This is a genomic window from Streptomyces sp. NPDC000229 (assembly GCF_040300825.1).
In the GTDB taxonomy this organism is placed as follows: Bacteria; Actinomycetota; Actinomycetes; order Streptomycetales; family Streptomycetaceae; genus Streptomyces.
In genome coordinates this window covers 1-54,555 of the sequence record NZ_JBEPEL010000022.1, presented here as the reverse complement: position 1 = coordinate 54,555, position 54,555 = coordinate 1, and the positions used below count along the sequence as shown (strand labels likewise).

General features: G+C 69.6%; 59 protein-coding genes and 6 pseudogenes (1 of these 65 only partly in view). 21 read left to right on the top strand and 44 right to left on the bottom strand.

The features are described from left to right. The 3 genes from ABT360_RS14260 to ABT360_RS14250 form a co-directional block, all read right to left on the bottom strand. Positions 1-194: the beginning of a DUF5958 family protein gene (locus ABT360_RS14260; protein ID WP_351814857.1), read on the bottom strand. 223 nt of this gene lie to the left of the window's left edge; the window shows 194 of its 417 coding nt (coding positions 1-194); it begins with the start codon at positions 192-194; its stop codon lies off the left edge, out of view. A gap of 79 nt (positions 195-273) precedes the next feature. Then, entirely contained in the window at positions 274-1,182 is a 909-nt protein-coding gene (ku, locus tag ABT360_RS14255; protein WP_351814855.1) for a non-homologous end joining protein Ku, read from the bottom strand. Positions 1,183-1,522: 340 nt separating this feature from the next. After that, positions 1,523-1,963, bottom strand: coding sequence for a hypothetical protein (locus tag ABT360_RS14250; RefSeq protein WP_351814853.1), 441 nt, complete (start codon positions 1,961-1,963; stop codon positions 1,523-1,525). A 153-nt stretch (positions 1,964-2,116) separates the two neighbouring features. On the opposite strand from ABT360_RS14250, the gene ABT360_RS14245 reads away from it, so the two are divergent. The 3 genes from ABT360_RS14245 to ABT360_RS14235 all read left to right on the top strand — a co-directional run bounded on the left by ABT360_RS14245 (position 2,117) and on the right by ABT360_RS14235 (position 4,290). Beyond that, on the top strand, positions 2,117-2,488 hold the full coding sequence (locus ABT360_RS14245; protein ID WP_351814852.1) for a hypothetical protein: 372 nt from the start codon (positions 2,117-2,119) through the stop codon (positions 2,486-2,488). Positions 2,489-2,530: 42 nt separating this feature from the next. Next, on the top strand, positions 2,531-2,878 hold the full coding sequence (locus ABT360_RS14240; RefSeq protein ID WP_351814850.1) for a DUF6233 domain-containing protein: 348 nt from the start codon (positions 2,531-2,533) through the stop codon (positions 2,876-2,878). A 590-nt stretch (positions 2,879-3,468) separates the two neighbouring features. Continuing rightward, positions 3,469-4,290 (top strand): SDR family NAD(P)-dependent oxidoreductase, encoded by an 822-nt coding sequence (locus tag ABT360_RS14235; RefSeq protein ID WP_351814848.1) that lies wholly within the window; start codon positions 3,469-3,471, stop codon positions 4,288-4,290. On the opposite strand, the gene ABT360_RS14230 is transcribed toward ABT360_RS14235, so the two are convergent. The 14 genes and pseudogenes from ABT360_RS14230 to ABT360_RS14165 form a co-directional block, all read right to left on the bottom strand. Further along, complete coding sequence (locus tag ABT360_RS14230) at positions 4,217-5,305, bottom strand: class I SAM-dependent methyltransferase (protein WP_351814846.1); 1,089 nt, start codon at positions 5,303-5,305, stop codon at positions 4,217-4,219. The genes ABT360_RS14235 and ABT360_RS14230 overlap by 74 nt on opposite strands. A gap of 166 nt (positions 5,306-5,471) precedes the next feature. Continuing rightward, the gene (locus ABT360_RS14225) at positions 5,472-6,395 is read right to left on the bottom strand and encodes a class I SAM-dependent methyltransferase (protein ID WP_351814844.1); all 924 of its coding nucleotides are present in this window, start codon (positions 6,393-6,395) and stop codon (positions 5,472-5,474) included. 436 nt (positions 6,396-6,831) lie between these two features. Beyond that, positions 6,832-7,200 carry a hypothetical protein gene (locus ABT360_RS14220; RefSeq protein WP_351814842.1) on the bottom strand — a complete coding sequence of 123 codons (369 nt, stop codon included), beginning with the start codon at positions 7,198-7,200 and terminating at the stop codon, positions 6,832-6,834. Positions 7,201-7,399: 199 nt separating this feature from the next. Further along, complete coding sequence (locus ABT360_RS14215; RefSeq protein ID WP_351814840.1) at positions 7,400-8,023, bottom strand: hypothetical protein; 624 nt, start codon at positions 8,021-8,023, stop codon at positions 7,400-7,402. A gap of 97 nt (positions 8,024-8,120) precedes the next feature. Next, the gene (locus tag ABT360_RS14210; RefSeq protein WP_351814838.1) at positions 8,121-8,711 is read right to left on the bottom strand and encodes an Lsr2 family DNA-binding protein; all 591 of its coding nucleotides are present in this window, start codon (positions 8,709-8,711) and stop codon (positions 8,121-8,123) included. After that, positions 8,708-8,989 carry a WhiB family transcriptional regulator gene (locus ABT360_RS14205; protein ID WP_351814836.1) on the bottom strand — a complete coding sequence of 94 codons (282 nt, stop codon included), beginning with the start codon at positions 8,987-8,989 and terminating at the stop codon, positions 8,708-8,710. Before ABT360_RS14205 ends, ABT360_RS14210 begins: the two co-directional genes overlap by 4 nt. Further along, positions 8,986-9,195, bottom strand: coding sequence for a hypothetical protein (locus ABT360_RS14200; RefSeq protein ID WP_351814834.1), 210 nt, complete (start codon positions 9,193-9,195; stop codon positions 8,986-8,988). The genes ABT360_RS14205 and ABT360_RS14200 overlap by 4 nt, the downstream gene beginning before the upstream one ends. Next, positions 9,192-9,671 carry a hypothetical protein gene (locus ABT360_RS14195; protein ID WP_351814832.1) on the bottom strand — a complete coding sequence of 160 codons (480 nt, stop codon included), beginning with the start codon at positions 9,669-9,671 and terminating at the stop codon, positions 9,192-9,194. Before ABT360_RS14195 ends, ABT360_RS14200 begins: the two co-directional genes overlap by 4 nt. Beyond that, on the bottom strand, positions 9,668-9,952 hold the full coding sequence (locus ABT360_RS14190; RefSeq protein ID WP_351814830.1) for a hypothetical protein: 285 nt from the start codon (positions 9,950-9,952) through the stop codon (positions 9,668-9,670). Before ABT360_RS14190 ends, ABT360_RS14195 begins: the two co-directional genes overlap by 4 nt. 93 nt (positions 9,953-10,045) lie before the next feature. After that, entirely contained in the window at positions 10,046-10,318 is a 273-nt protein-coding gene (locus tag ABT360_RS14185; protein WP_351814829.1) for a hypothetical protein, read from the bottom strand. Further along, the gene (locus ABT360_RS14180) at positions 10,318-10,821 is read right to left on the bottom strand and encodes a hypothetical protein (RefSeq protein WP_351814827.1); all 504 of its coding nucleotides are present in this window, start codon (positions 10,819-10,821) and stop codon (positions 10,318-10,320) included. Before ABT360_RS14180 ends, ABT360_RS14185 begins: the two co-directional genes overlap by 1 nt. A gap of 446 nt (positions 10,822-11,267) precedes the next feature. Then, positions 11,268-11,516, bottom strand: coding sequence for a hypothetical protein (locus ABT360_RS14175; RefSeq protein ID WP_351814825.1), 249 nt, complete (start codon positions 11,514-11,516; stop codon positions 11,268-11,270). A gap of 128 nt (positions 11,517-11,644) precedes the next feature. Next, positions 11,645-11,839: a hypothetical protein gene (locus ABT360_RS14170; protein WP_351814823.1), complete on the bottom strand. Its 195-nt coding sequence runs from the start codon at positions 11,837-11,839 to the stop codon at positions 11,645-11,647. Positions 11,840-12,084: 245 nt separating this feature from the next. After that, positions 12,085-12,767: pseudogene (locus ABT360_RS14165) on the bottom strand (IS5 family transposase); the annotation flags it as partial. A gap of 108 nt (positions 12,768-12,875) precedes the next feature. Between ABT360_RS14165 and ABT360_RS14160 the strand changes: the two are divergent. Continuing rightward, positions 12,876-13,699: pseudogene (locus ABT360_RS14160) on the top strand (IS5 family transposase). A gap of 78 nt (positions 13,700-13,777) precedes the next feature. Here ABT360_RS14160 and ABT360_RS14155 read toward each other — a convergent pair. The 3 genes from ABT360_RS14155 to ABT360_RS14145 all read right to left on the bottom strand — a co-directional run bounded on the left by ABT360_RS14155 (position 13,778) and on the right by ABT360_RS14145 (position 16,007). Continuing rightward, positions 13,778-14,350, bottom strand: a complete 573-nt coding sequence (locus ABT360_RS14155) for a hypothetical protein (protein ID WP_351814821.1) — start codon at positions 14,348-14,350, stop codon at positions 13,778-13,780. Between the two features lie 34 nt (positions 14,351-14,384). Further along, on the bottom strand, positions 14,385-15,089 hold the full coding sequence (locus ABT360_RS14150) for a transposase family protein (protein ID WP_351814819.1): 705 nt from the start codon (positions 15,087-15,089) through the stop codon (positions 14,385-14,387). Positions 15,090-15,839: 750 nt separating this feature from the next. After that, the gene (locus tag ABT360_RS14145; protein WP_351814817.1) at positions 15,840-16,007 is read right to left on the bottom strand and encodes a hypothetical protein; all 168 of its coding nucleotides are present in this window, start codon (positions 16,005-16,007) and stop codon (positions 15,840-15,842) included. A gap of 458 nt (positions 16,008-16,465) precedes the next feature. Between ABT360_RS14145 and ABT360_RS14140 the strand changes: the two genes are divergently transcribed. Together ABT360_RS14140 and ABT360_RS14135 are read left to right on the top strand one after the other, a co-directional pair. After that, positions 16,466-17,437: a DUF1353 domain-containing protein gene (locus ABT360_RS14140; RefSeq protein WP_351814815.1), complete on the top strand. Its 972-nt coding sequence runs from the start codon at positions 16,466-16,468 to the stop codon at positions 17,435-17,437. An 849-nt stretch (positions 17,438-18,286) separates the two neighbouring features. Continuing rightward, positions 18,287-18,523, top strand: coding sequence for a hypothetical protein (locus ABT360_RS14135; protein WP_351814814.1), 237 nt, complete (start codon positions 18,287-18,289; stop codon positions 18,521-18,523). 393 nt (positions 18,524-18,916) lie between these two features. On the opposite strand, the gene ABT360_RS14130 is transcribed toward ABT360_RS14135, so the two are convergent. Continuing rightward, positions 18,917-19,297, bottom strand: a complete 381-nt coding sequence (locus ABT360_RS14130) for a hypothetical protein (RefSeq protein WP_351814812.1) — start codon at positions 19,295-19,297, stop codon at positions 18,917-18,919. Continuing rightward, positions 19,294-19,551 (bottom strand): hypothetical protein, encoded by a 258-nt coding sequence (locus tag ABT360_RS14125; protein ID WP_351814810.1) that lies wholly within the window; start codon positions 19,549-19,551, stop codon positions 19,294-19,296. Before ABT360_RS14125 ends, ABT360_RS14130 begins: the two co-directional genes overlap by 4 nt. A gap of 282 nt (positions 19,552-19,833) precedes the next feature. On the opposite strand from ABT360_RS14125, the gene ABT360_RS14120 reads away from it, so the two are divergent. Beyond that, positions 19,834-20,481: a hypothetical protein gene (locus ABT360_RS14120; protein WP_351814808.1), complete on the top strand. Its 648-nt coding sequence runs from the start codon at positions 19,834-19,836 to the stop codon at positions 20,479-20,481. 67 nt (positions 20,482-20,548) lie between these two features. On the opposite strand, the gene ABT360_RS14115 is transcribed toward ABT360_RS14120, so the two are convergent. After that, the gene (locus ABT360_RS14115; RefSeq protein WP_351814807.1) at positions 20,549-20,830 is read right to left on the bottom strand and encodes a hypothetical protein; all 282 of its coding nucleotides are present in this window, start codon (positions 20,828-20,830) and stop codon (positions 20,549-20,551) included. 145 nt (positions 20,831-20,975) lie between these two features. Between ABT360_RS14115 and ABT360_RS14110 the strand changes: the two genes are divergently transcribed. Then, positions 20,976-21,323, top strand: a complete 348-nt coding sequence (locus ABT360_RS14110; protein WP_351814805.1) for a DUF6300 family protein — start codon at positions 20,976-20,978, stop codon at positions 21,321-21,323. Between the two features lie 339 nt (positions 21,324-21,662). Next, complete coding sequence (locus ABT360_RS14105) at positions 21,663-22,589, top strand: hypothetical protein (RefSeq protein WP_351814803.1); 927 nt, start codon at positions 21,663-21,665, stop codon at positions 22,587-22,589. A 47-nt stretch (positions 22,590-22,636) separates the two neighbouring features. On the opposite strand, the gene ABT360_RS14100 is transcribed toward ABT360_RS14105, so the two are convergent. Together ABT360_RS14100 and ABT360_RS14095 are read right to left on the bottom strand one after the other, a co-directional pair. Then, on the bottom strand, positions 22,637-22,801 hold the full coding sequence (locus ABT360_RS14100) for a hypothetical protein (protein WP_351814801.1): 165 nt from the start codon (positions 22,799-22,801) through the stop codon (positions 22,637-22,639). Between the two features lie 13 nt (positions 22,802-22,814). Next, positions 22,815-24,197, bottom strand: coding sequence for an erythromycin esterase family protein (locus ABT360_RS14095; protein WP_444852239.1), 1,383 nt, complete (start codon positions 24,195-24,197; stop codon positions 22,815-22,817). Between the two features lie 622 nt (positions 24,198-24,819). On the opposite strand from ABT360_RS14095, the gene ABT360_RS14090 reads away from it, so the two are divergent. Beyond that, entirely contained in the window at positions 24,820-25,650 is an 831-nt protein-coding gene (locus tag ABT360_RS14090; protein WP_351814797.1) for a glycoside hydrolase domain-containing protein, read from the top strand. A 58-nt stretch (positions 25,651-25,708) separates the two neighbouring features. Here ABT360_RS14090 and ABT360_RS14085 read toward each other — a convergent pair whose 3' ends face one another. The 5 genes from ABT360_RS14085 to ABT360_RS14065 form a co-directional block, all read right to left on the bottom strand. Next, positions 25,709-26,686 carry a hypothetical protein gene (locus ABT360_RS14085; protein WP_351814795.1) on the bottom strand — a complete coding sequence of 326 codons (978 nt, stop codon included), beginning with the start codon at positions 26,684-26,686 and terminating at the stop codon, positions 25,709-25,711. 108 nt (positions 26,687-26,794) lie between these two features. Further along, entirely contained in the window at positions 26,795-27,037 is a 243-nt protein-coding gene (locus ABT360_RS14080) for a hypothetical protein (RefSeq protein WP_351814794.1), read from the bottom strand. A gap of 107 nt (positions 27,038-27,144) precedes the next feature. After that, on the bottom strand, positions 27,145-27,321 hold the full coding sequence (locus ABT360_RS14075) for a hypothetical protein (RefSeq protein WP_351814793.1): 177 nt from the start codon (positions 27,319-27,321) through the stop codon (positions 27,145-27,147). Between the two features lie 256 nt (positions 27,322-27,577). After that, a complete protein-coding gene (locus tag ABT360_RS14070) occupies positions 27,578-29,221 on the bottom strand; it encodes a pentapeptide repeat-containing protein (RefSeq protein ID WP_351814792.1) in 1,644 nt (547 codons plus the stop codon). Between the two features lie 233 nt (positions 29,222-29,454). Continuing rightward, the gene (locus ABT360_RS14065) at positions 29,455-31,275 is read right to left on the bottom strand and encodes a pentapeptide repeat-containing protein (RefSeq protein WP_351814791.1); all 1,821 of its coding nucleotides are present in this window, start codon (positions 31,273-31,275) and stop codon (positions 29,455-29,457) included. A 259-nt stretch (positions 31,276-31,534) separates the two neighbouring features. On the opposite strand from ABT360_RS14065, the gene ABT360_RS14060 reads away from it, so the two are divergent. Then, positions 31,535-31,726, top strand: coding sequence for a hypothetical protein (locus tag ABT360_RS14060; RefSeq protein WP_351814790.1), 192 nt, complete (start codon positions 31,535-31,537; stop codon positions 31,724-31,726). Between the two features lie 6 nt (positions 31,727-31,732). Here ABT360_RS14060 and ABT360_RS14055 read toward each other — a convergent pair. From ABT360_RS14055 to ABT360_RS14035, 5 genes and pseudogenes are all read right to left on the bottom strand, one after another. Next, positions 31,733-32,100: pseudogene (locus ABT360_RS14055) on the bottom strand (hypothetical protein). Between the two features lie 8 nt (positions 32,101-32,108). After that, the gene (locus tag ABT360_RS14050; protein ID WP_351814788.1) at positions 32,109-32,366 is read right to left on the bottom strand and encodes an Arc family DNA-binding protein; all 258 of its coding nucleotides are present in this window, start codon (positions 32,364-32,366) and stop codon (positions 32,109-32,111) included. Positions 32,367-32,770: 404 nt separating this feature from the next. Then, positions 32,771-33,457, bottom strand: a complete 687-nt coding sequence (locus ABT360_RS14045) for a restriction endonuclease (protein ID WP_351814786.1) — start codon at positions 33,455-33,457, stop codon at positions 32,771-32,773. A gap of 76 nt (positions 33,458-33,533) precedes the next feature. Next, a complete protein-coding gene (locus ABT360_RS14040; protein ID WP_351814785.1) occupies positions 33,534-33,743 on the bottom strand; it encodes a hypothetical protein in 210 nt (69 codons plus the stop codon). A gap of 856 nt (positions 33,744-34,599) precedes the next feature. Continuing rightward, a complete protein-coding gene (locus ABT360_RS14035) occupies positions 34,600-34,980 on the bottom strand; it encodes a hypothetical protein (protein ID WP_351814783.1) in 381 nt (126 codons plus the stop codon). 95 nt (positions 34,981-35,075) lie between these two features. Here ABT360_RS14035 and ABT360_RS14030 point away from each other — a divergent pair, with 95 nt between their 5' ends. Further along, entirely contained in the window at positions 35,076-36,167 is a 1,092-nt protein-coding gene (locus ABT360_RS14030; RefSeq protein WP_351814781.1) for a hypothetical protein, read from the top strand. Positions 36,168-37,775: 1,608 nt separating this feature from the next. Here the strand turns inward: ABT360_RS14030 and ABT360_RS14025 are convergent. Both ABT360_RS14025 and ABT360_RS14020 read right to left on the bottom strand, forming a co-directional pair. After that, positions 37,776-39,611 (bottom strand): hypothetical protein, encoded by a 1,836-nt coding sequence (locus tag ABT360_RS14025; protein ID WP_351814779.1) that lies wholly within the window; start codon positions 39,609-39,611, stop codon positions 37,776-37,778. 338 nt (positions 39,612-39,949) lie between these two features. Beyond that, the gene (locus ABT360_RS14020; protein ID WP_351814777.1) at positions 39,950-40,222 is read right to left on the bottom strand and encodes a DciA family protein; all 273 of its coding nucleotides are present in this window, start codon (positions 40,220-40,222) and stop codon (positions 39,950-39,952) included. A gap of 483 nt (positions 40,223-40,705) precedes the next feature. On the opposite strand from ABT360_RS14020, the pseudogene ABT360_RS14015 reads away from it, so the two are divergent. Then, positions 40,706-41,515 (top strand): annotated as a pseudogene (locus ABT360_RS14015) (IS5 family transposase). Positions 41,516-41,520: 5 nt separating this feature from the next. Here the strand turns inward: ABT360_RS14015 and ABT360_RS14010 are convergent. Continuing rightward, on the bottom strand, positions 41,521-41,922 hold the full coding sequence (locus ABT360_RS14010; RefSeq protein WP_351814776.1) for a DUF6896 domain-containing protein: 402 nt from the start codon (positions 41,920-41,922) through the stop codon (positions 41,521-41,523). A 190-nt stretch (positions 41,923-42,112) separates the two neighbouring features. Here ABT360_RS14010 and ABT360_RS14005 point away from each other — a divergent pair, with 190 nt between their 5' ends. Next, positions 42,113-43,264 (top strand): three-Cys-motif partner protein TcmP, encoded by a 1,152-nt coding sequence (locus tag ABT360_RS14005; RefSeq protein ID WP_351814774.1) that lies wholly within the window; start codon positions 42,113-42,115, stop codon positions 43,262-43,264. 55 nt (positions 43,265-43,319) lie between these two features. Here ABT360_RS14005 and ABT360_RS14000 read toward each other — a convergent pair whose 3' ends face one another. From ABT360_RS14000 to ABT360_RS13990, 3 genes are all read right to left on the bottom strand, one after another. Further along, positions 43,320-43,670 (bottom strand): hypothetical protein, encoded by a 351-nt coding sequence (locus ABT360_RS14000; RefSeq protein WP_351814773.1) that lies wholly within the window; start codon positions 43,668-43,670, stop codon positions 43,320-43,322. Positions 43,671-43,831: 161 nt separating this feature from the next. Beyond that, complete coding sequence (locus ABT360_RS13995) at positions 43,832-44,590, bottom strand: DUF5131 family protein (RefSeq protein WP_351814909.1); 759 nt, start codon at positions 44,588-44,590, stop codon at positions 43,832-43,834. A 376-nt stretch (positions 44,591-44,966) separates the two neighbouring features. After that, positions 44,967-45,569 carry a DciA family protein gene (locus ABT360_RS13990; protein WP_351814772.1) on the bottom strand — a complete coding sequence of 201 codons (603 nt, stop codon included), beginning with the start codon at positions 45,567-45,569 and terminating at the stop codon, positions 44,967-44,969. A gap of 930 nt (positions 45,570-46,499) precedes the next feature. On the opposite strand from ABT360_RS13990, the gene ABT360_RS13985 reads away from it, so the two are divergent. Further along, a complete protein-coding gene (locus ABT360_RS13985; RefSeq protein ID WP_351814770.1) occupies positions 46,500-47,717 on the top strand; it encodes a hypothetical protein in 1,218 nt (405 codons plus the stop codon). Between the two features lie 280 nt (positions 47,718-47,997). Here the strand turns inward: ABT360_RS13985 and ABT360_RS13980 are convergent. Then, positions 47,998-48,342 (bottom strand): annotated as a pseudogene (locus ABT360_RS13980) (alpha/beta fold hydrolase); the annotation flags it as partial. Between the two features lie 39 nt (positions 48,343-48,381). Beyond that, positions 48,382-49,356 carry a helix-turn-helix transcriptional regulator gene (locus tag ABT360_RS13975; protein WP_351814769.1) on the bottom strand — a complete coding sequence of 325 codons (975 nt, stop codon included), beginning with the start codon at positions 49,354-49,356 and terminating at the stop codon, positions 48,382-48,384. A 250-nt stretch (positions 49,357-49,606) separates the two neighbouring features. Here ABT360_RS13975 and ABT360_RS13970 point away from each other — a divergent pair, with 250 nt between their 5' ends. The 6 genes from ABT360_RS13970 (at position 49,607) to ABT360_RS13945 (ending at position 54,461) form a co-directional block, all read left to right on the top strand. Then, entirely contained in the window at positions 49,607-49,831 is a 225-nt protein-coding gene (locus ABT360_RS13970) for a hypothetical protein (protein ID WP_351814767.1), read from the top strand. Positions 49,832-49,885: 54 nt separating this feature from the next. Then, positions 49,886-50,164: a hypothetical protein gene (locus ABT360_RS13965; RefSeq protein WP_351814765.1), complete on the top strand. Its 279-nt coding sequence runs from the start codon at positions 49,886-49,888 to the stop codon at positions 50,162-50,164. A gap of 99 nt (positions 50,165-50,263) precedes the next feature. Then, entirely contained in the window at positions 50,264-51,532 is a 1,269-nt protein-coding gene (locus ABT360_RS13960; protein WP_351814763.1) for a hypothetical protein, read from the top strand. Between the two features lie 35 nt (positions 51,533-51,567). Continuing rightward, a complete protein-coding gene (locus tag ABT360_RS13955; RefSeq protein WP_351814762.1) occupies positions 51,568-51,846 on the top strand; it encodes a hypothetical protein in 279 nt (92 codons plus the stop codon). 102 nt (positions 51,847-51,948) lie between these two features. Further along, on the top strand, positions 51,949-53,094 hold the full coding sequence (locus ABT360_RS13950) for a hypothetical protein (RefSeq protein WP_351814760.1): 1,146 nt from the start codon (positions 51,949-51,951) through the stop codon (positions 53,092-53,094). Next, positions 53,094-54,461 (top strand): MFS transporter, encoded by a 1,368-nt coding sequence (locus tag ABT360_RS13945; RefSeq protein WP_351814759.1) that lies wholly within the window; start codon positions 53,094-53,096, stop codon positions 54,459-54,461. The genes ABT360_RS13950 and ABT360_RS13945 overlap by 1 nt, the downstream gene beginning before the upstream one ends. 23 nt (positions 54,462-54,484) lie before the next feature. Here the strand turns inward: ABT360_RS13945 and ABT360_RS13940 are convergent. Further along, positions 54,485-54,555: pseudogene (locus tag ABT360_RS13940) on the bottom strand (YbaB/EbfC family nucleoid-associated protein); the annotation flags it as partial.

Below are 54,555 nucleotides of genomic sequence, written 5' to 3'. Positions count from 1 at the left end.
GGCCGGATACCGGCGAGCCGCACACTCTCGGGCCCGTCCTCCTCCGTCGCGCGCGCTTGGATGCAGTGCCCGCCCAGATCCCGGAGGACCTCGAACTGGCCCTCGGTGGTCAGGGCTTCGAACCAGTCGACGCCCTGCCCGATTGGGCGCAGCCCCTGCGCGAGCTCGTTCAACATGACCGTGCGCTCCTCCATCCGCCAGCCTCCCCGATTCGGCTGAGGCTAGTAGCCCCCGGAGGGCCATCGAACCAGATCGCGAAGTATGACTGGAGTACTAGGAGGCGCGCTTCTTCCGGGGTGCCGTCTTCTTCGCCGGGGTCTTCGTGGTTCTCTTGGCAGCCTGCTTCTTCGCTGCCGTCTTCTTCGAGGCCCGTTTCGGCATGTCGTGCACGGTGGCATCCTCACCCCGGGACGCTCGGGCCTTCTCCACGGAGGCGTTGAGGGCGGCCATGAGGTCCACGACCTCACCGGTTGGCTCACCCGCGGCCGTGGGTTGCTCTGGCTTACGCCCGTCGACCTTCGCGTGGATGACCTCCTCGAGCGCCTGACGGTACTCGTCGTGGAACTGGGTAAGGTCGTCGGTCGTCATGGCGTCGATGAGGGCGACCGCGCCGTCAATCTCGCTGTCGCCGATGTCCACCGCGCCCGGCGCGAGCTCGGACGGGTCACGGATCTCGTCCGGCCACCTCATCGAATGCAAAACGATCGCCCCTTTTTGGACCCGTAGGAGGCCCAGGCGCTCCCGCCCATGCCACGCATACTTGGCGATCGCGACTTTCGTTGCCCGCTCCAGGGCCTGCTGTAGAAGGCGGTATGGCTTGGCCGCCACCTGACCGTCGGCGGCCAAGTAGTAGCTGTCGGAGATGCGGATGGGGTCGATGCTGTCAGCTGGCACGAACGCGACCACCTCGATCGCTTTCGCGGTCGGCAGCGGCATGGTCTGGAGCTCGGCGTCCGAGATGGGGATGACCTTGTCCTTGCCCAGCTCGTAGCCCTTTCCGATTTCGTCCTGGGACAGCTCTTTGCCGTCGAGCTCGCACACCTTGCGGTAGCGGATGCGGCCCATGTCCTCAAGGTGGACCTGCTTGAAGCTGATGCTGTGGTCCTCGGTCGCGCTCAGGACCTTGCAGGGGATGGTCACGAGACCGAACGAGATCGCGCCGCTCCAGACGGGCCGTGGCATCGGGCACCTCCCAGGACGCCCCCCTGGGTGGACGACCAGCGTAAGACGGCGCGACATGTTGCGCGAGAACAAGCACTCAGCTGGTCGCTGGTGGACCGGAGCGAGCGGCGGCAGTGCCGCGACGCGCCTGTGCCCTCGCTCCAGAGCGCGGGAGGCGAGGGCACGTGGCGGGGCTGATTCTTTGGGTATCACTCATGCGGGCCGGGAGGTTCACCGGATGAACGTTCCGGCACCCGAGCTGAACATACGGACCGGATGCATACCTGTCGGTCGTCCGCCGGTCGTCCCATACCGGTCAGCGACTTCCAGCGCCCCCAGCAACGACGGCCTGCCGGGCGGGCTAGGCCAGGGTCCGGCACAGCTGGGTGGCAACGCCCTTGTACTGGATGCAAATCTTCGTGTTCTTGGGGAACTGCGGGCCGGTGTGCCCGTCCTTGCCCCAGGAGACCTCGTTGAAGTCGCCGACGGCCCTGCCCTTGGTCCAGCTCTGGCCAGTCCGCATCGGCTTGCCGGGCTTCTGGTAGAGCCAGCGGGCGTAGTAGCCGCGGCCCTTCTTCACTGACCCCTTGGACGCGTACACCCAGCCCACACCGCGCTGGTTCGAGCCCTTCTTGTACCAGTACTTCACCACGATGCCGTAGCCACATCCAGGCGTGCAGGCGTTCGTGCGCTTGTCGACGAAGGAGGCGGCCGACACCGGGGCCACCGTCGTGGAGACTGCCACGGCGACCGCCGCCGCGAGCAACAACCCCTTCTCGGTACGTCCCGCCATTGCGCTCATGCAGCCTCCCTGGTCGATCGGCAGTGGCCTTGATAAACGAGGGCGCACGGCTGACGGGCGCCGAGACGGCACATCAGCACCCTCACGGGTGACCAGGCGGGGGGCAGGGCGCGTCCCCCATCCCAGGTAATCGAACAGGCGTATGATTCGGTCATGGCTGAAACTGCATTCCCCGAAGACCTGCGTGCGGCGCAGACCCGCCTTCACCAGGCCACTGCCGAGCTGGCCGCCCTGTGTGACCGGCTTCCGTGGAGTGTGGAGCCGATGCCGGGCTGGCCGGGAACGAAGCACCCGCACACCGACGAGGTCGCCGGCGGCCGGGAGGCCAGCCCCGGCTGGACCGAGGAGGAGAAGGAAGCCGTCGCCCGGCTCCGTAAGCGGTGCCTGGAGCTGTCCCTGGCGGTCAGCGGCCACCCCTTCTGGGCAGAGGTCGAGACGGAGAAACGTGCCCAGGCTCGCACGGAGCTGAAGCAGGTCACACGGGCGCCAACCACGCTGGCCCCTGATATCACCGAAGCCGCCTGACGGCCCGCCCCCTCGTACGACGAATCCGACAGGACCGACGCCGTGTCCGACCCGCTGCCACCGCCGTATCCACCGGACGACGATCGGTTGGCCGACATCGAGACGTACCTGACCGTGCAGCTCATGTACGTCCGGCAGGCGCGCGCAGCCGAAGCCCGCCGGCGCGAGATCCAGCAGCGGACCGCTCCCCCGCCTCCGCCGCCGTACCGGATCCAGCGCGGCCTGGACGCCTCCCGCACCCCGGTGGCAGTCCACGTCGGCACGTGCGCGCTCGCCGGCAAAGGTGCGGCAGGGGCCTCAGAGCAGATGGCTCGGCGGGCCCTGGCCGACTCGGTCGAGGCCTGCGCGGTGTGCAGGCCAGACACTGAGCTCGGCATGATCGAAGGGTAGAGCGCGCCTCCTGGGCAAGGAGGGAGCTCCGCGCTCAGACCAGCGATGTCAGCCAGGCGGCGGCGTCGCACCCGGTGCAGGCTTCGGCCTGTCGGCCGAGGCCTCGGTAGATGCGCAGCTTCTCCAGCGCCACGCCGGCGCCGGTATGGCCACGCAGTCAGATCGGTGTCGGCACGATGCAAGAGATCGAAGGCGGAAGTACGCGGGTTCGCGGACTCCTGGAGGGGGCAACCGCTGAACCCTCGCGTCGTCACCGGGCTGGTTCCACCTTCCATCCCATTTCCTCGCAGTAGAGGCGGGCCCCGGCAGTGCACACCGTGCTCATCGCGCCCCGTTGCCGGTGGGCAGTGCAGTCGTTGGGCTGTTTGAGTGATGCGCGACAGCGGGGTGGGGATACAGATGCTTTCGAACGGCGGTCGCAGGGCCCGGTCATTCGCGCAGCGGCCGGACCGGCGGGGTGGTGCTGGCGCGGCGGATACCGGCTTCATGGCGCGACCGGGCTGGCCGGGTGTGCGGGAGCACAGAGGGTGCGCTGGACAGGACCTGAAACGAGGCCGCCGGCAGACGGTGCCACTGCCTTGCGTCGGCGCATGATGCGGTCCGAGGCCCGGGGCGCGGCTGGTGAGGGCAAGCTGGCAGTCGTTTCAGGTGGTTCTGGTGGGATCGGGCGTGAGATCGCCCGGGCTGTGGCACGCAGGGGCTATCGCACCGTGCTGATTGCCCGCCGGGAGGAGGAACTGCGGTGCGTGGTGCAGGAGCTGGGTCGGTGGGCACCGAGTACCGCGGTGGCAGTGGACCTTTCCTCCCGGCGTGACTTGGGTGACCTTTCCGAGTTGCTTCGCGAGCTGGGGGCGGTGGATGTTCTGGTGAACTGCGCGGGGCACGGGCTGTATAAGCCGTTCCTGGAATGCACACCCGAAGAGCTGCACGGTCTGATGCTCGTGCACTACTTCGCGGCTGCTGCGCTGGTTCATGCGGTGCTGCCGTCGATGCTTGCTCGCGGGGGTGGTCACGTCATCAACATCGGGTCCATGTCGGCGAAGATGGGCCCATGGGGACATAGCGGGTACGCGGCCGCGAAGGCGGCCCTGGCGTCGCTGACGGAGACCCTTGCTGCCGAGCACCAAGGCAGCGGGGTGCATTTCAGCATCGTTCACCCTGGTCTGGTGGACACGCCGTTCTTCGCTCACCCGCCGCTGGACAGGCTGCGCGAGCGGTTTGAACGACGCCTGGTGGCGCCGGAACGGGTGGCCCGGGCGGTGACCGCTTTGCTCGACCGCCCGCGCCTGCAGGTGTGCGTTCCCCGTGCCTACCGCGTCACCGACGTGCTCGCAGCAGTCAGCCCCGCCCTCTTGCACCACCTGGTGGCTCGCTCCAGCCGCCCAACGCCTCGTCCTGCCCGTCGGCCGTAGGGGCGGCAGGATGGGCGCGCTTGCGTGCCAGTACCCGGTAGGTGTTGCTCCGGTCGACCAGACGGGCCGCCAGAGCGCACAGTGAGTCGAAGGCAACGGCTGCCGGCATGGCCAGTGCGGCTCCGACCATCAGCGCTGGCCACGCACCCCACCGGCGCCACGGGGACGGTTCTGGCTTCCACGGAGCGCGGGGGTTGGCTTGTATGCAAGTGAAGAACAGCAGGCTGGCCAGCTCCGCTCCCCACATGTGGGCGGCCCCGCGTTGCACCGCCACGACCTCGAAATCGCGTGCTTCCAGCGCGTGGATGAGGTTCCGGTCGGGGATCAAGTGCTGGTGCTGCGGCTGATTCCACAGCAGGAGCTGGTGACGCCCCAGCCGGCGTGCCACCGGCCATTGCGGATCGGGTACCTCGATCAGCAGGTGCCCGCCCGCTTCCAGCACCCGCGCCGCGGCGTCGAGCTCGGCGTACGGGTCGCGGGTGTGCTCCAGATAGTGGTGCATGCTCACCACGTCGTAACGTCCCGCCAGCTCACCGGCCAGGTCGGTGAAACGTCCGCGATGTGCCTGGTCGAGCCAGCCTCGTTCGACTCCCCGCTCGATGCCGTCCCCCTGGTCCAGCCCGTCGAAGACTGCGTGCGGCCAGCGGGACCGGGCGGAGTCACAAAAGTGGCCATGGCCTGCCCCGACGTCCAGCCACGCCGTCGGCTCGACACCGTGGGCCGCACACAGGCCTACCCGGCCGCGATAGGCCCCAAGAAGGCGCCGAAAGTTGAAGTCCCACAACGCCTCGCCGTGGCCGTCGTAGAAGTCGCGGTAGTAGAAGTCCAGGCCCTCTTGCGTCAGCCGGGGATTCTGAAAGACGTGACCGCACCCTTGGCACTCCTCAAGCGTGAACCGCCCGGGCTTTGCCTGCAGGCGGTCGCTTGTGGACAGCAGCACGGCCAGCGCGGTGGAGCCACACCAGGGACAGTCCGCCCGGCGCGGTTCGGTGAACCGCGCCACCCCGGCGGCCATCTCCCGCGCATACCAGGCCCGATCACTGGCCAGAGAGCGCTCGCCCGCACTGGGCGGCATGCTCGCGTCGGCGGAGCCGTGGCGGGGGTCTGCTGGAGACGCGGGACTTTCGACGGGCAGACCCTCGATGCTGTACGGGGCCTTAGGGTTGCCGCTCGGGGCCATGTCAGCCCGGCTTTCGAGCCAGCAGCCGATAGGCGTTGCCTCGGTTGCCCAGCCGGGCGGCAAGCACGACAAGAGCGTCAAAGGCGAGAGCGGCCGGCATCGCCAGTGCCGCTGCAGCCACCATGGCCGGCCACGCTGCCCGTCGCGCCGGGGAGGCCTTGGGCTGCCACGGCGCATCAGGGTCGGCCTTCACGCAGCCGAAGAACACCAGAGGCGACAGCTCGCTGAACCATTGGTGGGCCGAGCCCCGCTCTTGGCCCAGTACCACCAGGCCCCGGTCGGTGAGCGCCTTGGCAAGATTCTCCGCAGGGATCAGATGCTGGTGCTGTGGCTGGCACCACACGGGCAGGCACCGGCCTCGCATCAGCCGGGCCATGGGCCATTGCGGATCCGGCAGCTCCAGAAGCAGATGGCCGCCGGGCGCCAGTGCCCGCAGCGCGGCTTCAAGTTCGGCCTGCGGATCCCGTGTGTGCTCCAGGTAGTTGTGCATGCTCACGACGTCGTACTGCTGCGGCAGCTCCCCGGCCAGGTCGGCGAACCGGCCACGCAGCGCTCGATCCAGCCAGCCCAGCCGCACCCCCCGATCGATCCCAGCGCCCTGGTCCAGCCCGTGGAAGACAGCGTCCGGCCAGCGCCGGCGGGCGTAGCCGCAGAAGTGACCGTAGCCGGACCCCACGTCAAGCCATGCCGTGGGCACAACACCGTGGGCTTCACACAACCGGGCCCGACCGCGGTAACTCGCCTTCAACGACCGGAATCCGAATGCCAGCAGCCTCTCGCCGTGGCCGTCGTAGAAGTCGCGATAGTAGAAGTCCAGACCGTCCTGCGTCAGCCGGGGATTCTGGAAGATATGCCCGCAGCCGCGACACCGCTCCAGACTGAACCGGCCAGGCTTCCCCTGAAAGTGGTCCGCCGTCTGCAACATCGCGACCAGCGCCTCCGAGCCGCACCATGGGCAGTCGGCTCGCCTCGGCTCCCAGAACCGCTCCACCCCAGCGGCCAGCTGCCGCGCATACCAACTCCGAGAATCAGCCGGAATCTCTCGCACAACGGGCGTCCTGCCCATACCGGATGACTTCACACAATGATTCACCAGACCGTGGAACACCGACAGCTTCCCGTTGACTCGGTGTGCGACAGCTGGCCCGGTGGCCACTCCGCCCGCACCTCCGGCCTGGCGCCAGCAGAGTCAGCCCACTGGTTCGAGGCCCGGGCCGCGCGGCAGTGTGCGGACGATCGAGGCGAGCGCGACGGGCAGCGGTGGCCGCAGAGGCTGGGGGGTGTTCATCGGCCGAGCATCACCAACGCTGGGCGTCGGGCGGGTGGTCCGTCCCCGGCGCGTTGCCGCCAGTGACCGTTCTTTACGCCGTAAAGACCAGGAGGGCAGCCCGCCCGCCGCCTCGCCGTGACGCGGCCGGTTCCCAGGCTCTGCGGTGGATCCGGCCGGGTACCTTCGAGTCGCGACGGGCGTGCACCGCGCACGTGCCGGTTGCTTGTCCCCCCGGCTGACAGGTCACCTCCTCTTGATGGCGATGGCCCCGCAGGCTGCCAGGACGGCCGCCACGGATCCGCCGGCCTGGATGGGCGCTGCGAGCTTCGGATGCCTGATAGCTGAGGTAGACCGCGCCTGCCACGAGCACCAGGCCGACGAGGAGGGTGAGCAGCAGCAGGTAGACACGCACGTCCTGATGCTGGTCGTCGCAGCGCGGGGTGTTGGGGTCGGTAGCCATGGGTTCCTTCACTTCGGATCGGGGCGTGCCCGGGCGGCATGCGGTGCCGGAGCATGGACTGCTCCCGTCGCTTGCGTCGCGGGGTGGGAGCGAGACAGCAGGAGGCGCCGGCTTTCTTCGCTGAGGCGCGGTCAGCACAGTGGCGGGGGTGGGGGTTAAGGGCGCAAGCCTCGACGACGCCCGTCACTCTGGTCAGCACTCAGGCCCCATTCAAGGGCTGTGGCCTGCGGTTTCGCGGCCAACGGCTCTTGAGTAGGGCCTGTCTCGCTGCTGGGTGCGGGAGCCGACTTCTCTCGTCTCCTCCTTTGTTTTTATGGGGTGCTGGCGCCCGTATGTGACGCTCCGAGGTCGCCAACTGGGCACCGGTCCCAGACTCGGTGCCGGCTGCTCCGACGGGCACGGCCGGGCGCCAAAAGGCGCTGCAGAGGGTGTACTCGCTGCGCTCGGCGTCGTACTGCTTGCCGGTGCCGTGGCACCTGGTGCAGTCGGCGGCGTGCCGGTCGTCGTCCTCGCCGCGCAGGCAGGCGACGGGCTCGGCGTGGACGGGGATGCCGTCGTTCTGCCAGATGACCGGCTCGATGACCCAGCCCGATCCGCGGCAGCCGCCCGGGCAGTTCGGCGGGTGCGGGTCGTCGTCCTCGGTGTGCTGCTGGTACTGGCCGCGCAGCCAGGTGCGCGCGGCTTCGGCCGGCAGCGGCATCAGCCAGTCGGCGCGGCGCAGGGCGTTCGCGGCGGTCGCGGCCTGGGCGGCGGGGCGGGCGGCGGTGACGATCGCCTCCGCCCTCCTACCGGGCGCCGGCCGGAGGGTTAGCGGCGCGTACACGCCGAAGCCGGCGGTGCCGCCGGTACGGGGCGGGGTGATCCGCCCGTACCGGTGAGCGGCTGGCCGCCGTCCGCTCGGCGGGTGAGGCGGCCATCGGTTACCCGACCTGGCGCTGCGCGGGGACGGCCGCTTTGCGGTGCCGGTTGTTCCATGTGTCCATGACGTCCTTGGGGATGGAGCCGACCTGCGAGACGGCCATCCCCTGGGCGCGGGCCCAGGCCCGGATCTCGTTGCGCTGGCGCTTGCCGTCCGGGCACTGGCCGCTGGCGCCGGCGGTCGGCTTCGTCGCCTTGCCGCCGTTCTCCAGGTGCCGCAGCTTGGCCTGGGCCTTGGTCAGGGTCTGGGTGGCCTCGGCGACTTCCTGCTCGGCCTTCTCGATGGCGGCCGCGTCGCGCTGGAGCTGCTGGAGTTCGTTCAGGCCGGCGCGGGTGCGGACGGCAAGGTTGCGGATGCAAGCGGTATGGCTGTTCTCGCCCCAGGCCAGGGCGCCCAGGGCGCGCGCCAGCTGCGGGTCGACGTCCGGGATCTGGGATGCGCTGGCCTTGCGGTGGGCCTGGGTGAGTCCCTCGGTCTCGGCGATGGCGGCGATCTCGCCCGTGGTCACGTCGGGCAGCTGCGCGCGGATGTCGTCGACGGTGGCGCCGTTGTTGAGCATGTCGACGATGGCGGCACGGTACGCGTCGTTCACTTCGGCTCCTTCGGGACGGTGGTGGCGAATTCGCGGCGCAGCTTGGAGCGCCGGGTGCGGGTTGTGCCGGCCCAGATGGCGTTGCCGGCGTCGGTGGGGTGGTCGATGGCCCAGGCCAGGCACGCCTCGCGTGTGGCGAGGGGGCAGCGGCGGCAGGCCAGTTGAGCAGCGGCTCGGTCGTTGGAGTCGTCGCTGGTCCACCAGTCGGGGTCGGTGTCGGGGGCCTGGCAGGGCTCGGCGCCGGTGAAGCGGGGGAAGGGGGCGAGGCGGCCGCTCACGACGGGGTTCCGATCGGGCGGACCACGTGCATGTCGCCGTCGCGGTCGGCGTGGGTGTGGGCTCCGTCGCCGAGGCCGGCGGCCAGGTGGTCGGCGATGCGGGCGTTGTCGTGCCTGCTGGCGGAGACGGTCTGAAGCAAGGCGGCCGGGCGGCCGGCGCACTGGCGGCAGGCGGTCACGTTCTGGCGAGGCGGGGCGGTGGTCATGACTTCCGCTCCCCCTGCGGCCGGACGTTGCCGATGCCGCCCACGGTCGGCAGCAGGTGCTCGAACGGCTCCCAGGCCTCGAGCCAGTACATGTCCAAGACGTCGATGTGCAGTTCGTCGCCCTGGTCGACGTCACCCAGCTTGGTGTCCTGGCGGAGCAGGGCCGCCTGGTCGCTCTCCGCCGGGTCGCTGTCGATGTCCAGGTAGGTGACGAAGACGCTGGCAGGGGTGCGCTCCAGGATGTACAGCCGCCGGGCGGGGGCCTCTTCGAGGTCGACGTCGTCGCGGCGGACCCACATCTGGCGGGTAGCGGCCAGGACGGCCGGGTCGCCGGCGTCGGCCGCGTCGGTGATCCGCTGGTAGGCGCCCGCGCGGTCGAGCTGCTCGCGGTCGACGAGGTCTTGGACGGCGGCGGTGAGGTGGTCGCCCAGGGCCTGGGCGCCGATGAGGTCGATGAGGGACTTCAGGGTGCTCATGCCAAGCCCGCCTTTCGGGAGGTGCGGGGGCGGGGGGTGTGGGCGTCGACGGCGGCCAGGAGCCGCTGGAGGGCGGAGCCGCGCCGGGTGCTGCGGTGGGTGGCGGGCATGCTGCAGTTCCAGCAGTCGGCCTCTTCGCCGGTCCAGGCGACGAAGCACTGCTCGCGCTCGCAGACGGAATCCGGGGTGGTGTTCAGGCGGGGGCTGCGGTGGGCGATGGCGCGCATGATGGCCGCGGCGGTGCCCTGCCGGCGGTGCGGTCGGATGGTCGGGGCGTGCATGATGGGGTTTCTCCCTTCTCCGCTGCTGCGGGGTGAGGGGGCCCGGGGCGGTCGGCGGTTTCTCAGGCCTTGTGCGGCCGCCCCGGGGCGTGGTCAGAGGACGATCTGCTTCTTCTCGGCGCGGTCCCAGCGCAGCTCCCAGTCGGGGCGCAGTCCGCGGGCGGACCAGTCGACGCGGCTGGTGCCGGAGGGGATGGGCTGGCCGGACATGGCGTGCAGCTGGGCGATCTCGCAGGCACGCAGGGCGGCGGCGATGGCCTCGCCTTCGTTCTCGGCCAGGCCGGTGAAGACGTGGACGCCCTTGCGGGTCTTGTCCTGCCGGTGCTCGATGGGGACGTCGATCTCCCACACGGTGCGCGGGCCCATCACTCCTCGGCCTCCGGGTTGTAGACGGCGGTCAGGGTGAGAGGGGTGATGAGGTAGCCCGTGGAGCTGTCCTCCTCCATCTCGTTGTCCTCGCCGGGGTAGAACACGGCCAGCTCCTCGATCGCCTCGGCGTCGCCGAAGTCGGGGATCCAGGTGAGGATCGCGCCGGTGGGCAGGCCTTCGCGGGTACGGAGGTCCTCGCCGTGGGCGCGGGCGGCGTCGCGGTTGGTGTAGATGCCCAGCGGCAGTTGGCCGTGCTCGTACTCGGCGCGGTAGATGGTCGGCTCGACCGGCTCGCTGGGGGTGAGCTGGGTGATGCCGGGGAAGACGGCCTCGGCAGCGGCCAGGCGCTGCTCGAGCATTTCGATGTGGGGGAGCAGCTGGGCGATGTCCTGGGTCGGGTTGCCGGTGCCGGCGGCGGTGCGCAGGCGGATGTCGTGGACCAGGTCGCTGCGGTCGGTGGGGGCCGCGGGCGCCGTGCGGGTCAGGGTGTTCGGGGTCACGAGGTGCTCCGTTTCTGGTAGCGAGTGCTGGGCCGGGCTGTCCGGTCCCCGCGTCGTCCGGGCCAGTTGGTTTTGCAGTCCGGACAACACGGCCGGATGGGCAGCTCAGAGGAACAAGGCGAGGCGTGCCGAAGGTCAATCGGGCCGCCAACGAGAAGGGGGGCGCTGCCGGTGATGTCGATCGACGTCATCCGTGCGGTGAGGTGCTGGGCCAGGGCCGCGGTGAGACCGAGGGCCGCTGGAGGCTGTCCCTTGTACATGGGGGATCGACAGCCGGGGTGGCGCGGCGTCAGAGGCAGGCGGGCCGTCCGGGTTGGCATCGCGTGGTACGCGGAGGCGGTCACGCCTGCCCGTGGCTGGCTCGTTGGAGCTGGTTGGGTGGGAGGTGCTGAGGGCGGTCGGCTGAGTGGTTGGCGACCTGGCGGCCGGCCCCAGCGGTGGGTGCGCTAGCTGTACTTCTTGGTCTTCTTGAGGATGTAGTCGCGGGTTACTCCGAGGACGGCCACGGCGTCGGTGCGGGCACCGTGGTAGGCGCCATCCAGCGTTGCGGCGACGGTCCTCCAGTAGTCGGCTTCGGCGGCTTCCCGGACTCTCTCGGTCTCTTCGAAGATCTTGTCCCGCTTGGCCTTGGCGTCGGCAAGTGCTTTCTTCAGCTCTTCACGAGCCTGCTGGATGTCGTCGGGTCGGGGGGTCATGTTCTTGCTCCTCGCGGACATGAGGGACGATGGTTCCGGCCCCCTGCTCCGGTTGGAGCGGGTTGGGAGGCCCGGGGACGGTGGGCTGAGTTTGGCGACCTGGCCGCCGTCCCCGGGCGGAAGGTGGATCAGCCGTGGCGGTGCTGGAAGCGCTGGAGTTCCACAGTGGTCATGGACGCGGCGATCTGCTGGACGGTGGCGGCGTCGCCGTTGGCGGAAGCGCGCAGAAGGGCCCTGGCCTTGCCATGGCCGACGGCGGCCTGGGCGGCCTGGACAGTGACCTGGTTGAGGGCCTTGGCAAAGTCGTCGAGATTGCGGGTCATGATGGTCCCTTCAGTGGTTCGGCGGTGGGAGGGCCCGGGGTGGCTGGCTGAGTTGGCGACCTGGCAGCCGCCCCCGGACATTTGCAACACCTCAATAATGCAGACTGCGAGTATGCATTTCAAGAGTATGCATACATAGGGTCTGGTTTTCTTGTGTCCCCGCGGCGGGACCGCCTCGGCAGCAAGCCTGAACGCTCCAACGGCGTGCTGACGATCGTCCTTCTCGCCACCGAGGCTTAGAGGTCCTAACAAAGGCGTTGGACGTGGCGGTGGGTGATGAGGCAGGTGGCGAGGCCGAGGAAGGCTTCGTGGATGTCGTCGCGTCTCTCCCAGCGGATGCGCAGGCGGCGGAAGCCGTGCAGCCAGGAGATCGTGCGCTCGACGACCCAGCGGAAGATGCCCAGGCCGGAGCCGTGCGGCTGTCCGCGTTTGGCGATCACGGGCCGGATACCGCGTTTCCACACCAGCCGCCGGTACTTGTCGTGGTCGTAGCCGCGGTCGGCGAAGAGCATGTCCGGTCTTCTGCGTGGCCGTCCGACGACGCCGGCCACGGGTGGGACCTTGTCCGGCAGGGGCAGAAGTTGGGTGACGTCGTTGCGGTTGCCGCCGGTCAGCGACACCGCGAGCGGGACGCCCTGGCCATCGACAAGGACGTGGTGTTTGCTGCCCGGCCGTACGCGGTCGACCGGGCTGGGACCGCTTTTGGGCCCCTGCAGGCCGCCCGCACATGGGAGGAGTCGATCACCGCCCGAGACCAGTCCAGCTGCTTCGCCGACCGCAGCTTCTTCAGCAGCACCACGTGCAGCTGGTCCCACACGCCGGCCTCGTTCCAGGCGGCCAGGCGTCGCCAGCACGTCATGCCCGAACCAAAACCGAGCTCCTGCGGCAGATACTCCCACTGGATGCCGGTGTGCAGCACGAACAGAAGCCGACGGTCACCTGATCAACAACTTCTGTTAGGACCTCTAAGAACCCCTAACGAAATGATCTTCGAAGTGGTTGGATCACTCCGGGACTACTGATCCGGAGGTGTGCGGTGGCGCGGCCGAAGCCGTGGGAAGTCGACGACGAACTGTGGGCAGTGATCGAGCCGCTACTGCCCAAGGTTGAGCGCCGGACCCGACATCCTGGGCGCAAGCGGCATCCGGACCGGCTGGTGTTCCAGGGCATCCTGTTCGTGCTGCACACGGGGATCTCCTGGGAACACCTGCCGCAGGAACTCGGCTTCGGTTCGGGTATGACCTGCTGGCGGCGCCTGGCTGAGTGGACCGAGGCCGGCGTGTGGTGCCGACTGCATGACGTCCTCCTCGCCAAGCTCCGCAACGCCAACGCCCTGGACTTCTCCCGGGCGGCCGTCGACGGCTCCCACATCCGCGCGTTAAAGGGGGAGCCAAGACCGGACGAAGCCCTGTCGACCGGGGCAGAGCGGGCAGCAAGCACCACCTGATCACCGACGCCACCGGCATCCCGCTCGCCGCCACCCTGACTGGCGGCAATCGCAACGACGTCACCCAGCTCATTCCGCTGCTGCAGGCCGTGCCGCCGGTGCGGGGCAAACGCGGCCGGCCCCGGCGCCGCCCGGACGTGGTACTGGGTGATCGGGGTTACGACCACGACAAGTACCGCCGCCTGGTCTGGGACCTCGGGGTGAAGCCAGTGATCGCTCGCCGTGGTACCGAGCACGGATCCGGCCTGGGCACCCAGCGCTGGGTCGTAGAGCGCACGTTCGCCCACCTGCACTGATTCCGCCGTCTACGCATCCGCTGGGAGATACGCGACGACATCCACGAAGCCTTCCTCAGACTCGCGTGCGCGTTGATCTGCTGGAGGCGGCTCAGGTCGTGGCGCGGGCAACCCTAGAAGGGGGACCAGCAGGAACCGGGGGGAGGCGTGGGGCTAACACGATTCCCGCGACGCATTTCCAGCGGCCAGCGCTGGTCAATGACGGCCGCGGCCTCCTTGCAGGCGCTTCAGGCCGGCGCGGTCTTCCTCGGTCAGGGTCGCGGGGTGCCGGGTGAGCCAGCCGGTCACCTGCCGCACCGTCGGCGGCCGGGGCGGCGCCCCGGATGGAGCCCCGCGCAAGGTGGCGATGTGCGCGCGGACCATGCCGTAGGTGACAGGAGCTTGCTCGGCTATCAGCTCGCTGTGAAGTCGAGTGACGCTGGTGCATCCCTCGGCGAATCGCCGTTCCACATAGGGCTTGTAGGGGTCCAGTCTGCTGGGCCGGGGTTGGTTCTCTCGGATGGTGTCCTGCCAGCGGGCGGCGCTCGCGTATCGGAGCACGATGTTGAGGCCCCAGCCCAGGTGCCGGGCGATCGCCCGGCGTGAGTGGCCTTGGGCAAGCAGCTCGTGGACCAGGGCGTGCGCTGCCTTCTTCCGCTCGGCCCGCCGACCGACGGGCTCCGAGTCGTCCTGCGACCGGCCGGGAGCTGGGCGGGTGTCCTGCGGTGGCATGCCGTTGGGCGACGGGTTGCGCAGGCACTCGCGGTGGGCGGCGACGCAGGTCTCCACGGCCCGGCCGAGGCCCTGCCACAGATGGAACCGGTCAGCGACCTGCAGAGCGCCGGGGGCACCGCGCCGGGCGCCCTCGGGCGTAGGCGCCCGCCCGATCGCGGCAGATGATCTCCACGCCGGGATGGTGGATCAGCCAGGCGGCCAGCGGCCCGGCTTCACGCGTCGGGAGCACATCGACCACGCGATGGTCTTCGACGCTGGTCAAGACGGTGGAGTAGGTCTGGCCGCGGCGGATCGCGAAGTCGTCCACGCCCAGCACCCGCGGCGTGCTGAACTGCGGATCGGGCAATGCCATGACCCTGCGTAACAAGGTCATCCTCCCCGCTCCGAACCCCAGCTGGGCCGCCAGCCGGGCGCCGGCCTGCCCCGCCAAGGCGAGCCCCACTCGCTCCAGGGCGCGGTTGAGCCGCGTGGTGAACCGTGCGTACGGGGCGGTCAGCTGGAGGAATGGTTCGGCGAACGTCCGGCGCGGGCAGTCCGCCGACCCGCAGATGAAGCGTCGGACCGTCAGCCGGATCGCCAGGCCTTGCTCAGCGAGCGGAAGATCCTTCAGCCTGCGCTGGTAACGGTCGTGGACTCGGTCTGAGAAGCAGCCGCAGCCCGGACATGCCGCCCCGGCCGCGCGGCCTTTCGCCACCACCTCGACCGTGCCGAACGCGGCCGTGACCGCCTCGGCATCCACCTCGTCGATTCCATCGAATACCAGCGAGTCCCAGAACGGTGCATCGGTCTGCATGACCAGCACCATCACCGTCCACAACCGACCACAGCAGCCATCGACAGATACCTGAGGGAGCGTCAATTCCTAGCGTCCAACGCCAAGGCGTACGCGGTCTCACGCGAACCTGACCCTCACAATCGACGATCGGGGTAACGCTCCGCGACCGCTCCCCAAGATCTGTGCCAGAACCCCGTTCTCGTGGACAAAGCCAGGCAAGTGACCTCTCTCGCATGCCAGGTCCCCGCCACCGAGCCCGCGGTTCCTGCGTTTCCCGCTCTCTCCTGCGCGGCCGGGGAGGCCGGGCTTCAACCCGGGCAGGCGGCGTGGGCACGACGTCGACGGCCTGCTGCTGGCGTTCGTTGCGGGCGCCCTTCGGCTTCTCGCCGGGGCCAATGCGGTCGTCGCTCTGCAGGACGCGGCGCAGGCGTTCGTCGTGGGGAAGCTGTCACTTTTCGCTGGGGCCGACGCGCTCGTCGTTGTCGCACAGCTTGCCCGGTCCAGCGTGGCATCGCGGGCACATCATTCGGTACCAGTCGCCGCGTGGCACCTGGTGGTGCAGCCGGGCCGCGGTCTTCTTGCCCGCCCCCTTCACCTGGCCCTCCCGGTCGACCTTCGGCGGCCTAACACCAGGCGTACGAGGCGGCCTTCGGGCCCGTCGACGAGCGCTACTGGATCCCGGCCGCCGAGGCCGAGCGGCGCCGCCAAGTCCTCGACACCGCGTACGCCACCATCGGCATCACCGACCGCGGGGACAAGCGCCATCGACTACGCCGCGGCGTAGCCTCCGGCTCGGTCCTGGGGTGGCGGGGCGATCTGGTCCGGCTCCAGCCCCGCCTTGTGCGGGTGCACGCACGCCGGCGTCCGGTCGTCCAGGGTGTAGCGGAAGCCGTCGGCCGGGTCGAACGGGCACTCCCACAAGGGGCGCGGGTACACCACGAACGCCTCGCGCGGCAGGCGCTTCGACGGGCAGATGCCACATGCCGGATGGTCCTCACCCTGGGGCGAACGGCTCGCTCATGACGGCACGGTAGCCGAGCCGAGGCACTTGCCGGGACGGGAACACCCGAACGTGGACGGCGCTCACCCCACAGCGGTACGGGGTGAGCGCCGTCGCATGTCACGCCCTATCAGCCCCGCTCGGTCTAACCGGGGCAACGGGTGTCTCAGCACAGGATGTGACGCCGGTTCCTTGCCAGCAGCGGGTCCAGCGGACGGTGGCACACCTCGCACCGCAACCCGCCCGCCGGCACGCTCTGTCCTCCCGAGCTACGGCGAAGTGACAAGTAGCGGCGGTGAGGCACATGGGTGACAAAGCGCCAGGAGCATGGATAGCGGCGGCAATCGGCGGAAGGAAAGGGGGGTGAACCCGGTGTGGTGAGAGGGAGAGGTGCATGCGCGCGGTGAGGCGGGATGGCACACAACCGTTGACCCCGGACCCGTCGCGGTTCTACGACGGTGGCATCGACGCTTGCAAAGAGGAACAGGAAGAGGAAGTCCCACCCGACCCCGGCTCCCCTGTCCGGATCGAGCTGATCCGGACCTACGATGGCGACCGCGAGCGATTCAAGATGAAGCGCCGCATCGCCTACAACGACCGGCACGTCGGCGTTCTTCTGGTGCCCTCGGCCACCCGCACTTTCAAGAGCGATCTGACCTCGGTACCCGCCTGCTTCACCTGGCTCGTACCGAAGACCGGGAGGCATCTCCCTGCCACGTTGCTGCACGACGGACTGGTCCACGAAACAGCAGACCTGACGTACACCTCTGCCAGGGGCAAAAAGGTGCTGCGTGTGGAGGCCGACCGCGTATTGCGCGACGCGATGGCGGACGCTGGCACCGCGCCAATCCGGCGGTGGCTGGTGTGGTCGGGGGTTGCGCTGATGACGATGCTCCACGGCAAGGGCACGGGCTGGTCGAAAACACGGGAGTGGGTCTACCGCTTGATCGCGGGTGGGACTCTCGGCGTGATCCTTTTCCTCGGCATCTGGGCGGGCCTCGACCTCTTCGACGTCACCTGCATCACTGAGCTGCCCTGGATGGGCGACCGGCCCTGGTGGATCGAGCTCGTCGGGGGGCTGTCGGGTGCGGTCGTGATCTCGCTAGTGCTGGCGCTGGTGTTCTGGGGACGCTTCCGGATCGTCGGGGCGGTTGTGGGGGTGAGCCTGGCGGTGCTGCTGCCGGTCACGCTCGCGGTGCTCCTCGTTACCGGGATCTACCTGGTGGTGGAGGGGTTCACGTCGTGTGTGCCGAAGGTGGCCAAGCTGTTGGCCGGCGTGGCAGTAGCTGGACTGCTCTTCCTATTCGTCCTATTCGTCTTGGCTTACTACCAGCTAGGGGTCGATTGGGCGTTCTTCCAGCGATGATGCCGCCCTGTCATCTGCTGCATCGGCCCAGGAGGGCCTGGCGCACGTTCTGACGTTGATGTTCCTCACTGCCTGGGTCCGGGGCCTTCGCCCGGCCTGGAGGGCGGCGAAGTCGGCGCGGGCCTGTTCGACGGCTTCGGGGTGCGCCTCGCGCTTGGCGTGAGTGCGCCCAGGCGCACAGCGACGACAAAGGAAGCACGCGGCCGCGAAGGCCGGGCGTCCTGGGATGAGACAGGCACAAGCCACTTCCCGCCTCATCTGCCACCCCACCTGACCAGCAAGAATCAACCCGCATCTCCAGCAGCACGAGCACCACAACCCGGCGGTCTGAAAATCGCCGAATACACGGGCAATCCAGGTGAAAACGACCTCTTAGAAGTTCTTCGACTTCACGTGCCTGATCTGCGGTGAGCTCGCCAGCTGTCGGCCGCCTCCGCGATGAAGCGGAGGTCGTATCGATCATCTGGCCGATCTGCCGGGCCGTGCAGACGGTGGGCCCTGCGAATGGGTTGTCCATCATGAAGGAGTCGCGCCGGATGGTCTGCTCCAGTTTGAACTCGGCGGCGTTGAGAGGCCCCTGATACTCGTCGAGCAGCCACTGAGCTCCTTCTTCACCAAACTCCTCCGCTAGCTGGTCATCAGTGCAGAGCCGCTGATAGTCGGTATGCCTCCTCGTCATCGTGTTGGGGCTCGTCGTGCGCGGAGGCTTCCTTCTGGCTGGCTGGCGCTGCTTCGGCATCGGGCTCTTCCCATCCGGTAGGAGGTGCTCAGGTCGATAACGGAAAGGAGGATGGGTCGCAGCAGGCTTCACCCAGCCTGGCGCAGCGCAAGAGGGCCGGGCATACCGGTTTGGCCACCGCGTTCGGCGCGGGCACGACGGATTGCTGCTGCACGAACGGCTTCGACAGCCTGGCGTTGCTGGGAGTGGACGTCCTCCAGCGACGCCACCACCTCCTGCTCCTGCTCCTGCTCCTGCTCGACGTCGGGGAAGACCTGTTCGACGAGCTTGCGGCGGACCTGCTCCTGCCGTACGACGGCGGCCGCCGGGGCCGGTCCTCCCGCCGGGGCGCGGCGGCGGCACGGTGAGCGGCGAGGGCGCGGTGGTAGCCGACCGACGCGTTCTCCCGCGTCTTCACCGGCCCGGCCGGAACAACCGGCCGCAGGGCTGGTTCGTCGACTGCGGCTGGCGACGGCACCGTGGAGACGCGGGCGGCGGGCACCAGGACGTGCACGGTCCGGACGTTCGCGCCGGACACCTTCTCGTTGGCCGCCGCAATCAGCTTCGGTGCGCTCCAGCGCAGCTGCGTGCCATACGCAGGAGCGTCGGCGCGACGTCCAGGCGGCCGGTGTCCGCGTCGAAGCCCACGGCCTGGACGTGCCCGACGAGCTCGGGCGCGGTCGCAGCTCGGCACAGGCGAGGGAACGTGCTGCCGACCTCCGGGAGTGGCAGGTCCCCTCGTCGTACGAGCCGCTGCTGATTCAGGGGGTCAGGTCCAGTACGCGGACTGGCTCCCCTGCCCACCGGTGTGGGGCGGTGGTGGCGATGATCGCTCCGTCGGGCCGGTCCGCGGTGGGCTGGGCCGCGTACTGGCTGTGGGCGGCGGCCCAGGTCTCCTGCCGTGCGAGGGCGAGGGCGCCGGGCAGGTCCAGCTCGAGGACGGTGAGGCCGGGCAGGGAGGCCAAGTGCTCGGCGGTGCCGGGCCGGGTGCGGTCGGCTTCGACCAGAGCGCACGCCGGGGCGTACAGGAACCAGCCCGCTTCGGCGTGGGCGCGGTGGATCAGGCGGGAGGCGAGAACGTTGCCCTGGCCGGCCGCCACCATGGCGGTGTCGTCCAGGACGATGTGCACGGCATCGCTCACCGGGCGGCCGCCTGAGCCAGGCGCCGGTCCAGCTCCCTGTCCAGCTCCTGCTCCTCGGCAGCGGTCGGTGCGTAGCCGGTCCACTCCTTGAGTGCAGCCCGCGCCTTCTCGGCCCGCTCAGCCCGCTCGGCTGGGGTCAGCAGCGTCTCGGCCAAGCGAGCCAGGTAGGCGCGCAGGGACAGCCCCTCAGCGGCAGCTATGGCGGCCAGCCGATCCTTCGCTTCCTCGGGGATACGGACATTGGCGTCGGACATCATCATGCTCCTGAGTCCCAGGGGTACGGGTACGTACCCGTACCCTACTGCATGCGGGTGCCTTGGATGGTCCGCCGAGCTTACAACGCTCGCCCTCTACGGTCGGGTTCCACGACCCGATCGGCCACGGCCGCCTGCTGCTCACCTTCCTGGCCGCCGAATCAGGATCGATCTTCGGGCTCGGCGACGGTTGGATGTACGTCGAGCGCGTCACCTCGGACGCGCGGCCGAGGCCAGGCCGGATGCTGTACGCCACTGGGGCGTCGGCGCCGCCGCCCCGGCGTGGAGGGCGCGGTCCGGGCTTGGACTCGCTGCTGCGGCGCGATCTCGGGGTGGTCGACATTCCCGGGCTGCTGGCTCCATGTTCGCGGGCTCCACCCCAATGCCACCCTGACCAGCGATCCCAACCTCGCCGAGCTCCACCAGGCCGGACTGCGCCCCGGCACCACCGGATGGAAGTACGCGGCCGCGCTCGTCCACCCGCTCACCCCGCGCGGCATCCTGGCCACCGCCGCCAGCGTCGCCGCGGGCCTTCGCGGCCCCGGCGCCTGGCACCGCACCGCCGCCCTCACCGCCGTCTGCGCGACCGCGTACCTCGTCGGCGGCTGGCCCGCCCTTGTGTGCGGCGTCCTCGTACCGCAGCTACTGCTGTACCCGCAGCTCGCCTCGATGTCCCTCCTGGTCGAACACACCTGGTTCGAGGAGCACCGCACCGGCACCCGGCCCAGGTTGAAGCCGGCAACTGCCTGCGCCTGTACCCCCACAACCGCGCCCTGGTGGCCCTCACAGCGGCCACCTGGCTCCCGTACGGCTACCTCCACCACTACCCCCGACGGCCTGCTGCTCGGCACGGCCACCGTCGCCCACCGCCACCACCACGCACTCAACACGCCCGTCAGACAGCAGGCCGCACCCGCAGCAACACTCTGACAGCACGTACGGCTGCGGCCCCGAACCCTGTGCACGAGTTCGGGGCCGCAGCCGTGTACGGAAGAAGTCAGCTGGCGTCGGGGCTCCGGCCGACCAACTGCGTCAGCAGCTCAACGATCTGCGCCTGGTTGCGCTCCATCGCCTCAGCCAGACCGCGGACCTCGCCGACAAGGTCACTCACCTTGGCGTCGAGGTTGCCCACCTTCTGGTCCAGGTTGCCGACCTGGAGCCGCAGCGCGGTGAGGTCGCTCTTGACGATCCCGAACTCGCGATCGGTCCGTTCTGCGACGTCCTCGAAGCGGCGGGTGAGAGCGGCGAGCTCGCTCTGCGCGATGGGGTCCTCAGCCACGGGGGGGATCTCCTGCAAGATCAGGTGAAACGACGGTCATCAGGACGTCCACGATATCGCGGGTTCGGCATCCCAGAACCCGGCAAAAACATTGCCCCCCGCCACGGAGGGTTGGATGGCGCTCCCAGCGATCAAGGGGGCGCTCATGGCTCACGTATCCGTCCAGCGCAGCAACGACCTGCCGGCCTGCTCCCGCTGCCAGGGCCCGCTCATCATGGCCGCACGGATGCCTCAGCGCGATACCTTCGGCAAGCCGATCACCCTGGAGCTGTGCCGGCTCTGCGACGCCGGAGACACCGCCGCCGGCGCCTTGGTCCGCTTCTTCGCCTCCGGTGCGGGAAACGACACCTCCCGCGCCAAGGAGGGAGCCGAGCTCCTCCTGGACTTCCAGAAGGAAGCGATGGCCGCCCACGGATACGTGCTCATCGACAACCCGGATTCCGGCTCCCCCTACCCGCCCCACACCGGCACACCGCCCAAGGGCACCGGCTGACTCCAGCGCCTCAGCACTCGGCTCTCCTGCGTAGTGCCGCCCTGGACGACGTGAACCCGGCCCCGGTTGCGAGCGGCCCTTGGGGCGGGACCGGCCAGGTGATGACGGCGTTGACCGCTTCACCCGATCGAAGCGTCAGCCGCTGCGCCTCCTTGATCCTCAGCCGCGCTCCGGATGTCATCAGCGCGGGCAGCGTGAACGCCCGGCCGCGCGATGGAAGAAGCCCCCGCAGCTCCCTCGCCGAGGACCGGCCAGAAGCATCACCCGCGTACGACACCGTCAGCACCACCTCAACAAAGCGCTCACCGCCGGGGGCCGGTCCGGCGCGGAAAAGCAGCCATGCCTCCTCAGGCCGCCCTGGCCCTCACTGAAGACCGCCGCCGCTGCACCGGCGAATCCCACCAAGCCCTCAGCGCACTCCTCGAGGACGACAACCAGCCGCTTCCCGTCCCCGCAGCCCGCCGCCCGGAACAGGCGCTGCTGGAGACCGCGGTCTTCCTCGCCTGCTGCAAGATCGGCGGTGTCTGCGAGCACCCTCTGGGCATCGTCCAGGTCCGGCCAGATGAGGACCAGCTTGGCCTCCGGCTCGCCAATGAGCCATATGTGACCTACTACTGGGCCGAGTTCCTCCTCCCCCGGCTAAACGACTACGACGAATTCTCGAGCCCCCAGGACCGGATTATCGGCGTGCCCGGCCTCCGGTACCGCAGGGAGAGGGGCGGCATCTGCTTGTACCGCCCCGGCATGCCGGCCAGCATCCTGCTTACCGGCTTCAACCCCCACTGGTGGGATCGCGTCGTCGACCGCCTCGCCCCCGACTACGACCTGCTGCAGCCCAAGCCGGAGTGGACACCCGAGGAACGCGCCGCCTACGCCGCAGCCACCGCCTCGCCCTGCGATCCGCCCTCGATCTACTCGCCCCTGCTCCGCCGCATCCGGGCTACCGCCGGGCCAGGCCCGGTCAACAGCACTGATGCCTGGCACGCTGTAGGCGGCGACGTACGGCTGGAGACCACCGACGGCCCGCCGTGCCCTGACCTCATCCGGCTCCTGGGCGACGGCCCCACCGGAGTCGGCTGGGAAGTCGAACACAAACGATGCACCTGCCTGTGCGATCACACCCACGCAGACGTCGGATGCACCATCGACTTCCGCGAGCCCACCACCGGACATTCCGTGTACTACTCCAACGCCAAATGGGGCCGCACCCTCGATGACCGGCGCCGCGAGAGGATCGCGGAACTGAACCGCACGGCCTTCGCCTGACCCCAGCCGGGGACTACCTGACGGAGCCCACGACACTCTCACCGTCCTCAGTTCGCAGTGGAGCGTTCGTCGTCCAAGTGGGCCATGGCGTATCCGAGCTCGTCGGGATGGCGGGCGAGGCGGGCCATCACCCACGCGGTCTTCGCGTCCATCTCCTCGCCGAAGTCGGCGGCCAGGCGCCGTGCCTGCCACGTCGTGCGCGGGGCGAGCAACCAACCGGGACTTTCAGTCCCTGGCCGTTGACAGGAGATCTGCGGCCGTGACGCGATGGAGGTGTATCAGCACGTCGAACTGGCGCCCGAGCGAGGTTTGGTAGGGGTCCTCCGGCCAGGCGTTCCCGATGGAGCGGGTCAACCGCTTCGCCATCAGCCAGTCTCGCGTCGGCTCGGGCACGGCCCGCAGATCGACGTAGTAGTCCCGGCGCGAGACTCTCTCCAGCACCTCCTCATTGCTGCCCGCGCCCAGCGGCTTCACGGAGAAGCGACGGTAGGGCTCCTCAGGATCCGTCAGATCCATCGCGTTGAACGAGCCCTGCCCGAAGGTGTAACCGATGTTCACGTACTCGGCCCCGACCGTCTGGCGTATGAACTCCCCCTGGGTCTTCGGATACTGCTCAGGGTTGTCGGACTCGTAGGAGACATGGCCGTTGTGGGCCGACAACAGCATCCGGTGGTCGGTGTGCCGCTGCCACCACACAGTGTTCTCCGCCATGATCTGGTCGCGGTAGAGCATGGCCCGAGCGATTTTCTCCGGGTCGGAGAAGTCGTAGTACGCGTAGAGGGTGCCGGTCTGGGAGATGGCCCTGGCGTGCTGGAGGATCCACTCGTACGCCTGCCGGTCCTCGTCCGGCCCCTGCGCCTGAAGCAGCTCGTAGGCGCGCCGCACATCCACGGCCGTCCGCTCGCGCTCGGCGATGGGCTTGGCCATGTTCTCGTTGACGGTCTCCTCCACGCTCCCCGTCGGCCGGAGCTCGCGGTAAAGGCGGCGGAACTCCGGCAGCAGCTCCGGGTGGTGCGCGGACACATAGTCCGTGACCGCGTCGAAGAGCTCAGGTCCCGCGTAACCGTTGTCCTCACCCATGAACTGCACGGGGCGGTCGGGGTGGCGAACGTTGTGGGCGCGCATCCATCTCAGCAGATCGAGATACTCGCGGGTGTTCCATATCCGGTACGAGCTCTGGAACTCCTCCCGCATGAGCTTCTCCGGGTCGCCCTTCCCGTACAACAGGTACTCGTTGAGGACCAGGCCGGTGGACCAGGGCGCCTCGAGCGCGAAGGTGGTGAAGCCTTGCTCCTCGACGAGGTACCGGAAGACGCGGTGCTTCATCGTGAAGAACTGCCGAGAGCTGTGCGTAGCCTCACCCAGGCCGACGATCTTCGCCGAGCCGATCATGCGGCCGAGCGGGCGCAGATCGCTGCCGGGGGTGCCGGCCTCCGTGGAACGCAGCGGCTCCGCGACGCGCGCCAGTTCGCGCACCGGATCGGTGGTAGTCGTCGCGTTCGCGTGCGCCGGCCGGGCGGCGACCGTCAGCGTGCCGACCCCGAGCGTCAGCGCCAGCAGGAGTAGCAGTAACCGATGCAATCGATGTGATCTGTGAAATACAGGCATGGATCAAGGCTGCCGATGGGCGGCAGGTCCCGGGCAGCCTGCCACCTTCAGTTTTCCTCCTGGGGATAACCACAGGTCCGCTGTAGAGCAGATGCCACTCCGGGACCTGCCGCCTGCCTGCGGCGCCCCCAATCTCTTCTCCTGTCCCGGCATGATGACCCTCTCCTATTGAGTGCTACGACAGGCTAAGAGCTGCTACAAGGACGGCCCCAAGCATCGGTTGCCCTACGATGTGCCCGTCCAGCACGGTCGCCCGCCGGGCCTGCGCCACGCTCTTGTCGTCCGCCAGGCGCTCACACTCGACCCGTCGACGTCCGGCTGCGGGCACTGAACCGAGTCCCAGGGTGGAACAACCCGGCAGCGGGGTGGCGGACTACGGCGACCCAAGGCTGCGGCCGTTCGGACCGCGGACGGGGAACGAGCGGTCGACGGGCGGGCGGGCAGTCGCCGGACGGCACTCCGCCAGGGCGCCGGACCCCCACGCTAGGCCCGCGCCGGGGCTGGGAGGCGGAAGGCGGCGGTGCAACGACCGCAAGTGCGACCTGCGAGACTGGGCCGGAATTGGTTACGGTCCCGCTCTGGAATACCGAAGCTCGGCCTGACATGACGTATGGGGTGGGGAATGGCGAAGCATCGTTTGTCCCGGAAGAGCCGTTACATCGCTTTGGCCGCGACCGGTGTCGTTGTCGTGGCCGGTGCGGGCGTCGCGGCGCAGACCTCGGTGGCCGCTCCGGCGTGGCCGGCGCAGAAGACGTACACGGGTCGGGCGTTCGACGCCTGCACGGCGCCCTCGCTCACCGCGATGAAGGCGTGGAAGAAGGACGCCTACTACGGCGGTGTCGCCGTCTATGTCGGCGGCAAGAACCGTGGCTGCGCCCAGCCCAACTTGACCAAGTCCTGGGTGAAGTCGGTCGACACGCTCGGCTGGCGGGTCATCCCCCTGTACGTCGGTGCCCAGCCGCCCTGCCAGAAGAGCCGGAACAAGGAGAGGTTCACCGCGGCCACTGCGGCCTCGGTCGGGGTGAGTAACGCCAACGACGCGATCGCCAAGGCCTCGGCGCTCGGCATGAAGGCCGGCAGCCCCATCTACCTCAACATGGAGTCGTACGACATCGCCGACAAGGCCTGCAACGACGCCACCCTCACCTATGTGCGGTCCTTCACCAAGACACTGCGCGCCAAGACCTACCGCGCCGGCCTCTACGGCTTCAGCAGCTCCAGCGCCGCGGCGATCGCCACGGCCAAGGACCGCACGGACCTCCCCGGCAACCTCTGGTACGCCCTGTGGAACGGCCAGGAGACCACCACCAAGGACTGGCCCTGGGACCCGAAGCTGTACACCGGCCACAGCCGCGGGCACCAGTACAAGGCCAACAGCAAGGAGACCCGCGGCGGTCACACGATCAACGTCGACCGCAACGCCTGGGACGCCCCAGTCGCCATCATCGGCTGACCAACGGCCCACAATGGACCCCGTCGTCGCGGAGATGCTCCCTGGGTCGGGTGTTCGTTCAGTAGTGCTCGACGTCGGCCGCCGCATGCAGCGCGGGCTTGAGCTTGCGGTCGGTGCTTCGGGCCGAGGGTGAGGCGTCTCGACCACCGCGAGCACGTCGTGCGCGGACACCACGGCCCCCGCTTCCTCTGCGGGGGCCGCGGCATCGACGACAACCTGGGCCGGTGTGAGCAGTCCGTCGGGGACGATGACGTTGATCCCCTCGACATTCTGACCGGGATGCGTCCTGCACCGGCCGCACCCGCGCACCGGCCGGGAGATCAAACCGGGCGGCAAACAGCTCCTCCACACAGCCATGCGGCTCCGCCGCCGCCCAAGGACGCGGGTTGCGCACGTCCAGCCAGCGTTCCAGCGCGGCCCGGGTCAGCGCCGAGGTCTCGACCCACTCCCCCTCGACCGTGCCGCCGCCCTGCGGTCGCCGCTCGACGTACACCGCGGCGTTGTCCTCGCCCAGGTCCGTGGTGCGCAGCTCGACCAGCTCCCCGCTGCGCGCCGCGGTGTCCAGCTCCAGCGCGCGCACGGCCGTCAGCCGGGTCTGCGCCGGGGACATGGGCCCGGTGAGGTACTGGTCGAGCTGGCGGGCCAGGGCGGAGAGGGTGGCCGCCTCCGGTGCGGGCTGCAGCGGGATTTCCCCGCCGCCCAGGCGCAACGCGGGCAGGCCCAGCGCCTCGCGCAGCAGGTCGACGCACTTGCGGCGGATCTCGTTGGTCGCCTCCGACGTGGGCGGGAGACCGCCCTCGACCCGGCGGTGCCGCAGCGCCCCGGACTCCGCGAGCCGTACGTACGGCCCGAGCGCCTCTTCTTCCAGGAGCCGCCGCAGGCTGCGCCGGGCGCCGACCGGCAGCGCTCCCCGCTCCAGCGCCCGGTCCAGCTCCCCGCGGACCATGTCCAGCTGACGCCGACGGGCCGCGCTGGCGCCCAGGTCGTCGAGGAGCTGGTCGAGCGCGCGGACCGAGGGGAACTTCGACGTCTGCACGCCGCGATTGTCGCGCACGCAGCCGGGCCGGACCGGGGAGACGGCCGAGTTTCTGGACTTTCTGGACCCCCTTTTATGCGCGCACGCGTACGCGCGCGAGGCGGACCCTCACCGGTCCCGGCCCGTGAGCACGGCCAGCCAGCGCACCAGACCGGTGCGCACGGCCGCGAGCGCGAGCAGGCCCAGGCCCATGTCCCAGGGGGAGCCGGGGTCGAAGCCGTTCCCGCCGCAGTCGACGAGGAGGTCCAGGAGCAGCCCGGCCAGCAGCCAGGCGTACAGCTCCAGCCAGGGCCGGGCGGTGAGGTACGAGCCGATCGAGCGGCGGGGCAGATGGTCTTTGTGCCAGTTCATGGGCCGGGCCGTCACACCCGAAGTGGACACCCCACTGAGGAGGATGTGGGGGAGACTGGGGCGGCCCGGCGGTGCGCCCTGTGTCCGGCCGCCGCCGGGCCACTCCCCTACTGCTCGCGGGCTTCGGTGTTCTCCCGGACCGCCGCGGCGACGTCCAGCAGCGCGTACGCGACGGCCGCCAAGCCCTCGCCGATCACGTCGGTCTGCTTCTCCTCGCCCTCCCGGCCGGCCGCCGCGTCCGCCTTGCTCTCCGCGTAGTCGCCCCACACGCTCTTCTGCGTCATCCTCGCCCCTCTACCCGCGCCGCCGGTCGCTCCGGCGGGCGCCTGCACCCTCCCCCGCCGGGGCGCGGGTGAACCGCCCATGCCGTGAAGGGCTGTCGGGCTGCACGGAAGATCTCAGTGGGCACGGCTGTGGTCTGGGCACTGAAATCTTCCATGCGGAAGCTCATGGCGGTTTCGGCGCACTGGTGACTTCAGTATCCGGTGGCTGCGGCTTCTTGTTGAGTTCCCTGGTACGGGAGCCGCGGGGGACTGCCAATCAGCGTTTGACGCGGCTACGGACGGCCAGGACCGCCAGGCCCAGAAGGATGGGCTCGGTCACGCGGGATGCCATTTCGATGTACGTGCCGGCGGTGGTGAGGTCTTGGCCGGAGGAGCGGAACACGACCGAGTTAAGAGTGACGTTCAGGGCCTTCTCGAAGCGTTTGCACGTGAACTGGTCCTCCGTGGGATTTTGCAGAACACTCTTGTCGATCTTAAAAGTGACCTTGCCTCCGTCCACTGTGCCGGTCGCTTCCTGCTTCGGGGAGTCCTGAGGAAGCCCCAATCCCATCAGCAGCACGATGGTGACCAGCATGGCGGCAGCCAGCCAGCCCAGAGCTCGGAAAGCGCTCAGACCGTAGCCGGACAGCATCCAATAGCCATGCAACAGCACGTGTTCGACGGGGGTGGTGTCGGTGCGGTGTTCGACGGGGGTGGTGTCGGTGCGGTGTTCGACGGGGCTGGTGCGGGTGCGATCGTGGCGGCGCATCTCCATCTCGCCGTAATAGAAGTCCGCGGCCCCCGGCTCGTTCTTGCTGTCCTCGAACGCCTTGCGCAGCGCCCGGTACACCGCCGCCAGCTGCGCTGGCTCGGGTCCGGGCTCCGCCGCTGGCTCGGGTCCGGGCTCCGCCGCTGGCTCGGGTCCGGGCTCCGTCGCCGCCGGCTCGACGGGTCCGGGCTCCGTCGCGGCCGGCTCGACGGGTCCGGGCTCCGTCGCCGCCTTCCATCCTGAGAGAGCTGTCGGCTGGGTCGCGCGCCAGTGGTGTTCTTCGGCGAGGGTGCGGCGTGGCGTGAACCGTACCGGGTGCCAGTGCCGCCAGTGCCACCCGGGCGGGACGCTGGCGAAGGTGCAGCGTCCTTCCAGCCGGAGCTGATCGAGGTGAAAAGCCCCGGAGAACACACAGTCGGTCAGGTCGAGGTCGGCCAGGACCAGGTGCGCGGCGTCCACCCCGCGCACCGACTTCACCTGCACCTTGGTCGCGTTGCCTAGCAGATGGCGGTCCTCCACCTCCGCACCCTCTCTGATGCGGAAGCGGGCGGGATGGGAGGTGACCGCTACGGGGAAGGTAAGCACCGCGTCGCTGAGGTCCGTGGCGGCATAGCGCAGGCGTACCGTCGATGTCGCCTCCCACCGAGTCCTCCAAAAACGCACCTCAGGCGCCGCGATTTCCAGCGTCACTGGCGCTTCGAACACCGCACCGGACAGATCGACCGTCCCCTCACACACCACCGGCCCGAACCACGCCATCACGGCAAACTGCGCCTTGTAAAACGACGCCTTGCCGGAGAACTGCGCCCCGCCGAACCAGGCGTCGCGGAACTGCGCCCCTTTGAACGACACGTCGCCGCAGAACTGCGCCTCGGAGAACTTGGCGAGGCCGAAGTGGGCGTTTCCGGTGGTGGGGTCGTGCAGGGCGTCGAGGAGAGCCTTGAGGAGCGGTTGGGTGAAGGTGGTCCCGCGGTGGTCGATGTCAGCGCCGGGGGCCAGGCTCCTCAAATAGTCGGCACGGTGTCTCTCGGCCAGGTGGGCCAGGCAGCGGAGGTGACTGAGGACGCGGCGGCCGCGGCAGCCGACCCGGTCCTGGGCAGTGGCGTCGCGGCCGCAGTGCGGCCACTTGGGTTCGGTGCTTGGGCGCGTCATACCCCAAGAACGATCGAGCGCGGGGACGGGTAGTTGCTCCCCCGGTGCCGCCGCACCGAAATCTTCGGTGCGGGCACTGAAGGGCGTACTGAAGTGAATCGTGACTGAAATCTTCCGTGCGGTCCGACATGGGCTGTCGGGTAGCACAGAAGATTTCAGTGAGTGGGCGCACCGATCATCTCAGTGCCCGGCGGCTGTGGCGTCTTCGGTCTCTTCCGCAGAGAGGATAGGGGTCAGCGTTTGACGCGGCTACGGATGGCGAGGACGGCCAGGCCGAGGAGGACGGGTTCGGTCAGCCGGGAGGTCATCTCGGTGTAGGTGCCGGTCGTGGTGAGGTCTTGTCCGGAGGAGCGGAAGATCACCGAGTTGATCACCACCCGCAATGCCTTCTCGAACCGTTCGGTGGTGACGCGTGCGGTCAGCGGACCGGTGGGGTTGACCGGGGTGGGGATATCGGTGGTGAGAACGACCTTCTGCCCGACGGCGACCTGGCGGCCGGTGGTGGTCGGCTTCGGGTCGTCGGCGGGCAGGCCCCACAGCATCATCACCGCGATCGTGACGGCCATGGCCGCCCCCAGCCAGGCCAGTGCTCGAGTGGCGCGCAGTCCGTACCCAGACAGCGCCCAGTAGGCGGCGAGCAGCACGCGCTCGCCCCTGGGACGGGTGGTGTCGTGGCGGCGCATCTCGCACTCGCCGTAGTAGAAGTCGGCGGCGTCCGGCTCGTTTTTGCCGTCCTCCAGCGACTTGCGCAGCTGCCGATACAGCGCCGCCACCGCCGCCGGCTTCAGCTCGGGAGCGTCCTGCGGCGGGTCGGTCCAGCCCAAGGCGGTGGCCCGCCCGGGGTGGCGGGCGGTGCGCACCCGCCAGTGATGCTCCTCGGTCAAGGTGTTGCGCCGGCTCCACCGCCAGGTGAAGTACCAGCGCCGGCTGGTGGGGGTGGTGGCGAACGTGCACCAGCCGTCGACCTTCAGCTGGTCGAGGTGAACGGCGCCGGCGAACCGGCACCTGCTCAGGTCGATGTCGTGCAGCGCCAGGTAGGCGGCATCCACTCCGCCCACCGACGTCAGGCTCACACCAGGCTGTTGCTCGGACAACTGTGTCTCTGGCAACAGCCTGGAGTCCGAAGTGAACAGCGGGAAAGGGGTAGGGCGGGCCGCGACCAGCACCGGGTACTCGAAGACCGCGTCTCTCAGGTCCAGCTCGGCGTAGCGCAGATGCAGCGTGGCGGTCGATACCCATCGGGTGCGCGCACAGCTCACCTGGCGGGCGGCGATCTCCAACGTCACCGGCTGCTGGAACACCGCACCGTCCAACACCACTGTCTCACCGCACACCAGCGGCCCCAGGTGCGACGCCCTCTCAAACCGTGCCTTGTCGAAGCTGGCGTCGCTGCGGAAGGACGCACTGACAAACTCGGTGTCGCCGGAGAAGGACACCTCGATGAACTCGGCGCGGCCGTAGAAGGACGCCCAGTTGAATGTGGCGCCCCGGCTGAAGGACGCCCCGAAGAACCGGGTGCCGTTGTAGAAGGACGCTCCATCGAACCTGGCGCCGCCGGAGAAGGACGCTCCATCGAACCTGGCGCCGCCGGAGAAGGACGCCTTGGAAAACTCGGCGCCGTTGTAGAAGGACGCTCCATCGAACCTGGCGTCGCCGGAGAAGGACGCCTTGGAAAACTCGGCGCCGCCGGCGAAGGACGCCCAGGAGAACTCGGCTTTGCCGGTAAAGGTCGCGTCGCCGAACTCAGCGTCGCCGGAGAAGGACGCCGCGTCGAACCGGGCGTCGCCTATGTGGGGCCTACGGGTGGCGGGGTCGCGTAAGGCGCTGAGTAGTTGGTGCAGCAGTTCAGGGGTGAAAGGAGTGCCGCGGTGGTCGATGTCGGTGCCGGGTGACAGCGCCGCGAGGTAGGCGGCGCGGTCGGCCTCGTCCAGGTGGGTCAGGCAAGCGGTGTGGCCATCGACGCCGGTGCCGCGGCAGCCGACCGGATTGGCCGGCGTGGCGCCGTGGCCGCAGTGCTGAGTGCTGGATAGGGGTTCGGGCGCAGCAGAGGTCATACCTCAAGGACGTACCGGTGCCACCGGTCAGTTGCCAGACCAGCAGCAGCGGGCGGATGGCTGAGGACTGCGGTGCCCGGCTCAAGGACGCCCTGAAAAGATTCGTGCCTTACTGAAATCTTCGGTGCTGTCCAGCAGTCCGGATCCGGGGGTGGCGAGCTGTCCGGGACGTCGTCCGCGATTCGCGGACAAGGGTGATCGCGTGGGATGACCGTCCGCAGTTATCCGACGCGATCACCCGCCCGGCTACCGTTCCGTCATGACGACCGGATCCCGCCCGCGCTTCTCCGTCCGCACCGGGCTCGCCGCCGCCCCCGATCGCGACGGGCCCTTCGACGACGTCCCCGCGCACCTGCTCGCACCACTCCAGAAAGCCGTCCGTACCCGCTGGCATCGCCTCGTCCAGACCCCTGCCGAGCCCACCTCGGAGCCAGCGGGTAATCCAGCTTGATGAGGATCAGGGTGTGAGGTCGAGGACGCGGACCGGCTCGCCGATCCACCGGTCGGGGGTGGTGGTGCGATGATCGCCCTATCGGGGCGGTCCGGAGTCGGCTGGGCCGCGTACTGGCAGTGTGCCGCCGCCCAGGTGTCGTGCCGGGCCACGGCCAAGGCAGCCGGGAGGTCCAGGTCGAGCACGGTGATACCCGGCAGCGCGGCCAGGTGCTCCGCCGTGCCCGGCCGGGCACGGTCGGCTTCCACGAGTGCGCACGCGGGAGCGTACATGTACCAGCCGGCCTGGGCGTGGGCGCGGTGGATGAGGCGGGAGGCGAGAACGTTGCCCTAGCCGGCCGCGGCCATCGCCGTGTCGTCCAGGACGATGTGCATAGCGTCGCTCACCGGGCGGCCGCCTGGGCCAGGCGACGGTCCAGCTCGCTGTCGAGGTCCTGCTCCTCACCGCGGGTGGGCGCGTAGCCGTTCCACTCCTTCAGCGCGGCCCGGGCCTGCTCGGCCCGCGCGGCACGCTCGTCCGGGGTGAGGAGGGCTTCGGCGAGCCGGGCCAGGTAGGCGCGCAGCGACATGCCCTCCGCCGCAGCTATGGCCGCGAGCCGGTCGCGGGTTTCCTCGGGAATGCGGACATTGGCGTCAGGCACCATCGGGCTCCCTCCACACAAACAGGGTACGGGTACGTACCCGTACCCATGCTATTGCCATGCGTTGAATTCAGCCACGAGCCTGTTGTGTGGCTAGAGCCAGTGCAATGCTTCCACCAGCGGTGATCCCCGATCCGGGGGCCGCCCTCCCTGGCTCACCCAGGTCACCTTGGCGCGGCCGCGCCCTCCGTCCCCGCCTCCCCACGGGAGGGCCGACGCCTGTCTGCGGGGACCGGCCAGGTGGCGACGGTGCTTCACCCGATCGAAGCGTCAGCCGCTGCGCCGGCGGCACGTGCAGAGCGCCTCTTCCTGCCTGATTCCTCGTCTGCATTGGCCGAGAGGACGCCCTTGCCCGGGAGAATCGGCCGGCTGCATGCATCCCCCGATCCGCCGGCGTGCCGCGGTCAGGCAGAGGGGTGCCGTCTGGTGCCGCCGCCGCTGCCGTTCAGCGGGATCAGCGTCTCCAGATGAGCACCCTTGACCCAGGAGCCCAGCAGGTCGCGGTGCATCGCCACGACGTCCTGGCGCAGTGCCAGACCCAGCGCGTCCCTCGTGAACGCGCGGCAGGTGGTAACGAACAAGGCGACGTCCGCGCCGTGCTCGAGACGTGCGGTGCCGACGAACTTCTGCATGTCCTGCGAGGACACGCTCCGGTGCGGCGCGTATTTCTTGCACTGCACGACCAGCTTTCGGCCGTCGGCCAGGTAGCCGACCACGTCCGCGCCCAGGTCGCCGCTCTTACCGCTGACGACGACCTTCGTGCAACCATCCCGTCGGCACAGCTCCGCGATGTACGTCTCGAACTCCTGCCACGACAAGGCATCGACCTCGGCCATGGACAACTCGCGCACCCGGGCCTCCTCCTGTGCCCGCCACGCACGGTCCTGGCCGACCGCCAGGCGGTGTGCCCGCAGCAACGCCCAGCCGGCCCCGCCCACTACGGCCGCGGCGAGTACGGCCACCAGGACGGGCCACACCTTCGACCAGTTCCCGACAACCCACACCACTGCGGCCAGCACCGCCACCGCACCCCAGCCCTGCAGCTGCCTGCGTGTCCGTTTCTTCAAGCGCCGGCGCTGTCGACGTGCCATCACTCCCCCGCTCCCCAGACCCGTGCCCCGCAGTGCGCGCCAGCGGGCGCCGTCCGGCCCGTGCGTGTGCCAGGGCTCATCGGCCGGCCTGGGTGACGCCGCTCGCAAGCTGTCCCACGATGTTTAAGATTCCCTGACCCGCCGGGGTGGGTGCGATCAGGACGCCCAGGGCCAGGATGATGACGGCAGTGGTCCTCTCCTCGTTCCGGCTGCGGGCCTGCGTACGGCGGCGCAGCCGGAAGAAGACTATGACTGCGAGCAGCACGGCCACGTTGATGGTCAGCAACCGTCCAGACCTCCCCCAACGATCGGCCACCACAGGCGGGGGCGGCAGCGCGCACCCCAGCGTTCTTGTGTAGCGGGGCCTGATTGATGTTGGAGGCGGGTTGCCGACGAATGGCACAAAGCCATCGGACCTGGCCGAATACAGCGCGGCGGATCAGTCGTCGGCTCGATCCGCTCGTCATGGCCGTACTCGCGCCGGACCTCCTTGCCGCCCGGCTCGCCCGCGTCGGTGCAGTCCTGCCCGGCCTTCGCGCCGCAGAGCGGGCAGCGCTGGCGGATCCAGAACCGGCGGGCGACCTTCTCGTGCAGGGGAACCTTCCGGCCCGTCGGGCGGGGCTGGACCGGCTGCACCGCCTTCGAGACGCACTCGCCGGGCAGGCGCCGCCACGCGTCATACCGGCGCTGCTTCCGCTGCCCTTCTTTGAACTCCCCATCGCAGCTGGCGCACTTCTTCACCGACTTCCCCGTCTCCCGGGGGTTGGCGCGGGCGGGGTCGTACGATTCCCAGGACAGCCGCAGGACCAAGGCTGGCCGGGTCTCCTGGGTGCCGTCGCGGCGCACGATGGTGACGTCCGAAGCCGACGGCCGGGCAGGGCTGCCCCAGCTCGTTCGGCGCGGGCCTGACGCAGCGCGACGCCAGCGGCCGCCGTGGCGGGGCGGGCCTTCACGGGCGCGGGCGCCAGGACGTGGACAGCGCGAACGTTTGCACCCTGCACGCGCTCGTTGGCTGCCGATGTGTTCTTTACGTCGTAAAGCATCGGCTGGGCTGGAGCCGGTCGGCCGGACGCCGGTACGCCAAGTGGGGGAAGCGGCGGTGTCCGTCCGTGTGTCAGCCTGTTGAACGCGGCATGCCGTCCTCACGCCCTCGCCGCCGCGCGCCGCGGCCGCCAGTTGTCAAACGCCCGCACGCTCCGCTGACCGGCGAGTTCGCCGCCGACCCGACCGTGTGCCATCACGCCTACCAGGTCGTGATCGACTTCGGCTTCGTTGCCGTCGACGCCATCGCAAACCTCCTTCCCCAGGAGGAATCCCTCGCGCTGGCCCAGCGCATGGGGTTCTGCGACTGCGGCCGCTTCACCCTGGACGCCCTCAAGGCCGCGCTGCCCGCGCTGCTGGCCCGGACCTCTGCCAAGCGGCTGCGCGGCCAGCTCCTGGTGCACGCCGACGAGAAGACGTTGGCCGCCCTGGCGGTCGACGGCACTGTGACCGTCGCCGACGTGCCCGCCATCCTGCGGCACCGCCGGGTCTGGGCCGGGCTGATCTCCGCTCTGGCATGGCACCCCGGCCAGTTCGAGTCGGCGATCGCGCTCCTGTCCCGTCTCCCGAGCACGAGGTGGAACAGGTCGTCCGGAACTGGGACCCCGACCGCTACACCCGCGCCAAGGGCGCCGCGCCGGCCCCGCCCGTGCCGCCAGAACTGTTCGACGCCATCCTGGAAGCCTGCCTCACACCGCTCGCCGCGTACCTTCTTCACCCCGAGCCGGAAGAGGGCTGGGAGGCCGTGTCCGCGTTCTCGAAGGACTGGTCGCTGGAGCTGGGCGGCCGCGCCGGCTGGGCGATGCTGGCCCGGTGTCCCCAGCGGTGGGCGCAGCTCACCGCGCACCCCGTGTTCGGGGCGGCTGTCCAGCACCTGCTGCTGGACCAGGCCGAGTCGCAGGCCCTCGAGGACGCCCGGCTTCGCGCCGCCGACCCGGATGGCGAGGAACTCCCCGCCGCCCCGGCGCCCGCTCTCAGCGAGGATCTGCTGCTCGCCTGCCTTCCGGCCTTGTGCCTGCCCGAGCTGGCTGACCTGCCCAACCCGCAGGTGACCGCCCGCCGGACCCTGCACCACCTCGCAAACCGCGTCCGCAACAACCCGCGCCCGGTCGACCTCGCCGCCGACCAGCTGCACGCCGCCGCCGACGCGCTCGTCATCCGCGGCCAGCTGCTCACCTGGGCTGACAAGCAGGAGGGCGACCACGAGTTCGACGGCCGTGCCCTCCGCCTCGCCGAGGACCTGGCCCTCCTCAGCACCAACCCCGACCACCTCGCCGGGGCCTGCGCCCAGCTCACCCGGCTCGATCAGCCGGCCGTCGTCTCCCCCACGCCGAGCCGGACCCTGATCCGCGTCCTCGACAACGTCGATCCAAACCACGACCGCCCAGCCCGGCTCCTGGAACGCCACTACGAGCACCGCCGGGTCCAGGCCCTGGCCACCCTCGCTGCCAACCCGCACACCCCGCGCACCGCCGTCGTGGACGTCCTGAACGGGCTCACCCCGCCGAGCTGGCCTGGATCGCCGAGAAGGCCGGCGGGCCCGACTGGTTCCTGGCCGCGGCGGCCGCCGTCCCGGTGCCCGAAGACGAGGACGACGGTGTGGTGCGGCTGGTGGACGACGACGAACTCGGCAAGCACCCCGATCCCCGCGGCCGTCCTGCAGTCCTGACTCGACTCCCCCGCCACCGGTGAGATCCTCTCCCGCTCCGAGGTCTACCGCGCCGTCGTGAAGCCCCGCTACCGCACCCTGAAGCACCTGCGCCAGATCCCCGCCGACGAGGTTCTCGCCCGCCACGAACCCGACGTCGCCCTGGAAATCTTGCTGGACCACTGCGGGCGCAGCACGGGACGGTGGGAGGCCCTCGCCGCCGCCATGACCTTCGACTACGACGACGAGAAGATCGCCTTCGGTCGCTCCTCGACTCCCTGGACCCCGCGCCCGCCCACACGCGCACGTCCTGAGCGGGGTGCTTCGCCAACCACCCGCTCTTGTGCAGCCGCCCCGCCAGCGCCGACCAGCGCTTGGCGTCCGCAGGCCGGGGCCGCCCGGCCCGTCGCCACAGGCACGGACGTGCTGCAGTTCTCCGACCAGCGGGTCGCCGCCGTTGGCCCGGTTCCGGCTCCCACGCCCGGCACCCGCGCGACGCCGCCCGCCACGGGCGAAGATCGCCTAACGGGTCATCCCATACGGACCTGCGGCCCGGTGCATCACTCATCCCCGGCCTTGTCCCGCCGCGCCTGCCTCGTCTGGCCCGGCCGGGCAGCCGGGCAGCCGGCGCGAAGACGTCGAGCCCCAGGGACGGCGTACGGCGGCGCGACTGCGGCGGCAAGGCGTCCGGACTGCGGCCGGCGTCGGCGTGGACCAGCCGGGCTGCGGGTGCTCGGAGCCCGAAGCCGGTACGGCTGCATGGGCCCGGTCCAGGTGGGTGGTGGCGAGCAGTTGGGGGCGCGGGAACGCCGCGGCGGCTCTGTGGCGAGCCAGCACCAGCCAACGAACTGGGGGTTTCAGCGGTCGGCTGAAGGGGCGGCGGCACACGGCCAGGCGGCGGGCCGCAGCTGGCTGGGGGACCGGCAGCCGGTCGGAGGGGTCGACGGCTGGCGGGTAGCCAGTGCGGGGCTGTGTGCCGTCAGGTGGCTGGCAGCTGGACCCGTGTCGGCCCTCGGTGGGCAGCGCGTGGCGGGCAGCGGTGGTACGACGTCGAAGGCCTGGTGTCGCGTGTCCTGCTCACCGAAGACGCCGTTGTCCAGTGTGAGGCACATGGGGTGCAGCAAGTGGAGGGTGAGCGGTGAGCTACTACGGCGGTGGCCGTGACTGGGCAATGATCGGTGCCAAGCGGCGCGCAGAGGAGCAGGCATCGAGGGCCCATTCCGACGCGCGGCAGTGGAGGGAGCGGGCAGAGGCCCTCGCAGCCCTGGTCTACGAGACGGCCGACCGAACGCATCCGGCCCACACCGCCGGCGACTGTCAATGCCGTGGTTGCTGGGAGCGACGCGTAGCCCAGCTCTTCGGTGTGGGGGCCGTTCCTCGCTCAGCTTCGAGCGGAGGACAGGCGGACGCGTTCTGGAACTTGGTCAACAAGGTGTCTCGCGAAGCCGAGGAACGCCGCAAGCAGTCTTAGCCGATCGCCCTCGTGCGCAGAGCAGTCGGCCCTTTGCCGCATATCTGTGGGGCCCTCACGGACTAGGTGCTGCTCCCACACATGCGCGTGCGACCGCTGAGGGACGGGTCTCTCAGCGGGCGCGGAGCGGCTTATGCCGGTGCGGGTGGCGGTGGTGGTCAGTAGTCCGTGCGGGGTGCGTGGTCGAAAAAGCGGTTGTCGGTGTCGACGGAGATGTCGCGGACGCCGGGGTAGGCGCGGGGCAGGGGGTCGTTGGTGGCGGCGATCACCTGACAGCCGTATCCGTCCGCCGAGGGGTCCCCGGCGACGTCGATGAGGGTGTCGATGAGCCGCAGTCCGGTGGCCTGGTCGACGGCCCCGAGATCGGCGAGCGGCGAGTCGACGATCAGCAGCGGGGGAACGTGGACGGTTGCCTCGGTGCGGCCGAGGTCGCGCAGGGCCAGCAGCATCGCGACGTTGGTGACGACTTTGGGGCTGCCGGCGACGGAGCTCTCGCTGAAGGCCTTGTCGGGCTGGTCGCGTTCCTTGACACGGGTGGTGAAGTCAGCGGGGTTGATGTGGGCGGTCTCGACATCGGGGTTGATCTGCTGCAGCCGGATGAGGAAGAACTCGGTCCAGCGGGCAATGAGCTCCTTACGCCGTACTTCGTGCGCGGTGAGGGCGGCGTCCCGGGCGGCCTTGGCGTCCTCCATCGCAGTCTTGGCGATGTCGACCACCTTCTGCTGATCGGTGAGGTAGGTGAAGGAGTCCAGCCACTGCTTGAGCCGGGCGACGTCGCGGCTCAGTCCGTGAGCGGTCTTCTCGGCCTGCTGGGCGGCGGCTCGGGCCGGCTGCAGGCTGTCTTGGTCGTAGGCGTCGCGGGCCTTGAGCGCGGCGGCGACCGCCTCCTCAGCCCGGCCCGCTGCCGCCGAGGCGGAGGTCAAGGCGTCTCGCAGGCTCTGCAGCTTCAGTCTTAGGCGCTCGCTCTTCGCGCGGGCGGCGGCGATCTTCCGCTCGCGTTGGTCGGCGGCGTCTGGGCAGAGCTGCCCGCACTGCCGGCACCGACCCGGCTCCCGCTCGGGCAGGGCCTGGCCGCACCGAGAGCAATCCTCGGCGGGCGGCTCAAGCAGCTCGCCGAGGGCGCCTTCGGCCCGGGCGTGCTCGGCGGTCGCGCCGTGCAGCTTCTCATGAGCCGCCGTGGCCTTCTTGCCGGCCTTACGGCGGTCGGCGTCGGCCTCCTTGTGCATGGCGACGAGCCGACCGTGCTCCCCGATCGCGGCCTTCAGGGCCGCGTCAGCCCTCTGCCAGGCCTCGGCCGCCGCGGTGTGCTCGCGTTGTTTCTGCTCAAGGTCAGCGCGGAGCCGGTCCGGGTCGGCGACGCTGCCCCTGTCCCGCAGCTTTTTGTACGACGCAAGTTCCGCCTTGGCCTTGGTGAAGCGGGAGGTGGTCTCGGCGGCGTTCTTCTCCAGGCCGGCGAGGTCCGGATTCCACAGGCCCAAGATGGCCTCCAGCGCCAGGATGCGCTCCTCGTCCTTCCCGCCGCCCAGGAAGGCGAAGGCGATGGTGTGCTGCCGCAGCGCCAGGACGGTGTTGTAGTAGGTATCCAGTTCCAGGCGGGTGGTGCCGCGGGCCGCCCGCGGCAGGCCCAGGAGGTCCTGGACGAAGGCGCCGGCGGTCACCTCCCCGGCCTTCGTGCTCTTCACCGGCAGCGAGTGCTCGGTGTCGTCGTCGAGGTTCTTCAGCGACACCCGTGCCTTCGGGTTGGCGGGGCTGCGGGTGGCCTGCCAGCGAGTGCCGGCAACGCGGAAGGTGAGCCGGATCTGGGCGCAGGCGGCAACCTCCGGCATGATCGTCGCCGTCGTCAGGCCCAGCGGGTAGAGCAGCGCTTCCAAGGCGGTGGACTTCCCCGCTCCGGAGTGGCCCACCAGGAAGGTCACCAGGCCTTTGAAGTAGCGGACCTGCCAGACCTCCCCTCGCCGGAACTCCAGCTTCTCGATTACAAATGATGGACCCACCGGGCCTCCCTCACCCTCGGAAACGGCTGCTCACCCCCTGAAACGACCATCGGCCGAACGAGTGACGGCCGGGCCGACGAGCGGAGACGGAGCCGCGTCCTCACGACGTCGGCTCATGCCACCTCACCGGCCGCTTGCCGCGGGGAAGGCGCCGAGGCCACGGTCGCCCCCGCTCGTTCGGCGCGGGCCCGGCGCAGCGCGGCGGCCTCCGTGGCTGCGGCCTGGCGGTGCGCATCAATCGCGCGGCGGTAGCCGGCCGATGGAGCTGAGTATGGCGTGGGCGCGGCGGGCGTGGGCGGAGGCGGGGCCGGGTCGGCGGCCGCTATGGCGGGGCCGGTCTACCCGGGGGCGGGTGGCAGGACGTGCAGGGTGCGCACGCGCGCGTCGGGCACCTGCTCGTTGGCTGCCGCGATCAGCTTCGGCGCGATCCAGCGCACCTTCGTGCCGTACGCCGGGGCGTCGGGGGCGACGTCCAGGCGGCCGGTGTCCGCGTCGAACTTCACCGCCTGGACATGCCCGGCGAGTTCGGGCGCGGCCGCGGCGAGGACGGCCTCCCACTGGACAAGGACGCTGCCGCCGGCGGCCGGGGCGACCAGACCGCGCTCGATCATCATCATCGTGATCGCCGCCCCAGCCCAAGCGGCTCGCGGCCGTCCCGCCGCAGAACCGTGCCGCGCCGTTTCGGCTTCGTCGTACGGCCAGCGCCGTTCTTCTTCACCAAAGCTGTAGCAGTGGGTGCCCGCCCGACCAGCGCTCTGCCGCGACCTCGCAGCCCGCGCCGAAGTCGCCCTCCAACTCGTCGACGGCGAAGCCGGCCTGTCCACCGTAGACCTACTCGAGCCGCCTCGCTGAGCACAGCCGGGCGGCCGCCTCCTCACCCGTTGGGGTCACAGATGCTGTGGCACCTTGCCCCGCCGATGCGACCGTGTCTGCCCGGCCCGACCTAACGATCGCCGTCAGCGCGACGCGGCGCCCGTCCTTCTCCGCGCGGGCCTTGCACAGCGACGGCGGCCCCGGTCGCCTAACTGATCGTTTCAGAATGAGTTGAGCTGCGGGTCTTGTGTTCGACGATCTTGGTCGGCAGGGTGTCCGGGGTGCGCACTGATCTTGTTCCTGACGACCTGTGGGAGCGGGTGGCCCCGCTGCTGCCGCCCGCTCCTGAGCGGCGCCGCCGCTATCCCGAGCGGCTACGCGTTTCCTGACCGAGCGGCACTTACCGGCGTCATGTACGTTCTGCGGACCGGTGTCGCATGGCGTGATGTCCCCGCGGAGATGGTGGGCTGCTCCGGTGTGACGGCCTGGCGTCGGCTGCGGGACTGGACCGAGGCCGGCGTGTGGCCGCGCCTGCATGCTGCCCTGCTGACCGAGCTGCGCCGCGCCGGTCTGCTGGACCTGGACGACTGCTCCGTGGACGGGTCGCACGTCCAGGCTCTCAAAGGGGGGATCACGTCGGCCCCTCACCCGTCGACCGCGCCCGCCCCGGCTCCAAGCACCACCTGATTGTCGACCGTCACGGAACCCCGCTCGCCGTCACCCTCACCGGCGGCAACCGGCACGACGTCACCCAGCTCCTGCCGCTACTCGACGCCGTCCCGTCGATCCGGGGCCGGCGGGGACGTCCCCGCCACAAGCCCCGGCGTCTATATGCCGACCGGGGCTACGACTTTGACAAGTACCGCCGCCTGCTGTGGAAACAGGGCATCAAGCCGTTGATCGCGCGACGCGGCGTCGCCCACGGGTCCGGACTGGGCAAGGTGCGCTGGGTCGTCGGACGAGCCTTCGCCTGGCTGCACCAGTTCAAACGACTCCGCACTCGCTACGAACGACGAGCCGATCTCCATCAGGGCCTGCTCGAACTGGCCTGCAGTCTCATATGCCTGCGCCGCCTGCGCACCTCATCCTGAAGCGATCAGTTGGCTACGCTGAACCACCCCGGCCGTACCTCGTCCAGAAGCGGTTGCAGCGACCGCACTGCGGACCGCAGGTCCTGATCCGTGACCTCAAGAGGCTCCGGCAGGCTCAGCCCGTACCAGCGCAGCCGCCAGAGGTCGAAGACTTCGCTTCCGTCGGCTGCGAAGTCCACATCGACCTCAGTGCCGTTGTCGCACACGAAGCGGCACCCTGCCCCATGAACCGAGTAGGAGTAGGTGCCGACGTGCCCACTCCGGTTGATCCGGCGCGAACGGGACAGGCCGACGACATCCGCCAGTCGCTCAAGCGAGGGGATCGCCCCCCTCATGGCCTCGTCAATCGCGTTCAGAGCGTGGACGTAACCGAGCACGAGGTCCCGCGCAGCCCCAACCCGTTCCATACGGCGTCATCCCCCCTGAGCCCGTGGCTGAAGGGATTGTTCCATGGGGTCGCCAGCGTCCCTGCAGGACGGCATTCTGAAACGATCAGTAAGGCCAGGTGGCGTGGTCGAACCCCTGGAAGTACTCGTGCTCTCTACGGATGCGACGCGGTCTAGCGTCCGCACGCTGAGTCATCAGACAATCACCGCAATGATGTCCGGGCTTGTAGGGGGAGGACGCATGGGCGTGTTGTGGAAGCTGGAGCCGGCGACGGCGGCCAAGCACCGGCTGTACCAGCGCTACCTGGACGCCTGGTGGCCGATCCTCTTGCAGACGTCCCAGAAGACGGGGTACTCCCGGCCGCGGGTGACACTGCTGGACGCGTTCGCTGGCCCCGGCCGGTACGAAGACGGGGAGGCCGGCTCCCCGGTCTTCATCCTCGACCGCCTGCTCCACCACCACGCCGTAGACCGCATGAATCTCAGCCCCCAGCGAGTCCACCTGGTCTTCATCGAGAAGGACCGGGCCCGCCACGACCACCTGCTCGCCGAATTGCGCTCCCGGTTCGGCACACTCAAGGACCTGCCGGTGCGGGTGGAAGTACGCCGCGGCGAGGCAGGCCGGGACAGCCTGCCGATCCTGGATGAACTCGGGGCCTGGGGTCACCCCATTCTGGGGATCTTTGACAGCTGGGGAAGTGTCAATGTCCCCCTGGACGTCATGTCGCGCATCGCCCGCAACAAGTCCAGCGAAGTCATCACCACCTTCGGCCCCAACTGGTTCAGCCGCCGCGAGGAACTCAACGCCGACATCCTCGACACCGTGTTCGGCGGCCGCAGCTTTTGGACGCCGGCCGCGGACGAGCTGCGCCCGGACGAGCGTTGGCGCGTCTGGCTCCAGACCTTCCGTGATGCCCTGCGCCGAGCAGGCTTCGGCTACCAGCTGCACTTCAAACTCGAGCCCCGCACTGGCCAGCCGCTCTACCTCGTCTTCGGCACCGGAAGCTCCAAGGGGCTTGAGGCGATGAAGGACGCCATGTGGAAGGTGGACGACCGCGATGGCGAGAGCTTCCGCGACCCCCGCAACCGCGGTGTCGAAGCCGACGGACAGCTCGACATCTTCCAGCTCGCCGAGCTGTCCAACCCCGAACTGCTGGAGTTGGTCGGACAGCGCCTGGCGATCGGGCCCACGACGGTGGAAGAGATTGGGAACTGGCTGCTGACGGAGACTGCTCGCTGGATGCCCAAACACGCGCTCAAGGCGGCGAGGGAGATGGTGCAGAGCGGATCCGTCAGCCTGGCTTCCCCCGGTCGGCTGACGTCCAAGAGCCGGGTCATCCTGTCTGCACCCGTTCGGTCATAGCAGTCGGTTCTAGGTCCGGCAGTCCAGGAGGCGGCCGCTTTGAGTAGACGATCGGTCATGAGGGCTCGAGATCCGTGCCGATCTCCAGTGCTGATGAGCGGGTCTGCTCATCCAGAGATTCGCGGCGACTTGACGCTCGTCGATCCTGATCGAGGACGGTGACAACCTCATCTCGCAGCCGTGCGAGCACGGATCCGAGATCCGATCCAGCGGGAGACTGGGTCGGCAGGGTGTTGTTGCGGGCAGCCACGACAAGTTTCTGCACTTCCAGCGCGATGCGAGCTTGCTCCTTTTTCACCCTCAGATATGGCTGAAGGTCGGATATGGCGCGCGCAGCAGCGTCACCCGTCCGGCTCCACTGGTACTGGCCACGATGGGACGTGTTCTTCGGCTCGTAGAGACTCACCTTGCCGCCCCACAGTGAAGCTGCGAGGTCGTGTGGCTGCCGGCGCGTTCCGGAAACACCGATACCGAGCCGCGTAGTACGCCTTGCCGTTTCGCACCGACCAGTGGACGGTGACGTACCCATCGCTGTCGACTACACCTACCAGGTAAGCCAGCTCAAACTCACGCATACGCGCGCTTGGCCGGGTACTCACGTACGCGAAGATCGGCTGGAAAGGTCTTGATGTCCTTGTGCGAGCCTCCCCAGCGGGAGCCCAGTTGCTTTACGAATGGGGCGCAGCCCGCTCGCCGGGAGAGCTGCACCAGGTCAGCGGCCCAGGCAGGATCCATAGGTCGGGCGCCGGGGCCAGACTCACCGCCGATGATGACCCAGCCGATCCTGTCCAGATCCAGTCCATCCAGCGGGCCCAGCAGCGGCTCGCACGACAGGAACCGCACAGCTGCTGGCACCCGGCGCAGATCATCCACGCGGGGGAGCTCCTTGACAGTCTCCACCGACACCCCCATCCAGACGTTGTCCGGCCACTCCAGCCGATCCGCGACCTGCCGCAGCCTGCGTGCCCGCTTCGTCAGCACCTGATAGGTGTGCTGCGGGGTGTCGGCCATTACCTCGAACACACGACGCACGAAGTCCAGCGGCACCCGCGCGTGAAACAGATCCGACATTGAGTTCACAAACACGGTCCTCGGGCTCTTCCACCTGTAGGGGACCGTCAGCGCATCCGCGTGCACGGTTAGCCCGAATCCCGGCCCCGAGGTCCGCGGGTCCCCGTCGTTCTGGTACTTCGCCGACCCCATTGCCTTGAGCCGCTTCGCAAGAGTCAGGGCGTAGCAGTTGTCGCAGCCGGACGAGACCCGGTCACATCCGGTCGTCGGGTTCCAGGTCGCCTCGGTCCACTCAATGGAACTCCGGTCACTCACTGGTTCGCCTCCATCTCGCCCGCCCGTCCCGGCCCCTTGGCACATCCGCAGCGGCATCGCCATCCAACCATCCTCGAGCCCTCCGCATTGCTGAAACGACCCCTGGCTGGCGCCGCAGGTCCGGGCTCCGGGGCCATCAAGGCATCGATTCATGCCACTTCACCAGATGCCTGCCGAGCGTGTGACACCGCGGGAATGACTGCCCCGGCGCGTTCAGCACGGGCCCGGCGCAGGGCGGCGGCCTCGGTGGCCGCAGCCTGGCAGCGGGCGCTGGACGCGGGCCTGCTCGATCGGGGTCGGCGCATCGCCCGGGACGACGACGTCGGGTTCGGGGAACGCGCGGCGGCTGAGCTCGCGCATCGCACGGTTCTGCCGCTCAACCGCTTCTGCAATGCCCGGGTCTACCCGGCGGGGGCACCGCGACCTCCTGGAGCGCGGCAAGCGCGCGGCGGTAGCCCTCGCACGCCGTCTCCCTGGTCTTCGCCGGACCGGTGGGCGCGGAAGCGGCCGGGTCCGCCGGGACAGCATCCGTCGGACCGGGGACGGGCACGGCACCGGGCGGCAGGATCCGCAGGGAGCTCACGACGGTGCGGCCCGCCGCCTTGTTGGCGGTCGCGATGACACGGGCCTGCTCCAGGCGGGCCTTCGTCGCCCACGCCGATGACTCCGGGCACACAGTGAGCCAGCCGGAGTCCGGGTCGTACGACACGGCGGCGACGTGCCCGGCGAGCTCGGGGGCGATGGCCGCCCACCGCTCCCGCAGCGTGGCGCCGGCGGCCGGGAGCTCCCACGCCCGCTCGGTGACCAGCGCGCCGATCGCAGCACCAAGGCCCATCGGCTCGCGCCCGTCGCGCCGCACTGCCGTGACGGCCCGCGGCTTCTTCCTCGCCTTCTGGCCGTTGCCGTTTTTCCGGGCCGCCTCCACAGCCCGCAGCGCGACCCGGGCCAGGTCGACGCCGGACGTCTCGCCGTCGCTCATGCCTGCCCCCAGGTCGTGTAGCCGAGGTCCAGGTGCCCAAGGCCGGCCGCCGCTGCACCTGCGCGACGAACGCCCGGGTGAACAGGCGCTGCGCCGACAGCTCGCCGTACCGGTCGATGTGGTCGAACACCAGCTGGTGGTCGGCGGCCGCGCGGTTGCGCCAGTCCAGGACCTGCTCCCGGGTGAGCTCCTCGAGGACCAGCGCCTGGTCCTCGTCGACGTCGGCGGGCTACGGCTGCGGAGCGGGGACGACGGCGGCCGGGCGCGGCGCGGGCGGCAGCGGCGGCCCGCTGCTCCCACACCTGCTCCCACCGGCGGGCCTTGGCCCACGCCTGGGCGGTCACGGTATCGTGCAACTGCTGCTCGGTGGCCGCCCGACGCTCCGCTTCGGAGGCGTGTGGCATCGCGGTCTCGACGGCGGCCGCGACCGCGCGGCGCTGCGAACGGCGGTCTTCCTGCCGGTCCTCGTAGCGCGGGCAGTCCCGGCCGGAGTCAAGCAGCACGCCCTCATCGCACCGCGGCTCCGCGCACAGCTGGCGCTGCGGCAGACCCCGGCCAATCACTCATTACGATGTGCTCGCGCTTCATCGCACGGACAGACTTAGCACCCCCACTGACAGCGAGGCCCGAAGTCGCATGCAGGAAAAGCCCAGCCACCACAATCGCCCGAGTAAAGAACTTGCAAAGCTCCTATAAACCCCCGGCTCACAAAGGGTGCTCTCCGCGCGAGCGGAGGTGAACCGCTGCTGGCCCGCCCCGAGCGGCCGGTGACGGAGTGCTCTCCGCGCGAGCGGAGGTGAACCGTCGTACGCGGCATCGTCGTCGTGAACGGCCACGTGCTCTCCGCGCGAGCGGAGGTGAACCGGACGACGACGAGGACGAGCGCGAGCCTACCTGCTCCACCCGGAGCCCGAAGAGGGCTGGGAGGCCGTGTCCGATTTCTCGAAGGACTGGTCGCTGGACCTGGCCGACCACAGCGGCTGGGCGATGCTGGCCCGGTGCCCCGAGCGGTGGGCGGAGCTCACCGCACACCCCACGCTCGGGCCGGCCGTCCAGCACCTGCTGCTGGACCAGGCCGAGACCCAGGCGCTCGAGGACGCCCGGCTCCTCGCCGCCGACCCCGACGGCGAGGAACTCCCCGCCGAGCTGGCTCCCGCTCTCAGCGAGGAACTGCTGCACGCCTGCCTCCCTGCACTGTGCCTGCCCGAGCTGGCCGAACTGCCCAACCCGCAGGTGACCGCCCGCCGGACCCTGCACCACATCGCCCACCGCGTCCGCAACAACCCGCGCCTGGCCAACCTCGCCGCCGACCAGCTGCACGCGGCCGCCGACGCCCTCGTGGCCCACGGCCAGCTGCTCAGCCCGCCCGAGAAACAGGCCGGCAACCACGACTTCGACGGCCGCATCCTGCGCCTCGCGGAGGACCTGGCCCTCCTCAGCGCCAACCCCGACCATCTCGCCGGGGCCTGCGCCCAGCTCGCCTGTCTGGATCAGCCGGCCGTCGTCTCTCCCGCGCCGAGCCGGACCCTGATCCGCATCATCGACAACGTCGATCCCGACCACGACCGCCCGGCCCAGCTCCTGGAACGCCACTACGAGCACCGCCGCGTCCAGGCCCTGGCCGCCCTCGCCGCCAACCCGCACACCCCGCACGCCGCCGTCACCGACGTCCTGGACGGGCTGCACCCCGCGGAGTTGGCCTGGATCGCCGAGAGGGCCGACGGCCCCGACTGGTTCCTCAGCGCGGCGGCGGCCGTCCCGGCCGACGAGGACGAGGACGACGGTGTGCTGCGCCTGGTGAGTAACGACGAACTCGCCGAGCACCCCGACCCCGCAGCCGTCCTGCAGTCCTGGCTCGACTCCCCCGCCACCGGCGACATCCTCTCGCGCTCCGAGATCTACCGGGCCGTCGTCAAGTCCCGTCACCACACCCCGGAGCACCTGCTCCAGATCCCCGCCGTCGAGATCCTCTCCCGGAGCGAACCCGAGATCGCGTTGAAGATCCTGCCGGACCGCTGCGGACGAAGCACCGACCGGTGGGCAGCGCTCGCCGCCGCGATGACCTTCGAGTACGACGAAGAGAAGATCACCTTCGGAGAACTCCTCGACTCTCTGGACCCCGCACCCGCCGGTGCGCAGACCCCCTGACGGGCTGCTTCGGCGCGGGACGGATTCACCTGCCCTCGCCCACCTTTGCGGCGTTCGCCGTCAGCCGTGCACACGGCCGACGGATACGGCTCCTTCTTTACGCCGTAAAGAAGGAGCGCGCCAACCGACTACAGTGTAAGTTCTCCCGTTCGCTGTCATATGGCGATGCTGTGACCTGCTGTTCTCCCTCCTGTCTCAGACAGTGACGGATGAGTTGAGTCTCAGGATCGTGTCACTTCCTTCGACCGCCTCCGACGGAGTCGACCAGGTCATGCGCGAATCAGATCGAGGCTCGGAAGGCCTTCCGCAGGAGCTCGCCGAACTCTGCCGGGTGCGTGGTCAGTCCGATGTGCCCGCCGGGGAAGTGCTGGAGCTCCATGCCGAGACGCTCGGCCAGGAAAGCTGCCGAGCGGTAGGGCAGTTCACCGTGTGAGTCCTGGCCACCGGCGATCACGAGCCGGTCCGACAGCTCCTCCAGCCGACGGGTGTCCGGCGCGTAGGACATGAAGCTGGGCACGATCCGCCCGACGAAGTACGGCAGGTTGGCCATCGTCTGCTCGGCCCGCGCCGCTGCTTGGGGCGGAAGCTTCAGCTCGGCCTTCGGCTCGGTGGTGTCGCCATCCTTCTCGGACCTGCCGGCGTCCCCTTCCGACACCGGCCGTTCCTATAGCCACCCGCGCTTCGTGGCGTTCACGCCGGCCTGGAACCTGCTGGCCGCGTCCAGTCGCTCCATCAGGTTCGACATCATCCGGCTGACCGTGCGCACCGAGATGCCTAGGTTGCGGGCCGCGGCCTCGTCGGTGTCCCCGGCGGCGACCATGTTCAGCAGCGCGCGTTCCGTCGGGGTGCACCCGTGGTAGTTGGCGGGCGGCTGTTCACCGAAGGACGTCCCCGTCGACCAGCACAGCTCGAACAAGGCGCACAGGGCGGTGATGATGCCGGAACTGTGCGCCTCGATCGCGCCCTTGCGCGGGTCCTCCGGGTCCAGGGGCAGAATCGCGGCCCGGCGGTCGACGATGATCATCTGGATGGGCACGGCGGGGATGGTGCGCATCTGCCCGCCGTGCTCGATGAGCCAGCGGGCGTAGGCGAGGGTGTCGGGGTCGTTGCGGACGCTGTCGCGGCAGACGGCCCGGATGGCCACGCCTCGCAGCAGCGCCTCCTCGTTGAGGGGGGTCGCGGCATTGCGGGCGTCGGGCCGGTGCGCGCCACCGGGGTTGAGGGACAGGCACTCGAACTCGGTCGTCCGCTGGAGTTCCTCCAGCCGGATACGGACGGCGTCGAGACCTTCGAGCCTCGTGGCACTGTCCGACATGCGCGTGCCGAGGTGCTCGGCGGCCATCGCCGCGATCTCGGCGCGGGTGTTCTCCACCTGGGCCAGGCGCGCCGCGAGATCGGCTTCGGCAGAGGCCAGCAGGGTAGTGAGGCCGACTTCCGGACTGACGGGACGCAGTCCTCCCCCGCGCTGGTCGGATGGTTTGAGCAGAGTGAGCGCAGCCAGTTCGTCGAACGCGGCGCGGATCACCCCCTCCTGGAGTCCGGTGTCCGCCATCAGATCAGTGACCCCGTGGTCGGGGTGCAGCAGGGTTGCCCGGTAGACGGTCTCGGCATGGGGCGAAAGCCCGAGTAATTGCAGCATGTGGTCTCCCTTCGGTCAGGACTCGGTCAGGAGCATCAGTGAGTCCAGGCTTCCGCACAGCCAGGACGCGCTCAAGCCCGCATGGCGGTCCAAGGTGGCGTCTACCCGCCTGGCGTCTTGACGCCCGTCTGCAGCTAGTGACACCGCCACCACCGTGGGACAGGCTTATGCCATCAAACCAACACCCCGCAGAACGGGGCGAACGCGACAAGAAAGATAAATAAGCCGATTCTTAAGGGTGGAGTCCGTCATGTTCCGGATCGCCGCAGTCCTGCTCGCATCCGCCGCTCTCATCGTCGCCGCCGGAACCTCCGGAGCCGTCTCCCACGAGGCGCCGGACGCCGGACGTACGTCCGCCGGTGACGGGTTCGGCTGGGTAACGCCCCGGGTCGTGGCCGGCGACGGGTTCGGCTGGGTGGGGCCCCAGGGCGGGACCGACACCGGTCAGGGTGCTGGCGCCGGCCAGTTGCTCTGACGCCGATCCCACCGGGAGGCCGACGGTGCCAGGTCACCCGAGGATGCCATGTACATGATCACTATGCGGCTGGTAGGAACACCTGCGGCGCCCGATGACCTCAGGGAACTCCTCACCGCCCACTTCGATTCCGCGGACCGGATCGAGCACCTCTGGACACGCGTCGACGGAGACCGGGTCGACCTGGTTCTCTTCGTCCTCGCCGAATGCGAGGCCGAGGCCCTGCTTACCGCCCGCGCGGTGTGTCTGCGGGCCATCGCCCACACACCACGGCTCGCAGCCTGGCGGCTGTCGGACATCGCGGACGCTGGCGACGGCAGCGAGTTCTGGTGACGGCGCAGGACGCCCGCCCGTACGACGCCTTCACCCTTCTCCTCACCCCCGGGCCCGCGCGTCGGCCACCACCATGAAGGCAAGAGAGAGGAACCCACCATGCTCGAAACCGCTGACGCAGGGCCGCGTACGGCGCTCGACCGCACTACCGAACGCCGCCACATCGGGACTTCCCAGGTTCCCGATGACGTCACCTCCATGGAGTTCTCCCTGCCGGGAGCGCGGCTGGAGACCACGAACGTGAGCGAAAGCGACGGCACGAACGGCGTCGTCCGGGTGACCCGCATCTCGAACGGACCGGGCATCACCGACTACGTCACCCACGAGAAGGACTTCGCCTACTCCGCCTACGGCATCCATGTAGGCCAGGACGACCGGCTCACCTTCTTCGGCGAGGGCCAGCGGATCACCGTGCACCTGATCGACTGCCGCGAGGACTCGCCCCAGCTCGGCGACGAGATCACCATCGAGATGGCCGTCTCGCCCTACCGGGTCCTGATCATCCCCAAGGGCATCGCCCACACCCTCGACGGCCTGGGCGGCGTCGTCACCCGCGACGAACCGGTCTGGTATGCCGACCAGAACCCCGACTGGGAACCGGACAACGATCTCGTCTCCTTCCTGCGCTCCTCTCAGCAGGCTCCCGTGGTGCGCACCAACCGCCACAAGCTGCCGGTCGCCGCCCACCTGCTGCTCTCCCGGATGTCTCAGCAGACCAATGCGCAGGACCAGGGTGCCTACGCCGCGCGGTACCGCGTCTCCATCGGCGGCAGCACCACCTACGCAACGCTCAGGCCGGCGTGGCGGGCCGCCGAGACCGGGAACGCCGTCCACGCGTGGGCCTCCCGCAACAACTTCGTGCTGACGGGCCCGGAGTCCTTCACCGTCGTGCCCTCCACCGACAGCTGCACCTCCGACGTCCTCGAAGTGGACCTCGACGGCAGCCGGGCCGAGGACGGCCCCGACGCCGGCGAGGGCAGCGCCGTCGGCCGATTCGTCCGCCACGAATACTCCCGCCGCCGCCTCACCTGGCTGGCGGGCAGCACGGACGCGCAGATCGAGGTAGTGACCGCGGATGGCGAACGCTCCGTGATCCGCCTCGGGGACCCCACTATCGGGGTCCGCGTCCCCCCTGGTACCTGGTACCGGCTCACCGGAACCGGCCGTGTCTGGCTCCGCTCCGAGATGGAACTCCTGGACCTCGAACCCTGGGCCCTGGACCACCCTCCCGGCCGCGACGTCACCACCGCCGACCCGTCCGAAGCCGACGCCAGCAGGCCCGAGCAGGACAGCGACCGCTACCTGCCCGGACCGGCTCTCCACGCGCTGGCGCGCATGGAAGCCAAGGCAATATCGCTCACCCGCTGAAATACGACTGAAGAACCCACCGAAGGGAACACATCATGTCGATCACCAGTGTCGAGACCGCTGTCTGGAAGACCGAGCTCGCCGCCATGTCCGGTGACGTCACGGACCCCGCCGCCCGCGCTGCCCTGGAGAGCCTGAGCTCCGCGCTGGAGCCCTACTTCGAGACCCCGGAGTACTTCCGCAGCATCCTCGGCAAGATCGCCTCGGCGATGATCGACGCCGACACGGAGGAGCAGATCACCTCGCGCTCCTTCGGTGACCTCGCGGAGTTCAGGGCCGCCCTCCCGGAGGGCGTCGTCGTCACCACCGTCTGATCACGGCGGTAGTCGTTGGGGGCGGGTGCACCGGTCCGGTGTGCCCGCCCCAGGCACTTCCGACCACTTCGGATCCCAGCACCGCAGAGAGGAACGCCGCCCATGTCCGCCCTCCCCAAGCCGCACTTGATCATGACCAAGACCCGCACGACGGGCGAGGACTCCGGCCTCCCGGGAGCGCGGCACATCCGGTCCTCCCGCAACGACCGGCCGTACCACTACATGGTGCACAGCCCGCACTTCGCGTACGAGGAGTACGCGGTACACCTCGGCCAGTACGACCGGCTCTCCTTCTACGGCCCGGCGGGCGCCGAACCCGTCACCGTCCACATGTACGACTGCCGGGCGGACTCACCGGAGTACGGCCGGAAGCTGGAGATCGACGTGCCGGCCGACGGATCGTGCGTACTGGCCGTTCCGCCGGGCTACGCGCACTGGTTCGAGCGGCTCGGCACCGTGACCACCCGCAACGACTACTCCCTCCACGCGCCGCAGGACCCCGCGTCGCAGTGGTCCCCGCTCGACGACAACGCCACCTACTCCGTCGCCGACATGGACCGCGCGCGCCCCCGGGCCGTTGCCAACACCTTCGAACTGCCGACGGCGGCCCAGTTCCTGATCTCCAAGTTGGTGTCCCGCAGCTGGCTCGGCGGTGCGACCGAGCAGGGCGTCGTCGCCTCCGCCGAGATCGGCGGCGAGCTCCACCGCTACTTCATCGACCGGGACCTCGCCGGGCAGCAGCCCGTCCTGCCCGCGTCGGAACTCGCCACCGTCACCACCGCGGTCGGCTCCTACCAGTCCATTCGCGACGACTCGTACGGCATCGGCTCCAACGTCGAGAACGGGCTCGCCGACACCATGGTTCACGACATTCCGGCATCCTGGCCGCAGTATTTCAGCGCCCATCCCCATCTCACGCTGAAGCTGTCCCCGTTGTTGTACGACAATCCCGAGATGGAACTCCAACTTATCGACCGCCGCGCGGACTCTCCCACCTTCGGGGCCAGCCAGATCCTCCCCTTCCCGCAAGACTCGCGGGTCGTCCTGACGATCGAACCGGGTGTGCTCATGCGGGCCCGGGGCAGCGGGACGCTCCACTACCGGGTGGAGTACGAGGTCCACGACTCCCGCGGCGCACGCCTGCCCAAGCTCTTCGTCCCGGTCCCCGCCGACGGATTACTGCCGACCTTCGACGCGCCGGGCGCCGCTCTCGCGGGCAACGTCGTCCGAGAGCTGGCCTACCGGTGATGGCGACCGAGCAGGAGCCGAGGACCGGCCGCACCGTGCTCCCCACCGCGTCACGCTGGCTGACGCTGCTCCTCGTGGTCTTCGCGGTGCTCGTCATGTCCCGTTCCCTGAGCGAGGGCATCTACGACATCGCGTTCGCCAACCTGGCCCTGGACCTCTCCGGCCTGGTCAGCACGGTCGGCCTGGTGTACTGCGTGGGCTACGGCGTGGAAGTCGTCGCCTCCATCGCGGCTGGCCCCCTACTGGACCGGGGCAACCCGAAGACCGTCCTGGTCGTGGCCTACCTCGTCAAGATCGGCGTTTTCGTCTTCATCGGCATCGGCTCCACGTTCCTCTCATCCCACCTGTGGGCGATCGTCGTCGCGGCGGCCACGGTGGACCTCGTCCACCACATCGGGGAGATGGCCCTGTTCGTGCTCCTGCCGCGGATCCTCGACGCCAAGACCCTCGTCCGGGTCCAGGGCATCGGCGGAACCATCCGCTCGGCGGCCGAACTACTCTCCCCGGTCGCCGCGGGCCTGGTCATCACCCTGCTCCCCGGTTCACGGGCCCTCCTCGTCGCCGCCGGCCTCCAGGTCCTCGCCCTGGCCGTCTTCGCCGGCTTCATCGCCGTCGTGGTCCGGCAGCCGGGATCCGCTCACCCGAAGTCCGTCCACGCACAGGGCTCCGGCGCGACGACCGGCGTGAAGACCGCCGGCATCGCGCCCGAAGAGGAGTCCGCCCCCGCCCCCCTCCCGTCCCGCCGCGCGGTGGCTAGGACACTCGCCTCCAGCCCGGCCTGGCGCCGCTTCCTCACCTTCCACGCCCTGACCGTGCTCGCCCTATCGACGGTAATCCTCTCCCTGCTGCCCCTCATGAGGGAGACCTTCGCCATGTCGCCGGCCCGCGCCGGCTCCTTCCTGGCGTTCTCCACCATCGGAGCCATTATCGGCGGCCTCGTCGTCGCCAAGGCCGGCCCGGAGGGTATCTACTCAAGCCTCCGCTGGGCCACCGCCCTCGCGGGCGCCGGCACCCTGACGGCGGCACTGCTCGGTGGGAGCCAGTGGATCCTCGCGGCCGCCCTCGTCCTCTTCGGCCTCGGCTTCACCGTGTACCTCAGGTCGGCCGGACTCCTCGTCCAGCTCCGTGCCCCCGCCGCCCTGCTCGGCACCTGGCACGGGCTCCTCGACGCCGTCATCCGCATCGTCAGCGCCGGGGCGATCCTCGCCACCGGCTTCCTCTTCGACCGCTTCGGAGGCAGGCCGGTCTACCTCGTCTTCGGCGCGCTCCTCTTGCTCGCCGCAGCCCTCTGGGCCACCTTCGGCATCCAGGACCAGCAGAACCTCGGCTCGACCCCCCTGCACCCCGCACCCGCACCCGCCCCGTAAGGCGGTTGGAGGAGATGTGGGCGAAGCGCGCCGGGCTTGGCCTGCTGGAGCGCCTGGGCGTTCTCGTTCGCGGCCTGGACGGCGGCGACGACGA

Bases quoted from the DNA above. Each gene is read 5' to 3' on its own strand.
- ku (WP_351814855.1), bottom strand. From the start codon at position 1,182: ATGCCACGGCCCGTCTGGAGCGGCGCGATCTCGTTCGGTCTCGTGACC.
- ABT360_RS14250 (WP_351814853.1), bottom strand. From the start codon at position 1,963: ATGAGCGCAATGGCGGGACGTACCGAGAAGGGGTTGTTGCTCGCGGCG.
- ABT360_RS14245 (WP_351814852.1), top strand. From the start codon at position 2,117: ATGGCTGAAACTGCATTCCCCGAAGACCTGCGTGCGGCGCAGACCCGC.
- ABT360_RS14235 (WP_351814848.1), top strand. From the start codon at position 3,469: ATGATGCGGTCCGAGGCCCGGGGCGCGGCTGGTGAGGGCAAGCTGGCA.
- ABT360_RS14230 (WP_351814846.1), bottom strand. From the start codon at position 5,305: ATGGCCGCCGGGGTGGCGCGGTTCACCGAACCGCGCCGGGCGGACTGT.
- ABT360_RS14225 (WP_351814844.1), bottom strand. From the start codon at position 6,395: ATGTTGCAGACGGCGGACCACTTTCAGGGGAAGCCTGGCCGGTTCAGT.
- ABT360_RS14220 (WP_351814842.1), bottom strand. From the start codon at position 7,200: ATGGCTACCGACCCCAACACCCCGCGCTGCGACGACCAGCATCAGGAC.
- ABT360_RS14200 (WP_351814834.1), bottom strand. From the start codon at position 9,195: ATGACCACCGCCCCGCCTCGCCAGAACGTGACCGCCTGCCGCCAGTGC.
- ABT360_RS14195 (WP_351814832.1), bottom strand. From the start codon at position 9,671: ATGAGCACCCTGAAGTCCCTCATCGACCTCATCGGCGCCCAGGCCCTG.
- ABT360_RS14190 (WP_351814830.1), bottom strand. From the start codon at position 9,952: ATGCACGCCCCGACCATCCGACCGCACCGCCGGCAGGGCACCGCCGCG.
- ABT360_RS14185 (WP_351814829.1), bottom strand. From the start codon at position 10,318: ATGGGCCCGCGCACCGTGTGGGAGATCGACGTCCCCATCGAGCACCGG.
- ABT360_RS14175 (WP_351814825.1), bottom strand. From the start codon at position 11,516: ATGACCCCCCGACCCGACGACATCCAGCAGGCTCGTGAAGAGCTGAAG.
- ABT360_RS14170 (WP_351814823.1), bottom strand. From the start codon at position 11,839: ATGACCCGCAATCTCGACGACTTTGCCAAGGCCCTCAACCAGGTCACT.
- ABT360_RS14150 (WP_351814819.1), bottom strand. From the start codon at position 15,089: ATGCAGACCGATGCACCGTTCTGGGACTCGCTGGTATTCGATGGAATC.
- ABT360_RS14140 (WP_351814815.1), top strand. From the start codon at position 16,466: ATGCGCGCGGTGAGGCGGGATGGCACACAACCGTTGACCCCGGACCCG.
- ABT360_RS14125 (WP_351814810.1), bottom strand. From the start codon at position 19,551: ATGTCCGACGCCAATGTCCGTATCCCCGAGGAAGCGAAGGATCGGCTG.
- ABT360_RS14110 (WP_351814805.1), top strand. From the start codon at position 20,976: ATGGCTCACGTATCCGTCCAGCGCAGCAACGACCTGCCGGCCTGCTCC.
- ABT360_RS14105 (WP_351814803.1), top strand. From the start codon at position 21,663: ATGCCTCCTCAGGCCGCCCTGGCCCTCACTGAAGACCGCCGCCGCTGC.
- ABT360_RS14095 (WP_444852239.1), bottom strand. From the start codon at position 24,197: ATGCCTGTATTTCACAGATCACATCGATTGCATCGGTTACTGCTACTC.
- ABT360_RS14090 (WP_351814797.1), top strand. From the start codon at position 24,820: ATGGCGAAGCATCGTTTGTCCCGGAAGAGCCGTTACATCGCTTTGGCC.
- ABT360_RS14080 (WP_351814794.1), bottom strand. From the start codon at position 27,037: ATGAACTGGCACAAAGACCATCTGCCCCGCCGCTCGATCGGCTCGTAC.
- ABT360_RS14075 (WP_351814793.1), bottom strand. From the start codon at position 27,321: ATGACGCAGAAGAGCGTGTGGGGCGACTACGCGGAGAGCAAGGCGGAC.
- ABT360_RS14070 (WP_351814792.1), bottom strand. From the start codon at position 29,221: ATGACGCGCCCAAGCACCGAACCCAAGTGGCCGCACTGCGGCCGCGAC.
- ABT360_RS14065 (WP_351814791.1), bottom strand. From the start codon at position 31,275: ATGACCTCTGCTGCGCCCGAACCCCTATCCAGCACTCAGCACTGCGGC.
- ABT360_RS14060 (WP_351814790.1), top strand. From the start codon at position 31,535: ATGACGACCGGATCCCGCCCGCGCTTCTCCGTCCGCACCGGGCTCGCC.
- ABT360_RS14045 (WP_351814786.1), bottom strand. From the start codon at position 33,457: ATGGCACGTCGACAGCGCCGGCGCTTGAAGAAACGGACACGCAGGCAG.
- ABT360_RS14020 (WP_351814777.1), bottom strand. From the start codon at position 40,222: ATGATCGAGCGCGGTCTGGTCGCCCCGGCCGCCGGCGGCAGCGTCCTT.
- ABT360_RS14010 (WP_351814776.1), bottom strand. From the start codon at position 41,922: ATGGAACGGGTTGGGGCTGCGCGGGACCTCGTGCTCGGTTACGTCCAC.
- ABT360_RS14005 (WP_351814774.1), top strand. From the start codon at position 42,113: ATGATGTCCGGGCTTGTAGGGGGAGGACGCATGGGCGTGTTGTGGAAG.
- ABT360_RS13990 (WP_351814772.1), bottom strand. From the start codon at position 45,569: ATGAGCGACGGCGAGACGTCCGGCGTCGACCTGGCCCGGGTCGCGCTG.
- ABT360_RS13975 (WP_351814769.1), bottom strand. From the start codon at position 49,356: ATGCTGCAATTACTCGGGCTTTCGCCCCATGCCGAGACCGTCTACCGG.
- ABT360_RS13970 (WP_351814767.1), top strand. From the start codon at position 49,607: ATGTTCCGGATCGCCGCAGTCCTGCTCGCATCCGCCGCTCTCATCGTC.
- ABT360_RS13965 (WP_351814765.1), top strand. From the start codon at position 49,886: ATGATCACTATGCGGCTGGTAGGAACACCTGCGGCGCCCGATGACCTC.
- ABT360_RS13960 (WP_351814763.1), top strand. From the start codon at position 50,264: ATGCTCGAAACCGCTGACGCAGGGCCGCGTACGGCGCTCGACCGCACT.
- ABT360_RS13955 (WP_351814762.1), top strand. From the start codon at position 51,568: ATGTCGATCACCAGTGTCGAGACCGCTGTCTGGAAGACCGAGCTCGCC.
- ABT360_RS13950 (WP_351814760.1), top strand. From the start codon at position 51,949: ATGTCCGCCCTCCCCAAGCCGCACTTGATCATGACCAAGACCCGCACG.
- ABT360_RS13945 (WP_351814759.1), top strand. From the start codon at position 53,094: ATGGCGACCGAGCAGGAGCCGAGGACCGGCCGCACCGTGCTCCCCACC.